This window comes from Acetobacter fabarum (genome assembly GCF_040702925.2).
In the GTDB taxonomy this organism is placed as follows: Bacteria; Pseudomonadota; Alphaproteobacteria; order Acetobacterales; family Acetobacteraceae; genus Acetobacter; species Acetobacter fabarum_B.
Map to the genome: position 1 here is coordinate 1 of NZ_JBFCXX020000013.1, position 57,671 is coordinate 57,671.

Annotated in this window: 53 protein-coding genes and 1 tRNA gene (1 of these 54 running past the window's edge); 14 read left to right on the top strand and 40 right to left on the bottom strand. The window is 60.7% G+C overall.

Annotation, left to right across the window (positions count from 1 at the left end; genetic code table 11):
* The 5 genes from AB2L51_RS10125 to AB2L51_RS10145 all read right to left on the bottom strand — a co-directional run.
* Nucleotides 1-1,213 (bottom strand): flagellar motor protein MotB (locus tag AB2L51_RS10125; RefSeq protein ID WP_400921786.1); only part of this gene is annotated, 1,213 nt, incomplete at its 3' end.
* 17 nt (nt 1,214-1,230) lie between these two features.
* Complete coding sequence (locus tag AB2L51_RS10130; protein ID WP_395581894.1) at nt 1,231-1,995, bottom strand: hypothetical protein; 765 nt, start codon at nt 1,993-1,995, stop codon at nt 1,231-1,233.
* A gap of 196 nt (nt 1,996-2,191) precedes the next feature.
* Nucleotides 2,192-2,617: a hypothetical protein gene (locus AB2L51_RS10135; protein WP_395581895.1), complete on the bottom strand. Its 426-nt coding sequence runs from the start codon at nt 2,615-2,617 to the stop codon at nt 2,192-2,194.
* 10 nt (nt 2,618-2,627) lie between these two features.
* On the bottom strand, nt 2,628-3,989 hold the full coding sequence (gene fliI, locus AB2L51_RS10140; protein WP_395581981.1) for a flagellar protein export ATPase FliI: 1,362 nt from the start codon (nt 3,987-3,989) through the stop codon (nt 2,628-2,630).
* A 130-nt stretch (nt 3,990-4,119) separates the two neighbouring features.
* Nucleotides 4,120-6,267 carry a DUF1217 domain-containing protein gene (locus AB2L51_RS10145; RefSeq protein WP_395581896.1) on the bottom strand — a complete coding sequence of 716 codons (2,148 nt, stop codon included), beginning with the start codon at nt 6,265-6,267 and terminating at the stop codon, nt 4,120-4,122.
* Nucleotides 6,268-6,562: 295 nt separating this feature from the next.
* On the opposite strand from AB2L51_RS10145, the gene AB2L51_RS10150 reads away from it, so the two are divergent.
* The gene (locus AB2L51_RS10150; protein ID WP_395581897.1) at nt 6,563-7,276 is read left to right on the top strand and encodes a glycosyl transferase; all 714 of its coding nucleotides are present in this window, start codon (nt 6,563-6,565) and stop codon (nt 7,274-7,276) included.
* A 32-nt stretch (nt 7,277-7,308) separates the two neighbouring features.
* Nucleotides 7,309-7,815, top strand: a complete 507-nt coding sequence (locus AB2L51_RS10155; protein ID WP_395581898.1) for a hypothetical protein — start codon at nt 7,309-7,311, stop codon at nt 7,813-7,815.
* A gap of 24 nt (nt 7,816-7,839) precedes the next feature.
* Here AB2L51_RS10155 and AB2L51_RS10160 read toward each other — a convergent pair whose 3' ends face one another.
* Genes AB2L51_RS10160 through AB2L51_RS10170 form a run of 3 tightly spaced genes read right to left on the bottom strand, consistent with a single transcriptional unit; the run spans nt 7,840 to nt 9,711 of the window.
* The gene (locus AB2L51_RS10160; protein WP_395581899.1) at nt 7,840-8,268 is read right to left on the bottom strand and encodes a hypothetical protein; all 429 of its coding nucleotides are present in this window, start codon (nt 8,266-8,268) and stop codon (nt 7,840-7,842) included.
* A complete protein-coding gene (locus AB2L51_RS10165; protein WP_395581900.1) occupies nt 8,265-8,609 on the bottom strand; it encodes a rod-binding protein in 345 nt (114 codons plus the stop codon). Before AB2L51_RS10165 ends, AB2L51_RS10160 begins: the two co-directional genes overlap by 4 nt.
* Nucleotides 8,610-8,616: 7 nt before the next feature.
* Nucleotides 8,617-9,711, bottom strand: a complete 1,095-nt coding sequence (locus AB2L51_RS10170) for a flagellar basal body P-ring protein FlgI (protein WP_395581982.1) — start codon at nt 9,709-9,711, stop codon at nt 8,617-8,619.
* 608 nt (nt 9,712-10,319) lie between these two features.
* On the opposite strand from AB2L51_RS10170, the gene AB2L51_RS10175 reads away from it, so the two are divergent.
* Nucleotides 10,320-11,210: a transglycosylase SLT domain-containing protein gene (locus AB2L51_RS10175; protein WP_400921794.1), complete on the top strand. Its 891-nt coding sequence runs from the start codon at nt 10,320-10,322 to the stop codon at nt 11,208-11,210.
* A gap of 184 nt (nt 11,211-11,394) precedes the next feature.
* On the opposite strand, the gene AB2L51_RS10180 is transcribed toward AB2L51_RS10175, so the two are convergent.
* A complete protein-coding gene (locus AB2L51_RS10180; protein WP_395581903.1) occupies nt 11,395-13,062 on the bottom strand; it encodes a tetratricopeptide repeat protein in 1,668 nt (555 codons plus the stop codon).
* Nucleotides 13,035-14,609, bottom strand: coding sequence for a tetratricopeptide repeat protein (locus tag AB2L51_RS10185; RefSeq protein ID WP_395581904.1), 1,575 nt, complete (start codon nt 14,607-14,609; stop codon nt 13,035-13,037). The genes AB2L51_RS10180 and AB2L51_RS10185 overlap by 28 nt, the downstream gene beginning before the upstream one ends.
* 393 nt (nt 14,610-15,002) lie before the next feature.
* Here AB2L51_RS10185 and flhA point away from each other — a divergent pair, with 393 nt between their 5' ends.
* The 3 genes from flhA to AB2L51_RS10200 all read left to right on the top strand — a co-directional run bounded on the left by flhA (nt 15,003) and on the right by AB2L51_RS10200 (nt 19,632).
* The gene (gene flhA, locus AB2L51_RS10190) at nt 15,003-17,075 is read left to right on the top strand and encodes a flagellar biosynthesis protein FlhA (RefSeq protein ID WP_415510707.1); all 2,073 of its coding nucleotides are present in this window, start codon (nt 15,003-15,005) and stop codon (nt 17,073-17,075) included.
* A 35-nt stretch (nt 17,076-17,110) separates the two neighbouring features.
* A complete protein-coding gene (locus AB2L51_RS10195) occupies nt 17,111-17,971 on the top strand; it encodes a P-loop NTPase family protein (protein WP_395581906.1) in 861 nt (286 codons plus the stop codon).
* Nucleotides 17,972-18,345: 374 nt separating this feature from the next.
* Nucleotides 18,346-19,632, top strand: a complete 1,287-nt coding sequence (locus tag AB2L51_RS10200) for an O-antigen ligase family protein (protein ID WP_395581907.1) — start codon at nt 18,346-18,348, stop codon at nt 19,630-19,632.
* Nucleotides 19,633-19,693: 61 nt separating this feature from the next.
* On the opposite strand, the gene AB2L51_RS10205 is transcribed toward AB2L51_RS10200, so the two are convergent.
* The 22 genes from AB2L51_RS10205 to flgG form a co-directional block, all read right to left on the bottom strand.
* Nucleotides 19,694-20,080 (bottom strand): hypothetical protein, encoded by a 387-nt coding sequence (locus tag AB2L51_RS10205; RefSeq protein ID WP_395581908.1) that lies wholly within the window; start codon nt 20,078-20,080, stop codon nt 19,694-19,696.
* A gap of 27 nt (nt 20,081-20,107) precedes the next feature.
* Complete coding sequence (locus AB2L51_RS10210; protein WP_395581909.1) at nt 20,108-20,668, bottom strand: chemotaxis protein CheD; 561 nt, start codon at nt 20,666-20,668, stop codon at nt 20,108-20,110.
* Entirely contained in the window at nt 20,665-21,054 is a 390-nt protein-coding gene (locus AB2L51_RS10215) for a response regulator (RefSeq protein ID WP_025828767.1), read from the bottom strand. The genes AB2L51_RS10210 and AB2L51_RS10215 overlap by 4 nt, the downstream gene beginning before the upstream one ends.
* A 91-nt stretch (nt 21,055-21,145) precedes the next feature.
* Nucleotides 21,146-22,186, bottom strand: coding sequence for a protein-glutamate methylesterase/protein-glutamine glutaminase (locus AB2L51_RS10220; protein ID WP_395581910.1), 1,041 nt, complete (start codon nt 22,184-22,186; stop codon nt 21,146-21,148).
* Between the two features lie 3 nt (nt 22,187-22,189).
* Nucleotides 22,190-22,978: a CheR family methyltransferase gene (locus AB2L51_RS10225; protein ID WP_395581911.1), complete on the bottom strand. Its 789-nt coding sequence runs from the start codon at nt 22,976-22,978 to the stop codon at nt 22,190-22,192.
* Nucleotides 22,979-23,031: 53 nt separating this feature from the next.
* Complete coding sequence (locus tag AB2L51_RS10230) at nt 23,032-23,487, bottom strand: chemotaxis protein CheW (protein ID WP_395581912.1); 456 nt, start codon at nt 23,485-23,487, stop codon at nt 23,032-23,034.
* A gap of 48 nt (nt 23,488-23,535) precedes the next feature.
* Nucleotides 23,536-25,791, bottom strand: a complete 2,256-nt coding sequence (locus AB2L51_RS10235) for a chemotaxis protein CheA (RefSeq protein ID WP_395581913.1) — start codon at nt 25,789-25,791, stop codon at nt 23,536-23,538.
* 29 nt (nt 25,792-25,820) lie between these two features.
* A complete protein-coding gene (locus AB2L51_RS10240) occupies nt 25,821-26,204 on the bottom strand; it encodes a response regulator (protein WP_395581914.1) in 384 nt (127 codons plus the stop codon).
* Between the two features lie 8 nt (nt 26,205-26,212).
* Nucleotides 26,213-26,470 carry an STAS domain-containing protein gene (locus tag AB2L51_RS10245; RefSeq protein WP_395581915.1) on the bottom strand — a complete coding sequence of 86 codons (258 nt, stop codon included), beginning with the start codon at nt 26,468-26,470 and terminating at the stop codon, nt 26,213-26,215.
* A gap of 77 nt (nt 26,471-26,547) precedes the next feature.
* The gene (locus AB2L51_RS10250) at nt 26,548-28,095 is read right to left on the bottom strand and encodes a methyl-accepting chemotaxis protein (RefSeq protein ID WP_395581916.1); all 1,548 of its coding nucleotides are present in this window, start codon (nt 28,093-28,095) and stop codon (nt 26,548-26,550) included.
* Between the two features lie 532 nt (nt 28,096-28,627).
* Complete coding sequence (fliP, locus tag AB2L51_RS10255; protein WP_395581983.1) at nt 28,628-29,320, bottom strand: flagellar type III secretion system pore protein FliP; 693 nt, start codon at nt 29,318-29,320, stop codon at nt 28,628-28,630.
* A 99-nt stretch (nt 29,321-29,419) separates the two neighbouring features.
* Nucleotides 29,420-29,845: a flagellar biosynthetic protein FliO gene (locus AB2L51_RS10260; protein WP_395581917.1), complete on the bottom strand. Its 426-nt coding sequence runs from the start codon at nt 29,843-29,845 to the stop codon at nt 29,420-29,422.
* Nucleotides 29,846-29,850: 5 nt separating this feature from the next.
* Entirely contained in the window at nt 29,851-30,225 is a 375-nt protein-coding gene (fliN, locus tag AB2L51_RS10265) for a flagellar motor switch protein FliN (protein WP_395581918.1), read from the bottom strand.
* A gap of 16 nt (nt 30,226-30,241) precedes the next feature.
* Entirely contained in the window at nt 30,242-30,925 is a 684-nt protein-coding gene (locus AB2L51_RS10270; RefSeq protein ID WP_395581919.1) for a FliH/SctL family protein, read from the bottom strand.
* A gap of 74 nt (nt 30,926-30,999) precedes the next feature.
* Nucleotides 31,000-32,064: a flagellar motor switch protein FliG gene (gene fliG / locus AB2L51_RS10275; protein ID WP_395581920.1), complete on the bottom strand. Its 1,065-nt coding sequence runs from the start codon at nt 32,062-32,064 to the stop codon at nt 31,000-31,002.
* A 3-nt stretch (nt 32,065-32,067) separates the two neighbouring features.
* Nucleotides 32,068-33,720, bottom strand: coding sequence for a flagellar basal-body MS-ring/collar protein FliF (gene fliF / locus AB2L51_RS10280; RefSeq protein ID WP_395581921.1), 1,653 nt, complete (start codon nt 33,718-33,720; stop codon nt 32,068-32,070).
* A 258-nt stretch (nt 33,721-33,978) separates the two neighbouring features.
* Nucleotides 33,979-34,314, bottom strand: a complete 336-nt coding sequence (locus AB2L51_RS10285) for a hypothetical protein (RefSeq protein WP_166113575.1) — start codon at nt 34,312-34,314, stop codon at nt 33,979-33,981.
* Nucleotides 34,315-34,506: 192 nt separating this feature from the next.
* A complete protein-coding gene (locus tag AB2L51_RS10290; RefSeq protein ID WP_400921815.1) occupies nt 34,507-35,397 on the bottom strand; it encodes a MotE family protein in 891 nt (296 codons plus the stop codon).
* Between the two features lie 181 nt (nt 35,398-35,578).
* Nucleotides 35,579-36,244 (bottom strand): hypothetical protein, encoded by a 666-nt coding sequence (locus AB2L51_RS10295; protein ID WP_395581923.1) that lies wholly within the window; start codon nt 36,242-36,244, stop codon nt 35,579-35,581.
* A 251-nt stretch (nt 36,245-36,495) separates the two neighbouring features.
* Nucleotides 36,496-37,200 carry a flagellar basal body L-ring protein FlgH gene (flgH, locus tag AB2L51_RS10300; protein WP_395581984.1) on the bottom strand — a complete coding sequence of 235 codons (705 nt, stop codon included), beginning with the start codon at nt 37,198-37,200 and terminating at the stop codon, nt 36,496-36,498.
* Nucleotides 37,201-37,276: 76 nt separating this feature from the next.
* Nucleotides 37,277-38,278 (bottom strand): flagellar basal body P-ring formation chaperone FlgA, encoded by a 1,002-nt coding sequence (gene flgA, locus AB2L51_RS10305; protein WP_395581924.1) that lies wholly within the window; start codon nt 38,276-38,278, stop codon nt 37,277-37,279.
* 1 nt (nt 38,279) lies between these two features.
* Nucleotides 38,280-39,068, bottom strand: coding sequence for a flagellar basal-body rod protein FlgG (gene flgG, locus AB2L51_RS10310; RefSeq protein WP_086646096.1), 789 nt, complete (start codon nt 39,066-39,068; stop codon nt 38,280-38,282).
* A 359-nt stretch (nt 39,069-39,427) separates the two neighbouring features.
* Here flgG and flgF point away from each other — a divergent pair, with 359 nt between their 5' ends.
* From flgF to AB2L51_RS10325, 3 genes are all read left to right on the top strand, one after another.
* A complete protein-coding gene (gene flgF / locus AB2L51_RS10315; RefSeq protein WP_395581925.1) occupies nt 39,428-40,171 on the top strand; it encodes a flagellar basal-body rod protein FlgF in 744 nt (247 codons plus the stop codon).
* Nucleotides 40,172-40,312: 141 nt separating this feature from the next.
* Nucleotides 40,313-41,908, top strand: a complete 1,596-nt coding sequence (flgK, locus tag AB2L51_RS10320; protein ID WP_395581926.1) for a flagellar hook-associated protein FlgK — start codon at nt 40,313-40,315, stop codon at nt 41,906-41,908.
* A 26-nt stretch (nt 41,909-41,934) separates the two neighbouring features.
* Nucleotides 41,935-43,023 carry a flagellin gene (locus AB2L51_RS10325; protein WP_395581927.1) on the top strand — a complete coding sequence of 363 codons (1,089 nt, stop codon included), beginning with the start codon at nt 41,935-41,937 and terminating at the stop codon, nt 43,021-43,023.
* Nucleotides 43,024-43,085: 62 nt separating this feature from the next.
* Here AB2L51_RS10325 and AB2L51_RS10330 read toward each other — a convergent pair whose 3' ends face one another.
* On the bottom strand, nt 43,086-43,571 hold the full coding sequence (locus AB2L51_RS10330) for a hypothetical protein (protein ID WP_395581928.1): 486 nt from the start codon (nt 43,569-43,571) through the stop codon (nt 43,086-43,088).
* Here AB2L51_RS10330 and metH point away from each other — a divergent pair.
* The 4 genes from metH to purF all read left to right on the top strand — a co-directional run bounded on the left by metH (nt 43,570) and on the right by purF (nt 49,578).
* Nucleotides 43,570-47,076: a methionine synthase gene (metH, locus tag AB2L51_RS10335; RefSeq protein WP_395581929.1), complete on the top strand. Its 3,507-nt coding sequence runs from the start codon at nt 43,570-43,572 to the stop codon at nt 47,074-47,076. The two genes, AB2L51_RS10330 and metH, sit on opposite strands and share 2 nt — an antisense overlap.
* Nucleotides 47,077-47,123: 47 nt before the next feature.
* Nucleotides 47,124-47,453 carry a phosphoribosyl-ATP pyrophosphatase gene (locus AB2L51_RS10340; RefSeq protein WP_395581930.1) on the top strand — a complete coding sequence of 110 codons (330 nt, stop codon included), beginning with the start codon at nt 47,124-47,126 and terminating at the stop codon, nt 47,451-47,453.
* A gap of 66 nt (nt 47,454-47,519) precedes the next feature.
* A complete protein-coding gene (locus AB2L51_RS10345; protein WP_395581931.1) occupies nt 47,520-48,044 on the top strand; it encodes a CvpA family protein in 525 nt (174 codons plus the stop codon).
* A gap of 46 nt (nt 48,045-48,090) precedes the next feature.
* On the top strand, nt 48,091-49,578 hold the full coding sequence (gene purF, locus AB2L51_RS10350; RefSeq protein ID WP_166113599.1) for an amidophosphoribosyltransferase: 1,488 nt from the start codon (nt 48,091-48,093) through the stop codon (nt 49,576-49,578).
* A gap of 88 nt (nt 49,579-49,666) precedes the next feature.
* Here purF and AB2L51_RS10355 read toward each other — a convergent pair whose 3' ends face one another.
* From AB2L51_RS10355 to AB2L51_RS10370, 4 genes are all read right to left on the bottom strand, one after another.
* Nucleotides 49,667-50,449, bottom strand: coding sequence for an acetoin reductase (locus AB2L51_RS10355; RefSeq protein WP_395581932.1), 783 nt, complete (start codon nt 50,447-50,449; stop codon nt 49,667-49,669).
* A gap of 135 nt (nt 50,450-50,584) precedes the next feature.
* Nucleotides 50,585-51,304 carry a PqiC family protein gene (locus AB2L51_RS10360; protein WP_395581933.1) on the bottom strand — a complete coding sequence of 240 codons (720 nt, stop codon included), beginning with the start codon at nt 51,302-51,304 and terminating at the stop codon, nt 50,585-50,587.
* A gap of 4 nt (nt 51,305-51,308) precedes the next feature.
* Entirely contained in the window at nt 51,309-53,015 is a 1,707-nt protein-coding gene (locus AB2L51_RS10365) for a PqiB family protein (protein WP_395581934.1), read from the bottom strand.
* Nucleotides 53,012-54,490: a paraquat-inducible protein A gene (locus tag AB2L51_RS10370; protein ID WP_395581935.1), complete on the bottom strand. Its 1,479-nt coding sequence runs from the start codon at nt 54,488-54,490 to the stop codon at nt 53,012-53,014. The genes AB2L51_RS10365 and AB2L51_RS10370 overlap by 4 nt, the downstream gene beginning before the upstream one ends.
* Nucleotides 54,491-54,837: 347 nt before the next feature.
* On the opposite strand from AB2L51_RS10370, the gene AB2L51_RS10375 reads away from it, so the two are divergent.
* Nucleotides 54,838-54,913, top strand: a tRNA-Thr gene (locus tag AB2L51_RS10375).
* Nucleotides 54,914-55,147: 234 nt separating this feature from the next.
* Here the strand turns inward: AB2L51_RS10375 and AB2L51_RS10380 are convergent.
* The 3 genes in view from AB2L51_RS10380 to atpF are tightly spaced (at most 27 nt apart) and all read right to left on the bottom strand, a layout consistent with a single transcriptional unit that may run on beyond the window.
* Complete coding sequence (locus AB2L51_RS10380) at nt 55,148-56,848, bottom strand: ArnT family glycosyltransferase (protein ID WP_395581936.1); 1,701 nt, start codon at nt 56,846-56,848, stop codon at nt 55,148-55,150.
* A complete protein-coding gene (locus AB2L51_RS10385) occupies nt 56,842-57,609 on the bottom strand; it encodes a glycosyltransferase (protein WP_395581937.1) in 768 nt (255 codons plus the stop codon). Before AB2L51_RS10385 ends, AB2L51_RS10380 begins: the two co-directional genes overlap by 7 nt.
* Nucleotides 57,610-57,636: 27 nt before the next feature.
* Nucleotides 57,637-57,671 carry the final stretch of a F0F1 ATP synthase subunit B gene (atpF, locus tag AB2L51_RS10390; RefSeq protein ID WP_395581985.1) on the bottom strand. The gene runs 460 nt beyond the window's last position, so 35 of the gene's 495 nt are visible here — the last part of the coding sequence; its start codon lies beyond the right edge, outside the window; it ends in the stop codon at nt 57,637-57,639.

Consider the following 57,671-nt stretch of genomic DNA (forward strand, 5'->3'; position numbering starts at 1 on the left):
CGGCGGAGGTCGCCGGGGCAGCGGGAGCTGGTGCGGCAGGGGCCACGGACGGAGCCGCAGGGGCAGGAGCCTGCCCGCCTGCGGAAGTGGCTGGCGCATTCCCCGCCGGAGCGGCAGGCGGAGTTGCAGACTGGTCAGCCTGCCCGGCGGACGGCTGCACTGCGGGTGCGTCACCCCCGGCCGTCAGGGGCACAATAGCCCCGCCATCAGCCCCCGGATTGACAAAGCGGCGGTGCAGGATAAGCACCACGCGCCGGTTGGCGGCGGAGGCAGGGTCTGCCGGTAACGCAAGGTCCCGGTCCGCACGGCCTGATACGCTCAGAATATTACGATCCGGGTAACCCGCCTTGACCAGCACTTCCCGCGCACCATCAGCCCGCAGGGCGGACAGGGTCCAGTTGGACATCCCCGCGCCATGCTTGGTGGTGCGGTACTGATCCGCATCCGTATAGCCCACTATGGAAAGCTGCTCCGGCATGGGGGCCAGCCACGCGCCAATCTGCTCCAGCATCTTGCGCCCGGCGGCGTTGGGGGTGGCGGAGGCCGTGTCAAACATGGGGGTGTTGTTGGCGTCGCGCAGTTCGATCCGGATATCATCCCGCCCGAAGGAGACGGACATGTTCTTGGCCGCTGCCTGCGTATCGGGGTTCTGCTCCACGGACTGTTCCAGCCCCTGCACCATGTTATCAATCCTGGACTGCTCGGCCGCAGCAGCCACAGGGTTGTCCACGCCAATGGTGCCAATGCTTTTACCGCCCCCGCTTTCCGGCCCGCCGACGGGAATAATGGCGGGGGATGCAGGGGTCAGGTGCGCCTTGAGCCCACGGGTAATATTATCGGGCGACCCGCCATCTTCCGAGCGGCGGGGGGCATCTCTGGCACCGGGCTGTTCACCACCATCGTCCTCAGGGGCATCCCCGTCCTTGACCTTGTGCAAGGTGGTCCCTGCGGTCAGGGGAGACGGCGATGTTTCGAGCATGCCGTTGGAGGAGCCAAGACGGGTATCTTTTTCCGCCATGGGGTTAAAGAACTGCGCAATCCCCTTGCGCTGCTCCTCCGTTGTCGCATTCAGCAGCCACATGACCAGAAAGAAAGCCATCATGGCCGTCATGAAGTCGGCGTACGCAATTTTCCACGCGCCGCCATGATGACCCGACTCGCCCGAATCACTCACACGTTTGATAATGATGGGCCGTTTTTTGTTATCTGGCATGTGGTGCTATTGCGACCTTAGGCGCCCTTGTGATGAACCATGCCAACACGGCAGCCCGGCTTGCCGTGAAATGCGGCACGGCCTGCATGTGTCAGATTGATGGAGGTATCCAGCCAGACTTCTCCCCCGATTTCGCGCCAGCGGCGGCAGAAGGTAAAGTCCTCGCTCTGGTAGGTTCCGGTTTCGGGGTCGATGCTGCCATCAAACAGGGCATAGGCGGTGCTGCCTGTTTCGCCATTGGCGGCGTCTATGCGGGAATAGGCGGTCTCGGGATAGGCCTTGACCATGCGCTCAAGCGCGCCACGGCTGATGAGCATGAACCCCGTGCCCGCGTAATGGGTTTTAACCAACGGGCCTTTTTCAATCTGCTGGTGCATGGCCTCGGTCTCGCCCACATAGCGCAGGGATGCGGTCTCCTGCGGTTCGCCATGGAGCATGTTTTCCTGCGTGGTCTTGTCCCAGAAATACTGGCGGATCGGATAGGCCCCGGCCACCACGTCCTTGCCCGCGGCCAGCAGGCGGACCGGTGCTTCGGCCGGAAAACCGATATCGGCATCAATGAACAGAAGATGCGTTGCGTCAGACAGGGTCAGGAATTTGTGCATCAGGGTATTGCGCGCACGGCTGATCATGGCGTCATCCCCCAGCAGGGACAGGGTCATGGGCACCTGAAGCACACCGGCGCAAGCAATGATGGATTCCATATACTCCTGCGTCACCATCCCGCCAAAGCACGGGGTCGCAATGAAAATCTTTGCGGGTTGCTGCTCTGTCTGTTGCATACGTTTTCCTAATCACTCACGAGGGTGGGGAGAAACGGGTCACATGGTACACGATCACTGTCAGCCCCCTATGATCTGTAAGCGATAGCGGGCGCACTCCGCTTTCTCAAGGATCAAACATAAGAAAAGAGCCATTTGCCATCGTTTTTTCATGGCTTTGGCGTTTATGGCCGCCCAACAATGACCCTTGCCCGACCTACGAAAAAAACGGACGCGCACGCCGGGCCAGATCGTCCAGCTCCGCCTGTTCGCGCCGGGCCAGAAGCACACGCACCTCCTCTTCGCGCTTCTCCAGCAGGGTCTGCGCGGCCTTGAACGCGGCGTTGGCCTGTATCAACTCCTCACGCACCCGCATGGAATCATTGCGCGTCCTGAGCACGACATGCTCGGCCCGCACCACGTTTTCCTGCGCTATGGGCAGCCACAGACGAAAGGATTCCCGCCCGGCATCGCCCTCGGCCTCATCCCGTTCCACTTCAATCTGGGCCAGTTGCCGCTCCAGCTCGGCCAGAGCCGCACTTTCAGCCGCCAGCGCACGGGCCATGCCTGCGCGGGCCTCGTCCACCTCCTGCTTGCGCACGCGGACCAGCGCGTGCAGGGAGCGGATTCGCGCACTGCTCATGCGGGCTCAGCTACGATAATGCGCCCCGCAGGGCATCAAAACTTTCGGGCAGGGTCGCACGCTCGCCCTTGCGCTGCTTCAGCATTTCCTCCACCGCCGGGGCTACGCGAATGGCTTCGTCCACACGCTGGTCGTTGCCGGGGCGGTATGCCCCCAGACGCACCATATCCTGCATCTCATCCCAGGTGGACAGGCAGGAGCGGGCTTGCAGCACAAGCTGGTTTTCCTCCTCCGTCAGGCATCCCGGCACGGTGCGCGAGAGCGAACGCAGCACGTTAACCGCAGGGTAACGGCCAGATTCCGCAATACGGCGCTCCAGCACCACGTGCCCATCCAGAATACCGCGCACGGCATCGGCCACGGGTTCGTTCTGGTCATCCCCTTCCACCAGCACGGAGAACATGGCGGTCATCTGCCCTGCATGCCCGTGCTCATCCATAAGCCCCGGGCCTGCGCGTTCCAGCAAGCGGGGCAGTTCGGCAAAAACACTGGGCGGGTAGCCACGTGTGGCTGGTGGCTCGCCCGAGGACAGGCCAATTTCTCGCAGGGCCTGACAGAAGCGGGTCACGCTATCCATCAGCATCAGCACCGACTTGCCCTGATCGCGGAAGTGCTCGGCCACGGCCATGGCGGCATAGGCGGCCTCGCGCCGCATAAGGGGGGATGTGTCGGACGTGGCAACCACCACAACGGACTTGGCCAGCCCCTCCGGCCCCAGATCATCCTCCACAAACTCGCGTACTTCGCGCCCACGTTCGCCCACCAGCGCAATAACCGCCACATCGCACGCCGTATCCCGCGCGAGCATGCCCATAAGGGTGGATTTACCCACACCAGAGCCTGCAAACAGGCCAAGGCGCTGGCCCTCACGGCAGGTGGTAAACAGGTTGAGCGCGCGCACCCCAAGGTCTATGCGCGGGCCAAGGCGCGCACGCATGGCAGCCTCGGGCGGGGCGGCGTGGAGCCGCTGGGCCGTGCCCTCGGATGGCAGCGGACCTTTGCCATCCATCGGGCGGCCCATGGGGTCCACCACCCGGCCCTGCCAGCCAGCATTGACCATGAGCGTGCCCCCCGCCCTGCGGCGGCGCTGCTCCGGATCATACAGTAAAAAGGTTGCCCGGCAGCCCGAGCCAATACCCTCCAGCGAGCCAAAGGGCATGGCAATGGCAATATCCTGCGCAAAGGCCACGATTTCGGCCTGCGTCTGCCGCCCATCCAGCCCGTATAGGGTTACGCGGTCGCCTACACCGGTAAAATCCCGCAGCCCGCTCAGAGAGACAGAGAGCCCCGAAAGCCCGGTAACGCGCCCTTCCAGCAGCCCGACCGGCACATCATGCCGGGGGCTGGCAATGGCACCGCGTACCGCCTCCATCACACCGGAAAGAGCGGATACGGATGCCTCGACAGACGAGGGGGATTGCGGGTCCAGACTCACGTTACCAACCAAACAGATGCAGTGTTATGCGGCTCTGCCCAAAAGACTGTCAGGCAGGCCAGCACGCCTAGAACAGGCTGGAATAAAGATCGCCCGAGGAATCATCCCCACCGAACAGGGAGAGGATGTCATCATCACTGCTCCCGCCAAACAGGTCGAGCATGGAGGCGGGGGTATCTGGCGTTTGCGGGTTGATCTGCAACATGGCCAGATACTGCTCCGCATACTGCTGGATCTGCTTGGGGGTGGACAGCTTGCTAAAGTCCACCTTCTTGGAGAGCAGGCGCACCTGCTGGTCGTAGTCCAGCGCGCCAAACTGGTCCGGGTCGTAGCCCGATACGGTTTCTGCCACTGTGAGCAGGATCGGGTCCGACATAAGCTGCGACAGGGAGGTAATGCTGCTCATGGTGCGGGTAAAGTACAGCGCGTTCCCCACGCCGTTATCGCTCACCGCGCTGCTGTTTTCGTACTGCCGCATCTGGTAGCTTTCCACGATGCTCTGGATCTTGTCGGACGTGAACGGCGTTGCGCTGACACTGCCCCCGTTAGCGCCCCATACCTTGAAATCCGTTGCAAAGCTCTGCCACGAGGCATTGCCCGAGGCACTGGCCAGCGACGTGGAGGAACTGGGGTCCTGCGTGAGCAGGGTGTTCATCAGCGTGGTTTCATTGCTCGACGCATCAATCCCGAACGCGCCGGAAACCACACCAAGCACGGCGGTATTGCTCAGCAGGGCCGACGCGGTGGTAATGGAGCCTGCCGCGTTTTCAAAATTCGTAATACCCGACTGCACCAGCGTATTGGTGTTGCTCTGGAAGCTCGCACTCAGGGACGCCACAAAAGACGTGGACATGATGGCGCCCTGTCCGTTGTTCTGCCCCCATGCCTTGAACGCCTGCGCAAAGGTCTGCCATGCCGTATTGCCCGATGTCTGGGCCAGCGACGTTGCGGAATCGGGGTCCTGCGTCAACAGGGTCTTGACCACGGCCGGGTCGGAGGCAAGGGAGCCCAGACCATACGCCCCCAGAACAACCTGCAGGGCGCTGCTGTTACTCAGCAGGCTGCTGGCCGATGTAATGGCCGCCGCATCGCTCTGGAAGGACGCAATCGCGCTTGTAGTGCCGGTGTTGATGACATCCGCATATTTGGTGGCAATGGAACTGATGGTTGCAGCGGTAAACGGCGTGGACATCGCCGTGCCATTGTTCTGCCCCATGCTCTGGAAGGTCGTGGCAAAGTCCTGCCATGCCGTGCTGCCCGAAGCCTGCGCCAGAGAGGTGGAGGAGGTGGGGTCCTGCGTGAGCAGCGCGGTCAGGATCTTGCTGTTATCGGTGCTGGGATCAAGCCCGTAGGTGGACATGACCATGGAGAGCACGGTCTGGTTGTTCATCAGGTCGGAGGCGGAGGTCATGGTTGCTGCCTCAGCCTTGAACGCGTTGATGTTGTTATTCACCGCCGAACCCACCGCAATGCTGTAACCTTGCGTAATGGTGGTCATGGTCATGCTGGTAAACGGCGAGACGCTGGCCGTCCCGCCGTTTTTACCCATGTCCTGAAAGGCGTTGGCGAACAGCTGCCATGCCGCATTGCCCGATGTCTGCGCCAGAGAGGTGGAGGAGGATGGGTCCTGCGTGAGCAGCGCGGTCAGGATCGAAGTATCCCCTTCCAGCGCATCCATGCCATAGGCGCTCAGCACAACATTGAGCACGGCCGTATTGGCCAGCAGGGCAGATGCGGTGGTAATGGCAGGGGCCGCATTATTGAACGTGGCGAGATCGCTCTGAAGTGAGTTGTTCGTATCCGTCTGGTATTCGTTGACAATGGACGTAATGCTGGAAGAGGTCAGCGGGGAGGTCTGCACGCTCCCCCCGCCCTGTCCCCATGTCTTGAACGCATCGGCAAAGGCCAGCCATGTGGCGTTGCTTGATGATTTGGCCAGCGATGAGGAAGAAGTCGGGTCCTGCGTAAGCAGCTTTTGGACCAGCGCGGTAGCCGAAGCATACGAACCCATGCCATACGCGCCAAGCACCACGTTCAGCGCCGAGTAATTCTTCATCAACCCGGCAACGGTGGTAATGGAGGCGGCGGCCTGTTCAAACCCGGTGGTAGCCTGTCTGGTGGTCACATCCGTTTTGGCGTAGATGGAGGCAGCGGCATCTTCATTTTTCAGGGCCGTCAGATACTGGCTTACCGGTGAGATACCGCTAATGCTCATTAATCCAATCCTTTACGTGCTGCACACCAATGCCGGACCCTGTCGTGCAAGACCCCAGAAAACATAAACCTGTGTCTATCATACGATTTTGTCCCCGACAAAGCCACAGGAATATGCCCCGTCGGGCCTGAATCCCCCCTCTCAAGGCTTTCCATGCGCCTTACTCTGCCGTATCCTTGTGCGCACCGGATTATGGTCTCGTCGTGGCGGTTGTGTTGGACATGGTGGAGCCAGCTATCCATTGCGCCCCGTTAGTGATCGCATTTTTTGCTCTCGCCACCAGCAGGAATCTTCGATGTTCAAGTTTTTCATCAGCAGCGACGCAACTCCGGACCAGAGCGAACGCTTTGTGCAGCTGAACGCGCATGTCCCCGACCTTGTGCGCTCCGTCGGCGTGGACGAGCACACGCTGGACACACAGGCCATGCGGCAGATGAACCTGATTTCCGCCGAATGTCTGTTCTCGCACGCAGCGTTTGCGCAGGCACTCTCCCATGTTGCCCTGTGGGGGAACGTGGCCCAGCACCAGACCCCTGCCCATGTGTTTGAAAGCAACGCCGTGCTGTGCGCCAATTTCGAGGCCGAAAGCACGCGCATTCTGGCCAGCCTGCCGCAGGACTGGGACTTTGTTCTGTGGGGTAACACGCCCGGCTCCACGCTCCAGTTTGATGTTCTGCCCGAACTGGCCCTGTTCAACGGTACGGTGCAGCCCCCTTACTCCGCCCGTGGCGCAGGCGCGCTGAGCGAAATGGAGGTGACTTCCCTCGCCTTCCCGCTTCTGGCGACCCAGAGCGTGTGCGGCTATGCCATTTCCCCCACAGGGGCCGAAAAAATGATCAAGGCGTGCCTGCCGCTGACCAGCACCACCGTCCCCGCCGCCAACCCCACGGATGGCAGCATGGCCGCACAGACGCTCCAGCAGCTGATGAGCCTGCATTACTCGACCATGAAGGCATTTGTCTGCGTGCCTCCCCTGTGTATGACAGACGCAGCCGCTCCCGCCCTTTAACCTGATAAAAAACACTGCACGGAACCCGCCAGATGCACACAGGCAGCTCCTTACCCGCCAAGGCCACACCCCGCCCCGCACAATGGCTGGCGCAGGCGGCAACCGGGCTGCTCTGCACAGCACTTGCGGGCTGCACTCCCCCCGCCGCTCCGTATCTGGAAAAAGGGAAAACCCTGTCCGAAGCCGGGTTTATTGCCCATCCGGCCGATACAACCGCGCGTTATGCCATGATGAACCTGCTGCCACCGGGGCAGTTGACCTACCGTCCCTCCCCCGATGGCCCGATCTACCTTTACGCGGACCCCATAGGGTGTGGCTGCGTGTATATGGGCTCGGAGACCGCGTTCAGAACCCTGCACAACATGACCGCCGCAGAACTGCGGAGCAAAAAGAAGCAGCCCCCCTCCGTTGTGGATGAACTGGCCGCCATGACGGCAGAAAACCGCCGGGATACCTTTTTGTGGGACTGGAGCGCCTGGTACGCAGGGGCTGACCCGGCCGGAGACCAGCCCCGCAAGGTCATGGGCGCTTACTGGTAAGCTGGCGGCTCCCTCCAGAGGGAGTTACACATCACTCCGCAGGGTCAGCGCCCCGGCGTGGCTGTCCACCGTATAACCGCCAGAAGCCCCATAACCCGTACGCTGCTCCTGTGCCGCGTCATCCAGCACAAGCTTGATCAGTGTGCCCTGAGCGGCAATAGCACTTTGCAGCAGGTCCTCATTGGCGCGGACCAGCGTGTTAAACCGCCTTGCCGCCGCCTCCATCTCTGTGCTTACGCCAGCACTGCGCTGCTCGGCGGTCAGGGGGCGGGTCTGTTCCGGTGGCAGCAGCTTACGCAGAGTGTCCAGCAATGTGCGCTTGCGGGGCAGCAGCGTTTCCACATCCTGCCAGCGGCCTGTTTGCAGCAGGGTATTTTCCTGCTCCAGCAGGGTGCTTACGGCCCCGAACGCCTGTAACAGACGACTTTGCAGATCCTGCGGCGTACCGGTCATGATTTACCTGCTTCCTGCTGGGCTTTTTCCTGCATGGCCAGCATCTGACGGTAAACACTGTCAGCCAGACCAATGCCGCCATTATTGGCGATCTGCTTCCCCAGTTCCAGCACCTGCAACGACCGGAACTGGGCTTCCGCCGCACCGCCACCAAACAGGCCGTTGGCGGTATCCACCGTGTCAAACATCGGCTGGAGCATTTCGCCTATGGTCATGCCTTCGAATTCGACGGCGGCCTTGCGGGTTTTTTCCAGTGTTTCCGCCTTCAGGCCGGACTGGGTGGAGGCGGTGTTCTGTGCGCTGGCAATCTGGGCCGCGCTCACATTGGCTACCGTGCTCATGCTCTGCCTACCTTACTTCCAGATCGGCCTGAAGGGCGCCATCGGCCTTGATGGCCTGCAAAATACCAATCATGTCACGCGGGCCCATGCCCAGTGCGTTCATACCCGCCACAAGGCTGGCCAGTGTTGGCCCTTCACGCAGGATACCCAGCCTGTGCGAGTTATCCGTGCTCACATTGGCCTGCGTCCGTGGCACCACGGCGGTCACACCATTGGAGAAAGGGGCTGGCTGGACCACCTCGGGCGTTTCGGTCACCTGAATGGTCAGGTTGCCCTGCGCAATGGCCACGGTGCTAATCCGCACGCTATCGCCCATGACAATGGTGCCACTCGCCTCATCCACCACAACCTTGGCCATGGTGTCCGGCTCGATCTGAAGGTCACCAATACGGAACAGGGTCAGCGACGCATTACGCCCGCTCAGGTCCACGGCAATGGTGCGCGGGTCATCCACCCGCGCCATGCGCGCGCCAATGCTGCGGTTGATAACCTCGGCTATACGGGTCGCGGTGGTAAAATTGGGGTTGTGGAGCGAGAGGTGAATGACCCCTGTCTCGCCCAGCTTGACCGGCACTTCACGCTCGACCACCCCACCATTGGCGATATGCCCGCTGGTGGGAATATTGCGCGAGACCGTTGCCGCCTGCCCACCCGCCGTAAAGGCGTTGGTCACAAGCGAGCCCTGCGCCACGGCATAGACCTCGCCATCAGCCGCCTGCAGGGGGGTTACCAGCAGGGTGCCCCCGGTCAGGTCCTGTGCGTCACCCACGGCGGAAACGGTGACGTCTATCCGCCCGCCCCCGTGCGAGAACGGCGGCAGGGTGGCGGTCACCATAACGGCGGCCACGTCATGCGTCTGCAACTGGATTTCACGGTCACGGATGTTCACGCCAAGGCGGTTGAGCATGCTGATCAACGTCTCACGCGTGAAGATGATGTTGGTCAGACGGTCGCCCGTGCCATGCAGGCCCACAACCAGCCCGTAGCCGACCAGCTGGTTGTCCCGCACGCCTTCGTAATCCACAATATCCTTCACCCGCACCGTAACGGCGTGGGCGGAAGAGAGGGGGACAAGCAGGGAAAACATGAAAAACGCGGCCATAACGGCCCGGCCCCACCGCAGCACGCCAGACTGGCCCACCATACGATTCAAGGAATGGGCCGCCCTGCCACCATGCTGGCCGATCGTGCTGGCCTGCCCGTTGCTCGCCTTGAGGCGGTTCCGCATATACCTGTTTACCCCTGATTGGTCAGCCCGGCACACTGTGCAGGCGTATCACGTCAACTTGTGCCATAAGAATAGGCGCGCGGGCCAGCACATTCAATGCCCATGTAACCCGCCACGGGCCATGCCCAAAAGCCTTTTTTGTCCGCCCCCATTCCACGGCATGCCAAAAGGCAACATGCCCGGCCATACAGGGAGCCCAAGATCACGCAAAATCATGGCGTTACCCGAGCCTCCAACAAACAGGGAGGCCAGAACTATTGGAGGAACAGAGCCGCATGGACAAGGTTGTTCCAGAATGTGAATCCTTGCATGATCCATACCGCAGGACTACAGCCATGTGAAAAATCGGTCAGGCAAGGCCAGTATTACTTGTGTATCATCCGGTAAAGTCTTTACATGACGACCAAAGAACCACAACCAGCCAAGGAGCCAAGGGCCCCGTCATGCGGATAATCCCCGACCCGAGCCCTGCCAGACCGCGCATGACGCCACCCTTCTCCCCCACCCGGCTCATCCGCTCGCTCCTTGCTGTTGCAGTCCTGACAGGTGCTGCCCACATGGCCGCAGGCGCCACTCAGGCCCATGCCCGCTCAGCCGAGGCCGGGCTGTGCACGGAGGCCATGGCGCAGGCTGAACGCAACCTGCATATTCCCGACGGATTTTTATCCGCCATGGGGCGGGTGGAGAGCGGAAAGGTCGAATCCGACGGGACGGTTTCCGCATGGCCATGGACAATCAACGCCGCAGGCATCGGCCACCATTACAACAGTCAGGCCGAGGCCGTGGCGGCTGTGCAGAGCTTTCGCCAGCAGGGCATCATGTCTCTTGATGTGGGGTGCATGCAGGTCAACCTGCAACAGCACCCCGATGCCTTCGCCTCGCTCGATCAGGCGTTTGACCCGCTGCGCAACGCCATGTTCGCGGGTGGCTTTCTGCTCCAGATGTATGACAAGACGGGTAGCTGGCCACGCGCTGCGGCGGCCTACCACTCCCAGACCCCCGGCATAGGCACCCCCTACCAGTGGAAGGTGCTGGAGGCATGGGCCGTACCGCAAGACGGGCGGGAAAGTCCGCAGCCTGCGCAAAAATCGCCCCTTATGCCGCAGGTGTTCCCACATCCGGTCACGCCCGTAACCCATCATGGCCCGATGATGGTAGCGGAAGCCAGCACCGGCACGGGACCGGATGGCATGCCCCAGATCTCGCACCCCAAGGTGTTCCATCCTTTTCAGGGCATGCGGAACTTTGTGGAACCCGGACCAGTGGGGAACAGCCGGGGCGGTGGCATGCGCGGACGCTCCCTTGCCTCCTACCGGGCCGCCCCCGTGGCGCGGGCCAGTGCGCCGCGCATCGTCGCACAAGGCAGCGAATAAGCCGGAGCGCCGCACAGGCGAACCCGTGTGGTGCTTCAGCCCGCCCGATAACAGTCGAGCGTTCTGGCGATAAGCCGCCAGAACCCACGCGCTCCCATACAAAACAAAAACCAGAGTCTTGCCTGTCTAGGTTGCCTGTCTGAATTACCTGTCTGGCCCGAATCTATACTTGTATCATCCCGGCCTAGTCCAGCGCGCCCTTGCCCGGCTGCCATGTAGCGGCCCATATGCGCAGGACTGCCCCCATCTGCTCCAGCACCGGGCCAAGCGTGCGCTCCTGCGCGCGGAAAATACGCATGGTGGGGTACCAGGGGGAGGTATCCCCCGCATCTCCCCACCGCCAGCATCCATCCCACCGGCTGAGCAGCCACACGGGTTTGCCCAGCGCTCCTGCCAGATGCACGACCGATGTATCGACCGAAATCACAAGGTCCAGATTTTCAATCAGGGCGGCGGTGTCAGCCATGTCGTGCGCATGGTCCATGATGTCGCACACCGGCTGGCCGCGCCAGGCGGCCAGGTCTTCCCGGCGGGGGCCAAGCTGGAGATTGACCAGTGTGGCGTCCACCGGGGTAATGGCGGCCAGCATCTGCCCCGCTGTTGTGGAACGGCGCTGGTCGGTCAGCACATCCATGGCTTTTGTGCGCCGCCCTCCGGACCACACAAGGCCAATACGGGGCCGCCGCGCGGGCAGCAGTTCCGCCAGACGCGCACAATCGGCTGGCACGGTGCCCAGATAGGGCACCTGAGCGGGAATATCGGCCAGTGTTTCCAGCCCCATGACAAAGGGCAGGTCGGGAATGGGCAGAATGGCATCATACCCATCCTGCGGGGCAAAATCCTGTTCCGTCACCACCCGGACCTGAGGGAAGGCAAGGCTGAGCAGGCGGGTCAGTGTTGTGGGCACAACCAGCGTAACCCGCGCCCCCTGCGCCACAACCATGGGCAGGTAACGGATGAACTGGAGCGTATCACCCAGCCCCTGTTCCTGATAGAAAATCAGGTTTCTGCCCTGCAGGGGATCCCCTTTTTGCAGACGCGGCAGGGACAGGTACCAACTGACCGTATCCTGCACCAGCCCCATGCGGGCAAAGTAATAGGGTGCACCTTCTTTAAAATGCCCGGTTTTGAACAGGGCCACCGCATACCCCATGCCGGTGCTGGCATTATGGGGGTCATTTTCCAGCGCTTTTCTGTACCAGCCCAGCGCTTCTTCCGATCGGTTCAGGCGTTGCAGCACACAGCCCATGTTGTTGAGCAGCGCGGTCGTGACCGGTTTTTTATCCCGGAACCACGCATCCAGCACCGTAAACCCTTCCTGCGCGTAGCCCGCATCCAGCAGGGCCACCACCAGATGCTCGCACGCATCCTGATGCAGCTCGGGGTGCTGCTGCATGATCTCGGCAAAAATGCGCAGGCCAGCGGCAACGTCCCCTTTGGTGACCAGCGCCGTGGCCAGAAAGACCTTGAGCTGGGCCATATGGGGCAGCGCGGTCAGCACCTTGCCCAGAATGGCCACGATCATATCGTAGCGCATGGTGTAAGTGGCCAGCACATCGGCCGCGGCCAGCAGCAGGGGCAGGTTGTCCTGATGCGCGGCAATAACGTCCAGCACAAGGCGTTCGCCCGCAACATACTGCTGCACATCAAAGATCAGCGTTGCCAGACTTTTAAGCCCCTCGGGGGTAGGGTTCTGCAACAGGGCCTGTCTGGCTTCCCACAGCCCTTCCACGGTCATGCCTTTGGGCAACCTTATGGCGGGGGCTTCTGCTGGCTGGTCCATTGGCTGGTCCTCTGTTCTCTCCACGGGCGTAGCCTGTACGTCTAGGGCGTGGGGTGGGTGGCGTGCCATGTGGCCACCCATGTTTGCAGGGCCTCACCCATCTGGCGCAGCACGGGAGCAAAGGAGCGCTCCTGCGGGCGGAAAATACGCATGGTGGGGTACCATGCCGTGGTTTCCCCCTTGTCCAGCCACCGCCAGCAGGCATCCCACCGGCTGAGCAGCCACACCGGCCTGCCCAGTGCGCCCGCCAGATGCAGGACAGACGTATCGACCGAAATCACAAGGTCCAGACTGGCTATGATCGCGGCGGTATCGGCCATGTCCGTTACGCTGTCCATCAGGTCACAGACCGGCTGACCATGCCACCCCGCCATATCCTCCCGCGGGCTGCCAAGCTGGAGGCTGACCAGCGTTGCATCCACCGGGGTCAGGGCCCCTGCCATAACGGGCAGCGTGCTTGAACGGAGCTGGTTGGCCATGACATCCTGCGCGGATGTCCGCCTCTCCCCCGACCAGACCAGACCAATGCGCGGCCCGGCGGCTGGCAGCAGGGCGGCAAAGCGCGCCACGTCCTGCGGGTCCGCGCGCAGGTAGGGCACCGTGCCGGGAATATCCGCCACACTCTGCATCCGGGTCACATGGGGCAGGTTGGGAATGGGCAGGGCATAATCAAAGCTCTCATCCAGCCCGAACTGCACCGCGTCACGCACGGTCAGGTCCGGGTAGGACTGGCTGATCAGCCGCACGAGCGAGCCCCCCACAGCCACAGTCACCCGCGCGCCGCGCGCCACCAGCACCGGGGCGAAACGGATGAACTGGAGCGTATCGCCCAGCCCCTGCTCCTGAAACAGCACAACCGTTTTGCCCGCCACATCATTATCAGGTTGCAGGCGGGGGAACTGGCCGAACCATTTTGTAACCGATGTCAGCTTGTGGGGCCGCAGCGCAAACAGTTCCCACCCTCTGGCGTAATGGCCTGCCTTGAGCGTGGCAATGGCCGCACCAAGCTGGATGCCCTCATCATGCGGGGCCATATGCAGGGCCTGCTCGTACCACGGCAGGGCCTCCTCCGCGCGGTTGAGGCAGCCCAGCGCACACCCAACGGCGTTATACAGCGCCGGTTGCCCCGGCTCCTGCTGCACGGCGAACAGAAGGATGTTCAGCGCCTCCATCGGGTAGCCCATCCGCAGGAAAACCTGCGAAATCTGCACCGTGGCCGCCACGCGCTGGCTGGGATAGAGCTTGATGATGTCCGAAAACAGCGCCGTGCCGCCCGCGAGGTCCCCGTTCACAATCAGGGCCTGCGCCAGCAGGATCTTGATGGCGGGATTATCGGGCTCCAGCAGCATGGCCTTGCGCAGCAGCGCCGCGGCAATATCGTACCGGAAGACATGGGTGCTCAGCACAAAGGCGGCAACCAGCAGATAAGCCACGTTATCGGGCTCACGCCGCACCATTTCCAGCGACAGCCTGACCGCCTCCCCCGCCAGTTCGGCCCGGCACAGATCCTCGCAGAGCTGGCCAACACTCATGGGCGTGGGATTTTGCAAAACGGCGTCTTTGCTGGCCACCAGCTTTTGCATATGGGCTTTTTCAGGTTCCCAAGTCGCTTTCATGTCGCCTGTCTGCATCCTGTGATCATGGTAGGTGATCTTACCATACCGCCCCGACTTAACATACCCAACCCGCTGCAATCTCCATGCTGGGCAGAGCCGCACGACCAGAACCATTTTCTGGCCTTGAATGACACTTGGTGATAACTGTAATAGCTGGGGTACAGGCATGGCCCTGTACGGCACGGCAGGTCCAGATACGCGGCAGGATGGACCATCGTCACACAATCCGCCACGAGCCGTGCCGCCCGGTTACAAAAGGAAACGTGGTTCTTGGATACTGCCGATGGCAACTCGGTCAACAAAGCCGCCGCAGGAAAACTGGCGGACAGGACCGCAGCCGCGCGCCTGAGGTTTACATCGGGCTCGCGCCTGCTGACCCACGCGGCAGGCACGCTGCGCAATGGCGGGTGGAAAGCCCTGCCCTGGCGTGCCGCCGTGCCGGGGACCGATATAGGGCTGGCGGTGGGCGTGGTGCTTCTGCTGTCCATCCTGATCCTGCCGCTGCCCACCTTTATTCTGGATATGGGGTTGTCCATCTCCATCACCTCCTCGGTGCTGGTGCTGATGGTGGCGCTGTTCCTTGAACGCCCGCTGGATTTTACGTCCTTCCCCACCCTTCTGCTGCTCACCACCCTTTTGCGCCTCTCGCTGGAAATTGCGACCACGCGCCTGATCCTCAGCCATGGCAGCGAAGGCCCCTATGCCGCAGGCCATGTTGTGGCGGCCTTTGGCGGATTCCTTATGGGCGGGGATGTGGTGATCGGGGGGATCATCTTCTGTATCCTGCTGGTCGTGAACTTCATGGTCATTACCAAAGGGTCCGGGCGTATTGCGGAAGTGGCGGCCCGCTTCTTCCTCGACTCCATTCCCGGCAAGCAGATGGCCATTGACGCGGATCTGGCCTCCGGCGCGATCAACGAGCGCTCCGCCCGCGCCAAGCGCAAGGAACTGGAGGAAGAAAGCGCGTTTTACGGCTCCATGGATGGTGCCGCCAAGTTTGTGCGCGGGGATGCCATCGCCAGCATCATCATCACCGCCATCAACATTGTGGGCGGGCTGACCATTGGCGTGCTCCGCCACGGCATGCCGCTGAGCGAGGCTGCAAGCACCTTTACCATGCTGACCGTGGGTGATGGCCTTGTCTCCCAGATTCCGGCCCTGCTGGTGTCCACCGCCGCCGGTATTGTGGTGACCAAAGGTGGCACGGATGGCACGGCGGACGTTATTCTGGCCCGCCAGCTCAGTGGCAACGCCAAGCCGCTTGGTGTGGCCGCGGCCCTGTCCGTCCTGTTTGCCCTTATGCCCGGCCTGCCCGCCTTCCCCTTTCTGGCCATTGCGGTAGCGGCTGGCACGGGTGCCTGGCTGCGCAGCCGCGCCCCCGCCGCCGACAGCGACGGGGACGTCACCGAAATTGCCCCACAGGCGACCACCACCCCCATTTCCGACATTCTCAAGCTCGACCTGCTCCGCCTTGAGCTGGGCTTTGGCCTGCTGCCCCTGACAGGGGGAGACACCCCCCAGCTTGCCGAACAGATCAAGGCGCTGCGCCGCTCGGTTGCGACCGAGATGGGCTTTGTCACCCCGCCTGTGCGTATTCAGGATAACATCCACCTGCCCTCGGAAAAATACGTCATCAAGCTCAAGGAGATCGAGATCGCCTCGGGCGAGGTCCGGCCCCACAAGCTGCTGGCCATGACGCCATCTGGTGGCGCGCCCCCCGTGGCAGGCGAAAAAACGACAGAACCCGCCTTTGGCCTGCCCGCGGTATGGATAGATCCTGCGCAGAAAACCAAAGCCATGGCCATGAACTGCACCGTGGTGGACCCGGCCAGCGTGATTGTCACCCATCTGAGCGAGATGGTGCGCAGCAACCTGCCGGACCTGCTGACCTATGTGGCCACACAGGCCCTGCTGGATGACCTGCCGCGTGAGCAGCAGAAGCTGGTCAATGACCTTATTCCCTCGCAGGTGCCGCTGAGCACCGTACAGCGCGTCCTGCAGGCCCTGCTGGCCGAGCGTGTTTCCATCCGTGACCTGCCCACCATTCTGGAAAGCATTCAGGAAGCGTGCGGCATGGGTCTGCGCGGTATTGGACCGCTGACCAATCATGTGCGCATGCGCCTGTCCCGCCAGATCTGCAACGCGCTGGTTGGGCCGGGGGGATATATTCCCATTGTAACCCTTTCCCCCAAATGGGAATCGGATTTTATGGCGCATATCACCGGCCCGGCGGAAGACCGCAAGCTGGCCATGCCGCCTTCCATGCTCAATGTTTTTGTGGGAAAACTGCGCGATACATTTAACGCCCTTTCCACAAATGGCGAAATTCCGGTTATTGTTGTCGCCTCCCCTGTAAGAGATTCCATGCACGCCATTGTTGAACGGGTCCGTCCTTCCATTTCCGTTCTGTCACAAGCTGAGATATACCCACGTGCCCGGATCAAGACGGTTGCGACCATATCGTGACAGTCCGCCAGGAGACCGCAGCATGGGAGTAGAATATGCAGGATAGTCCCTCCGACACCGCAAGCCAGAAGGTTGCGGAGCGCCGTCAGGGAAACACGCGGGAGGAATCATCCGTGCCGGGACAGGCTACGGATGACAGCACAGCCGCGACCAATGGCGTAGCCCTGCCGGTCAGCCACCTGAGGGTAGAGGACATTCTGCGCTGGCATTCCGTGCCGCAGCCGCTCATTCAGGCCCTTGCAGGCAAAACACTGGCCGACGGGCTGAACAATATGCTCTCCTTTGGCGCCCTGCCCGACGCCACGCGGACCCCCCTTGCCTTTGGCGGGGCGTCCGGGTCCGGCAAAACGCTGGTGCTGGCCAAGCTGGCCGCACGCTACGTTCTGGCCGAAGAACACAGGAACAGCCCTCCACCCCTGATTATTGCGTGCGACCATACGGCTGGCAGCTTTGCCAAACTTTCGGCCCTGCTCCAGCCCTATAATATTCCCATCATTCAGGGGAACACGCCCGAAATTCTGGCCGACGCCGTGCACCACAAGGAGCCGGGGCAGCCTATTCTGGTCGATCTGCCGGGCATTTGCGTCTATTCCCCGGTCAGCATGGGTAGAATGATGCAGATGGTCGAACGTATTGGCGCCACACTCAGTCTGGTCTTGCCCGCCGGGCTGGATGCCGAGGAATCGGCCGATATAGGCTATGCCTTTGCCCAGCGGGGCGCCACCACCATGGTTGCCAGCAAAATGGACCAGGCCGGTCGGGTGGGAGGCATTATTGCCGCCGCTGCCTGCGGCTTAACCCTGACCTATGGCAGCTGTTCCTCCAGCATTGTGGGCGGGCTGGTCCCTCTTAACGCCTCCGTTCTGGCAAACCGGCTGCTGACCCTGCCCTCCTGAACAGCCCGGACAGACCACGGGGCCAGACCACCGGAGCGCAAGCCACTACATATCTGTCATGGCCTGCCCGCTCCCTCCCTTTTCTCGCCCTTTACCCCCGCAGCCCTGCGGGGAAAACCATAGCCCGTGGCAACAGGTTTTTCATTCCCCTGCGCAGGCATCCCCCTTGCGGCGTGGCCCCTGCGCGTCTTCCCCGCAGTTGCGCACAACAAACCCCACCAACACCCCGCCCAAAAAATCCTGAGTGTTCCATCACTTTTCCAAAGTCCGTCACCCGAAACATTCCTCACAAACACACGTTCCTCACGGATGTTTTAAGAATGGTTTTTGTACAAAAAGTCTTTTAATATCATGTCTGACTGGAGCGCCCCGATATGACCATGAAAACCTTTCTTATATCGTGCGATGTTCATTTAAAAAAAATCTCTCTGGCATTCTGTATTTTCCTTCCTTTTTTCCAATTACGTGGTCGCGCCATAGCGGATCTGAGTATCCTGTTTATTGCAATAAGCTTTTTACTATACTGCACTTTTGAAAAACATTACCGATGCCTCCTGCATGGGTGGTTTCCCTGCGCTCTGGGTCTTTGGGGCGTTATCGTTGTCTCCTCCATACTCAACGGGTCCACACATGCCGTTCTGGAGGCCATAGCGCTCCTGCGTTATTTTGTTTTTGTCAAAGCACTGGAAGAATGGCTGCTGGATAGTGCGCAAAAGCAGCGCCTGCTGGGTCTGAGCGTCACACTGGCCGGGGTGTGGATTATCTGCCAGTGCTGGGAGCAGTATCTGGTCGGGGTTAACCTGTGGGGCTATCCCCGCTGGCAGGATGGCGCCCTGACAGGCCCGTTTTTTCAACCCCGTGCCGGCCCCCCTCTCGCAATTATCATGTTCCCCGGACTGATGATCTACCCCATGCGCATGGTGCAGAAAAAGGAGCTGGCCCGGAAGCTGGCGGGGCTGGCCCTTATGTCCTTTCTGCTGCTGACCATGGTCATGATCGGGCAGAGAATGCCCGCACTGCTGGTGTTTTTTGGATTTTTCCTGTGCGTCATGCTGGTCAAAACCACACGGGTTGCGGTTCTGCTGGCCACACTGTCCGGTTTTGTGGCGCTGGGGCTCCTGCCGTTTATCTCCCCTCCCTCCTATAATAAGCTGGTCGTGCGCTTTTTGGAGCAAATCGGGCATTTTTCGCAGTCCCCTTATGGCCAGCTTTATATGCGTGCGCTCAACATGGTGCACGCGCACCCCCTGCTTGGGCTGGGCTATAACGGTTTTCGCACCCATTGCGGCGAGACAGCCTATCTGTACGGGATTCCGCAGTTTGCTGGCATGGTTGCCGGGCAGGGCATAGGAGCAGGGTGCACCATTCACCCGCACAACACCTATCTGGAAATCGCCACCACGGCGGGGCTGTCAGGACTGGTCCTGTTTGTATGGATGGTTCTGCTCTGGTTGAAAAAACTGCTTCAGGCCGCGCTTGCGGGCCGGGACCTTATGCAGGCCATGCTTTTTATTACAGTGTGCATGCTGTTCTGGCCCATTGCCTCGACCAGTTCCCTGTTTACGGAACGCACGGCAGGATGGGTCTTTTTAATGGTCGGGTGGGGGCTCGCGCGAGCCCGACTCTCTGGCTCCGCACGCACTCCGCAAACCGGAGCATGAACCATACAGCCCTGCACATGGCGTCAGGGAAAACTGACGCCAACACCGGGGAGGCGGGGCGTTAAAACAGGTCCACTACGCCAGATGGTCTGACTGGCTCAGCCTGCATGCCATAACGAAGCACCCGAATAACATGGGAAAGCTTAACGCCCTGGCTCAGAGCGCCAATATCCAGCGGCTGTGTTTTGTCCTGTTCATAACAGGTAACCAGATTTTTAAGCACGGTGCACACGGCTTCCACCATTTGCGTGGCAGAATCCAGCTTTTGCAGGACCTGCACATCCGTATCACTCAACGATGAGGTGGCCATGTTCTCGCCAACCACGCGCTGCACACCCGTAAAGTCCAGACAGGTTTCATCCAGAAGTTCCACCAGATGGTCCATAACATCGTGCAGACTACATGCGCTTCCGGCTACACCGTGGGACAAAGGGGGCACCACATCCATGTTCTTCTTCCTCTTTGGCCCGGCTTTTTAAAACAGCTCGACCTCGGAACTGGCTTCTTTAGCCCATTTCCGCTCTGCTTCAGCCTCACGCCGGCTGTAGGCGACTTCCTGCTTGCCAATACCCAGTACGTCCTGCACCAGATTCTGCTGCGCACGGCCCGTTGTTGGCCAGAACCGAATACGCCGTGCCAATGTGCCGCCCAGACTCTGCGACACGCAGCGAATACCTTCATCCACCAGATAGTTGGTGACAAAACGAATATTTTCCTGCCCGATGCGGCCCAGACTAGGCACTACAGCCGCACCACCAAAAACCTTGCACACCAGTCGGCCGCGCTGCGCTCCAGCCTTGAGCAGACCGTTGACCAGCATTTCCATGGAGTTCACGCCAAACCGCATGGCCATGCCGGTTTCGCTCACGCCCCCATCTGGCAGCAGAAAATGATTAATGCCACCTACATGCGCAAGCGGGTCAAACATGCAGACTGAAATGCAGGAGCCAAGCAGTGTTGCAAAAACAACTGACGGATCGCCAGAAATTTCCACTTCGCCCTGAATAACCGTTTTAACTACGGTGTGATCGCTCACTTGATCGGCCCGAACACCTTTTCCAGAACCTCACGTAGCTTGGCTACAGTGTAAGGCTTGGCAAGGAAGTTGTTGACACCAGCCTTGACCGCTTCCTGCACCAGATCCTTGCTGGCCTCACCGGTCAGGATAATAAATGCCACTTTCTGGATTTTCGGGTTGCTCCGCACCGCGCGCAGCAGGGCCAGACCATCCATAACCGGCATGTTGAAGTCGGAAATCACCAGATGTGTGGGGTTCTGGTCCAGATATTCCAAAGCCTCCTTGCCATCCTTGCGCTGGGCTATGTTGGTAAAGCCGATTTCAGCCATACTGTTAGCCAGAACCTGACGGATAGAGGCCTGGTCATCTACGATCAGGGCCTTGATTTGTGAAGCGGCAGGCATTTGTCTCCCCCTTATTCCTAGTCTCAACTCCAGCCGTCAAAGACCGGCAGCCGGTAAACAGGACGGTTCAAAGCCGTCCTTTTTGTTACAGTTAGCGCGTGTGAATGGCCATGGCCGCAGAGCAGATCTGGCGCAATGGCACAACCTGACAGGCCGCTCCAATTTCCGCCGCAACCCGTGGCATTCCATAAACAACTGAGGACGTTTTGTCCTGCGCGATTGTATAGGCACCGGCCTGCCGCATGTTCAGCAGTCCTTCGGCCCCATCCCGCCCCATGCCGGTCAGGATGATTCCCAACGCATTACGTCCGGCATGTTTGGCGACAGACTTGAACAGCACATCCACCGAGGGGCAGTGCCCGCTGACCGGCGCACCGCTGATCAGCCGTGTCACGTATTTGCCGCCGCCATTATCAACCACAAGGTGCCGGTCCCCACCGGGGGCAATGCGGACCATGCCGGGTTGCAGCATCTCTCCGTCCCGCGCTTCGGCAATGGAGAGTGCCGACATGGACTGGTTGAGCCGATTTGCAAAACTGGCGGTAAACAGCGGAGGCATATGCTGGCAGATAACAACCGGCGGGCTTTTTTGCGGAAACCCCGAAAGCACTTCTTCCAGCGCCTCCACCCCACCCGTGGACGAACCAATCGCCACAAGGTCCACCGAATTACCCCACGTGGTCTGCACGTGACCAACCGGGGAAGGAGGTGTGCGCCGCTGAATGCGCGAGACCGGCTGCGAGCGGGCCGCCAGCACAACCAGCCGCCCAAGGCCTGCAAACGCATCCTCCCCCGGAGCCACGTTGTGTTTGGGGTAGCAGTCAAACGCCCCCATCTGGAGCGCCGTAATGGCTGTATCCGCTCCCTTGGCTGTCAGGCTGGACACCATGACAACAGGGATGGGGCGCATCCGCATGATTTTTTCCAGAAACTGCAGGCCATTCATCCCCGGCATTTCCACGTCCAGGGTAATCACGTCCGGCTGGTCCTTGATAATCAGGTCACGCGCTTCCAGCGGATTTGCCGCCTCACCGCACACTTCAATATCAGGATTCTGCGCAAAGGAACGCTTGATCAACGCACGGATCGTGCGTGAATCATCGACAATCAGAACTCTTACTGGCTGTGGCATCAATCAGCTTGCTTTCCGGTAAATGGTCGGGGCGACCTGCTCCAGACCGCACTGGCGGGGGTCGGCCACTTTTTCGGAATGACCGACATACAGAAAACCCCCTTTTTCCAGCTTGTCGGCCAGACGCCCCCACAGGCGCTCGCGCGTGGGTTCATCAAAATAAATCACGACGTTGCGGCAGAAAATAACCGCAAACTGCCCTCGCATCGGCCAGTCGGCATTCAGGTTCAGCACCTTGAAGACTGGAAGCGTGCGGATATCGCCGACAAAAGTCAGGTTCCCCTGATCGTCGGCCTGCATGAACTGGTTTTTCTGGGCGTTGGAAATACCATCCGTCTCACTGGCGACATAGGTCCCAGCGGCGGCCTGCGCTACCACGTTGGAGTTGATGTCCGTCGCCAGAATACGCATGTCATACGACGCCGCCCCGGGAAAAGCCGACAGAACAGACATGGCAATGCTCCACGGCTCCTGCCCTGTGGAACACGCGGCAGACCATATGCGCCCACGCCCGCCACTGCGCAGCTTGGCAGCAAGCGCTGGCATAACAGTCTGCTCCATATGCACAAAATGCGGCCGTTCGCGGAAAAAGCTGGTGACGTTGGTTGTCAGCGCACAGACCAGCTTTTCCATTTCCGCCCGGCCAGATGGGCTTTGCACATAGTTGAGATAGGCGTGAAAACTGTCCATCCCGTTTTCCCGCACGCGGCGGGACACACGTGAATACACCAGCGTACTTTTGGAATCGGGAATAAAAATTCCCGCTTCCTGCTTGGCGATCCGCCGAACCATCTGAAAGTCGGCGTCTGTATACTCTGGATCGGCAGTGGAACTCACGTCCCCCATCAGGAAATCATCCCACCTACCAGTTGGCCGACCACAACCTCAAGCCGGAGCACACCAATCATGCGGTCCGCAATCATGACCAGGCCGCTCAGGCTGCTGTCTTCCTCTGCCACGGCCTGAATGTCGGCCAGATTGACATCGGCCATGTCGATCACCCGGTCCACCAGCAGGCCACACACCGTACCATTGCGGGATTCCACAATAACCACCACGCGGCGCGGGTTATCGGGCTGCGGCTCCACGTTCAGATAGACCGCAAGGTCGATCACGGTCAGGATAATACCGCGCAGGTTGATCGCACCGCACACATAATGCGGGGCAAACGGCAGGGCTGTCGTTTTTTCAAAGCCACGAATTTCGCGCACGCTCAGGATAGGAATACAATATTCCTGCTCACCCACCGCAAACACGATCATCTTGACAAGTTTGGTGTCCGCCCCGGCTTCGTCCGTCATATCCATTTTCCTACTCAAATACAGATCGGCTGATGTGGTGTTGGGTGTTTATGCCGCAAGTCCTGTGCGAACATCCGATGGTCTTGTGTCAATCCGTCCCAGAGCGTTGGCAACCAGTGCGGGAACATCCAGAATAAGGGAAACGCTCCCATCCCCCAGAATGGTGGCAGCGGACACACCAGACATCTGCCGATAGTTTTTCTCGATGCTCTTGATCACCACCTGTGCCTGATCGCGGATATCCTCCACAATCAGAGCCGCACGTGCCCCGGACTCGTTTTCCACCACCAGAATGACGTCCTCCTCGGACGGACCACCCGGATTGTACCCGTCAAGCCCCAGTTCGGACGCCAGCGGAATAAGCGGCATGCACGCCCCACGGATGGACACAACATTGGCGCCATCGGGCAGCATGTAAATGTCCTTGTGGTTGACCATCATGGTTTCCACCACGGAGGAAACCGGAACAACCATGGTGGACCCGGCGGCCACGATCAGCATGCCGTCCAGCACGGCCAGTGTCAGCGGCAGGCTCAGACAGAAGGTGGTGCCCTGCCCTTCCACGCTGTTGATTGTCACACGTCCGCCAAGGCCCAGAATGGCCTGCTTGACCACGTCCATCCCCACCCCACGGCCCGAAAGATCGGACACGGTGGAGGCCGTGGAAAAGCCCGGAGCAAAGATCAGGTTGTTGACCTCATCATCCGTCAGCACCGCATCGGGGGCAATAATGCCACGCTTGACCGCAGTGGCCAGAACGCGCTCACGGTTGATCCCGCCCCCATCGTCCTTGATGGTGATGAGGATGCGGCCAGAACGGTGCCCGGCGGAAAGCAGGATCTGCCCGGTAGGGGGTTTGCCTGCGGCAATCCGGGCCTCGGCACTTTCAATCCCGTGGTCCACGGCGTTGCGCAGCATGTGGGTCAGCGGATCGGACAGTTTTTCAACCAGAGTGCGGTCCACTTCCGTGTCCTCACCCTCCAGCGTCAGCACCACGTCCTTGTTGGTCATGGAGCAGGCCTCGCGCACAACGCGCTGCATGCGCTGGAACACGCTGCGCACCGGCTGGGCCCGCACGGCCATGACGGCGTCCTGAATGTCGCGCGTCAGGGTTTTCATGCTGGCAATGCGCTTGATCATTTCCTGCTGGCCACCATCCTCCCGCTGGCCAATGGATTCCAGAGCGGCCTGTGCAATCACCAGTTCGCCCACAAGATCCATCAGGTCGTCCACACGGTGAAGATCCACACGGATGGTCGCCTGCTCAACCGGGCGGCGCGTGGCGGCATTACCTGCGGCAATAGGAGCCGTAGCGGCAGGGGTTGGCGCGGGTGGCAGTTCCGCCAAGATTTTTTCGGCAATGGACGTCGGAGCCCGAGCAGGGCTGGCAGCCACAGGAGCCTGTACAGGGGCTACCGGAACTGACGCCTCCGCTTCCGGTTCCGGCTCGGCCGGGGTTGCCTGCACCTCGGGCAGTTCTTCCGCGCTGCTGGAACCGGGGCTGGAGCCACCATCACGCGTGATGGTCACATCGCACACATCACTCACCCAGTCGAAGACCGTATGCACGCTTTCCTCCGGCACGGCAGCGGGCAGGACCACGCGCCATGACAGGTAGGATTTTTCGGTTTCCAGACGTCCCAGCGCAGGCAGGGCTGCGGTTTCGCATGTGACAACGCTTGTGCCACCGTGGGCCACGGCCACATCGGACAGGCCAATCAGCAGGTTGCGCGCATCATCTCCCCGGTCATACATGGCGGCATGGGGGCTGAACGTCACGATAAGCGATGCCGCGTCGGCCGGAGCGTCTTCCTCCACGCCGAAATCACCGAAGTCGAAATCGGCCATGACCGGTTCAAAATCCACCGGAACAGGCGTAAAATCGGCGGGAACAGTATCCTCTTCCTTTGCCCCGGCACTGCCGCTGCCTTCACCAATAATGGCCTGAAGTTCGACGCGGCTTTCCTCTATCCGGCCGGTATCAACCGTGGCTCCACCCTGTGCCTCGGCGACCAGATCGCTCAGAACATCCATGGCCTTGAGAAAGGTTTTGACGATCTCTGGCGTAGGGGCGACACGGCCGGAACGCAGACCATCGAGAGAACTTTCGAAGACATGCGCAAAGCGGACCAGATTTTCCAGACCGAACGATGCAGCCCCGCCCTTGACCGAATGCACGGCACGAAAAACGGCGTTGATTGTCTCCTTCCCGGATTCACCATCCGAAAGGGCAGACAGGCCACGCTCCAGTTCCTGAAGCTGCTCTTCACACTCCTGGAAAAAAACCAGAAGGATATCGTCCATGTCACCACTCATTCTGGTCTCTCTTTCCTTCAGGCGGTCACCCGGCGGATAGCCGCCACAAGGCTGTCTGTGCTGAACGGCTTGACAATCCACCCTGTGGCGCCTGCTGCGCGGGCACGGGCTTTTTTCTCGGGATCGCTTTCCGTTGTCAGAACGATCATTGGCAGATGTTTGTACTGATCCATCGCCCGGACCGCCTCGATAAACTCAAAGCCATCCATGCGGGGCATGTTGATATCTGTAATAATCGCATTGGGAGTGGGGTTGGCTTCCTGCAGGACTTCCAGCCCCTCCACGCCATCTCCACCCTGAATAACCTCGTACCCCGCTCCTTCCAGAGCCTTGCGGAGCATACCCTGCATGGTGCGCGAATCATCAACAGTCAGGACACGAATGCCCGATTTTTCCACCATAGTCCTCATTACTCCTTCAATGACGCCAGCGGCTCGGTCAGATACGCACTTACGCCAAAAAGGCCGTATGCTTCCACGACTGGCTCCGATGGCGCCACAAGGGGGCATCTGCTGGCGAGGAGAACCTGTAAACACAGCCCTCCTAGGTACGTCACGCCAGAGGCATCCAGAGCAACCTGCCCGCCTCCGGCATTTTTAACAGCCTGTTCGATCTCACTCTTCAGGGCGAACGCCGCCGAACTGTCCAGACGTTCAGGTAAGGTCACACTAGCCAACGGTCCGCTCCCTTGTCAGCCGCGCAGGCAGGGGTCAGCCGACCCCTGACATACTGGAATAATGGCCATTAAAATTCTTCCCAGCCCGCATCGGAAGAGGTGGTGGGCATGGACAGCGCAGACGTGGCCGGAGCCGGGGGAGGCGTGACCTGTGCTGGAGCTGGCGGCGCCACACGGGCCGGAGCAGACGGTTTGGGCCGAGGGGGAGAAGAACGCGGCGCCACAAGTGCGGGACGGGGCGCATGGCTTGCGCGCCCCCCGGCCGTATCCATTTTAAAGCGGCTGAGTGTCGCTGCCAGCGTCCGGGTTTCGGCGGTCAGGTTATGGCTGGCGGCCGTGGTTTCTTCCACCATGGCGGCGTTCTGCTGCGTGACCTGATCCATACCGCCAATAGAGGCCGTGACTTCGGACAGACGCTGGGCCTGATCCTGCGTGGAGGAGGAAATTTCCTCAACCCGGGTCGCAATGTTCTGGGTGCTGCCAGCAAAATCGTTCAGGTAACGCCCGGTCTGCTGCACCAGATCCACGCCCTTGGTCACCTGCTCGGCGGCAACGGAAATCAGGCGTTTGATCTCGCTGGCAGATGTCGCGGACTGTTCGGCCAGCGAGCGCACTTCCTGCGCAACCACGGCAAACCCGCGCCCGGCCTCACCCGCACGGGCGGCTTCCACCCCGGCATTCAGGGCCAGCACGTTGGTCTGGAAGGCGATGCCATCAATAACCGAAATAATTTCACCAATCGCATCGGAGGAGCTTTTGATCCCGTCCATAGCGGCGGTGGTTTCGGTCATGATCTTTGTTGCGGCCTTGACCTTTTCCAGCGCTTTCTGGCTTTCGGCATTGGCGTCGGCACAGGCTTTGGCGTTGCTCTGCACACCTTCGGTAATGGTCCGCACGGAGGAAGCCGCCTGCCCGAGATTGGCGGCCTGCTTTTCCGTCCGCTTGGCCAGATCGTCCGAGGCGGTGGAAATTTCTGCCGCACCGGTGGAGATCAGGTCCGAATTGGAGGCAACAGCACTCAGCGCTTCGTTCAGGCGGGAGGCGGAATGGTTGAACGCATCACGCAGGGGGGCGAATTCGCCATCAAAGATCGGGTCATTAATCCGTGCGCGCAGGTCACCCTGCGCCATGTCGGCCAGAGCCTGCCCCAGACGCTCGATAACCAGATGGGTATGCTTGTCGCGCTCCTGGCTGCCGGTCAGCGCGCCCTGAATTTCGGACGCCATTTTTTCCTGCCGCTGGCGGGCAGTGGCCTGCTCTTCCACCATGCGGGAGAAGCGCGCCATAATCCGGGCAAGACGGCCAACGCAGTCTTTGTTCTTGAGGAAGGGAATATTGCTGTGGGCGACACCGTTGCCGAGTTCTTCACCCATCGTGGCCAGTTTTTCAACTGGTTCGGTAATCAGGCTCGTGAACCACCGCCAGATCTGCCAGACAACCAACTGACCGAAAACAAGGGCCGCCATGTTGATGATATACGTGTAATGAACTGGCGCGTGCCAGAAAAAGCCAACCGTCTCTACAATGATCTGGAACATGAAATATGCTTCCAGACATAGCATAACGACACGAATCTTCTCGCGGAACGGAGCGTCCTTGTTCAGCCATTGCAGCATATCAGTGCAACTTCCTTTTATATTATTGGGGGTGCCTTGCGAGACAGATCCCGACTTTTTTCCTTCACGTGGAAAAAATGCCAGCCTGCCCTGACCTTAATGGCCCCCCATGCCTATTTACAAAAACCAGAAAACGCCCGTGGACGCCCCCTGTGAGACATAAAGCAGATAACCTGTCCCTATCCAGACACACGGACCAGACACACAAACGCCTTCATACCGCGTTCATGGCTGGATGTCTTTACAGAAGATCGTCCGACCTTCAGACAATCAGCTTTGTGCTCCCATCAGATAAAATGCTTACAAAACAATATCTCAGGTAGCCACCGCCCTGTGACCAAGCGGAATTGATGGCTACCCTGCGTGAAATGATAGCTTTTTCGTGACAATGAGCAAGCCTGTAACCGCATGGCGATTTCTAAAAACCTTGCAATATTACAGGCTCAAACGCTCCATTTGCGACCGTTTATTATTATGGCGTCATAAAACCGGCAGACTCCTCCCCCTTCAGGGTGCAGTCCCCCGCCCGGACTCAACCACCAAAACTGCGGACAAGCCCCCCCGCCACCATCTGCCAGCCATCAACCAGCACAAAGAAAATCAGCTTGAAGGGCAGGGATATGGTTGCGGGAGGCAACATCATCATCCCAAGGCTCATCAGCACGCTGGATGTCACAATATCAATAACCAGAAATGGCAGATAAAGCAGAAACCCCATCTCGAACCCGCGGCTGAGTTCACCCACCATAAAAGCGGGCATCAGCACGCGCCATGGCGTATCCGCCACGTTTGCGGTGGGGGTTACGTTGGCCAGACGCTCAAACGTAGCCAGATCAGCCGAACGGACATGGGAGAGCATGAACGTGCGAAAAGGCTCCGCTGCCGCCTTCAGCCCCTCCATTTCCTCCACCTGCCCGTCCATCATGGGGGCAATCCCCTGATCCCATGACTGCTGGAACGTGGGTTGCATGACAAAAAAGGTCAGGAACAGGGCAAGCCCGATCAGCACCATGTTGGGTGGTGTGCCCTGCGAGCCAATAGCCCCGCGCAGCAGAGAGAGCACAACAATAATACGGGTAAAAGCCGTCACCATCACCAGCAGGCTGGGCGCAAGTGAAAGCACGGTGAGCAGCGCGGTCAGCTGGATAATGCGGCTGGTTGTGCCCGGGTCTCCCCCTTTGCCCAGGTCCAGAGCTATGGACTGGGCATGGGCCACAACCGGCATGCCAGCCAGCACGCCCACCGCCAGAGTACACAGCGCAAGGCTCGCAAACCACACGCCACGTCTTGTAAAGGCCGGAACTGTCAAGGCTTGGGGCTCCGCTTATGCATCAGAGAGGGGGACCGGGACGGGCGCGGGCTGCCCGCCGGGCAAGGGGGCAACAGGTGCCAGAACTGGTGGCTGGCCTGCGGGGGCAGGCATAACGGCACCCCCATCCTCTACCCAGCCCATGAACACATCGTTCCCGCCGCCAGTCAGGACCAGCCCTTTTTTCTGTCCGTAACGAATCACGCTTACCCGCCTGCGCTGGTCCACGGCCACACTTTCCACAACCGCCAGATTGGGCGTCTGCCGCCCTTTAAGCAGATATGGCTCCATGAACTTGAGCCCGTAACGAGCCAGAAAAATCAGCCCGATAACAAGTGCGAACGCCACAATGCAGGTCAAAACCGGCACAACAAACGCCCCCGCACCCAACCCGGCAGCGGGTTGGGCAACGTTTGCGGCGACTGTACCGGGCGCGGGCAAGGATTTTAACCGTTGGTCGCGGAGGAGGACAGGATTTCCGTCATGGTCACGCCAATATGGTTGTCATCCACCACCACCACTTCGCCCCGGGCGATCAGGCGGTTGTTGGCGTAAATATCCACGGCCTCCCCCAGCTTGCGGTCCAGCTCGACCACGGCCCCACGCCCAAGACGCAACAACTGGTTGACCGGCATGGTGGCCGTGCCAATGACCGCCGTGATCTTGACCGGAATATCGTAAACGGCTTCCTTCTGCACGTCGTCCGCATCCTTGCCATCAGGAGCGGGGGCGGCTCCGGGGGCAGCCGTTGCGGAGGCATCCGGCGCTTGCGTGCTGGTGGCGAAATCCTCAAGCCCGATATCGGTATTGTCTGTTGTCATGGTTGTCTCCGCCTGCTTATGCCTGTCCAGTGTTGTGCTGCATGCGCTGGCGCGCAAGGGCCGTTACACTGGCAACTATTTTTTCAGCCATGTTTTTGCGCCACTGCACTGGATCAATGACAATGGTATTGGCCGCCGTGGAAATCCGTATGATACCCGGCGCAAGATCAGGCAGGGCTTCGACCTGCACACCGCTGTCAGCCTGCAAGGCCGCCTGCAGGCGCTGTATGTCAGCCGGACTGCACTGCACGGTCACATCACCCTCGCACTCACGGGCAAAACTGGCGGCATCGGCCAGCAGATCGCGCTGCATGCCCTGCAACACCGTGCCATCCAGTGCTGTCAGGCTCCGCACGATATCCACCACTGTCGCCACAAAAACCTGCGACGCCTTGGCCAGCGCCTGATCCCGCCGGGCATTTTCCGTCTTGAAGGCACTGGTCAGCTCGGCCAGACATCCGGTGTAAAAAGCCTGTAGCTCCGCGTCCTTGTCGGCTGCACCCGCAGCGTAACCCTCATCACGCGCCTGCTGCTGCATGGCCGCCAGCTCGTCGCGCGTTATGCTGAGCAGGTTAGGGTCGGGCGGGGGTGGCTCGGAGGACGTGTCATCGTCATCCGGGTCCGTCTGCGAGGCGGGCTCCACCTCCGGGAGACTGAAATCCTCCAGATCCATCATTCGTGGATACGTGCGCGCAGGCATAGATGCCCCCTCGCTGGAGGAAGCGCCATCCGCCATTCGGCGCACGCCAGACCGGAAGAGCACCCGTTCCAGCATTACGGAATGATCTCGTCGTTGCCGCCGTTTTCGGTCAGGTCGATTTCACCCGCATTGGCCATGTTTTTGATAATGGTCACAATATCAACCTGCGCGGCATCAGCATCCTTCACGCGCACAGGGCCAAGGGCGGAAATTTCTTCGAGCAGAATGCTGCCTGCACGCTTGGACATGCACTGCAGGAACATCTTGCGCACGGTTTCGGACGCGCCTTTGAGGGCGAGGGGCAGTTTTTCGCGGTCCACCTGCGCCACAATGCGCATAAGGGCTTCGTGCGGCAGGCGCTTGATATCTTCGAAGGTGAACATGAGCGCTTTCACCTTTTCCATATCGGCGTGGTTGCGCTTGTCCATGGACGCCATGAGGCGTGTTTCGGTCTTGCGGTCGAAGTTGTTGAATACTTCGGCCAGCAGTTCGTAACTGTCGCGCTTGGACGAACGCCCAAGGGAGGAAATAAACTCGGACCGCAAGGTGGCCTCCACGCTGTCCAGCACCTCGCGCTGCACCGTTTCCATGTGCAGCACACGCACCATGACCTCGGTTGCGTAGTCCTCTGGCAGCAGGGTCAGCACACGGGCGGCGTGGGCGGGTTGCAGGCGGCTGAGAATAACCGCGGCAGTCTGCGGGTATTCGTTGCGCAGGTAGTTGGCCAGAACCATTTCCTGCACATTGCCCAGCTTGTCCCACATGGTGCGCCCGGCCGGACCACGGATTTCTTCCATGATCTTGTCGACCTGCTCGCCCGACAGCGCCTTGCGCAGCAGTTCCTCGGTGGTTTCGTACGTGCCGACCAGCCCTTCGGACGATTCGAAGTTCTTGGAGAACTGCGCACACACGCCTTCCACCACGGAAGCGCTGATCAGCCCCAGCCCGGCCATGGCGACCGATATGTCGCGGACCTCATCTTCCTGCAACTGCTTGAGCACCTTGACCGCGCGCTCACGCCCGGCAGCAAGCAGAAGAATGGCGACACGCTGCTTGCCGGTCAGGTGTCTGGTCTCATCATGCACAACGGGAGAAGACGCTTCCGACTGCCGTGCATCAGAGGCTGCGGTCTCGGACATGGCCTAGGCTCCCTTCTTCGGATCCGGGGCGGACAGCCAGCTCCGGATAATCAGTATGGTTTCATCAAGGTTGTTTTCAAAGCGGTTGGCCACTTTATCCAGTGCTTCCTGCCGCAGTTTGCCCTGAACACCATCCAGATCGACCCCATGACCCTCTTCTCCCACAGGCAGGCCGCTGCTGGCATGGAGCATCTGGCCGTTGGCCCCCATGACAATGGAGCCATCCTCCACACCCTCGAGCAGTTTTTCCTGCCCGGGCACTTCCTTGGAAATAAGGGTAACCAGCCCGGTGCGGCGCAGCATGGGGCGCAGGCCGATAAACAGCGCACCCAGCACCAGCAGGATGGGAATAACCCACTCCGCCACGTAAATGAGCATTTCGCGGCTGAAGTAGTCTACGCTCCCACCGGCAAAGTCAAACCCGCCATCGGGCATGAACCGCATGGACACAACGCGCACTTCGTCCCCACGGGCCTTATCAAAGCCTACGGCGGTCTGCGCGAGGGTGGTGATCCGCTCCATCTCGGAGTCGTCCAGCGGGGTCCAGACCTCCTTGCCGTTCTTGTCCTTGGTCATGGTGCCATCAACCAGCACCGCCATGCTCACCCGCGCAATGCGGGGGCGCGACTGGTTGACAACGCGCACACGCTTGCCAATTTCGTAGTTATTGGTCTCTTCCTCGCGGTCGCTGCTCGAACCGCTCTTGTTATCCTGATTGGCGTTGGCATTGGGCAGGTTGTTGCCAACCGTGGTGCTGGGGCTGGATTCGGTGTTGGTGCTCTTGTCCGAACTTGTCTGCTGCGACCGCAACACCTGCTGGTTGGGATCGAAGCTTTCCTCCGTTTCATGCACTTCCTCGGTGGACATGGTCACCGCGGCACGGGCGCGCACATGGCCTGCACCCAGTGTGGGCACCAGCATGTCCTCCACCGCCTGAGCAAGGCGCTGTTCTTCCGCATGACGGATTTTTTCCATCTGCGTTTCCTGCCCGGCCAGACTATCGGGGTCACCCGGCTTGACCAGCACATCGCCGCGCGTATCCACAATGGAAATATTCTGCGGGCGCAGGCCCGGCACGGCAGCGGCGACAAGGTTCTGGATAGCCTGAATACCATCGGGCGCCATACGGCTCGCACGGCCAATATCCAGCACCACACTGGCCTGCGAGGGATTGGTCTCGGTCGAGAACAGATCCCTGTGCGGCAGAACCAGATGCACACGCACATTCCGCACCCCATGCAGCAGGCGGATGGAGCGTTCCAGCTCGCCTTCCATGGCGCGGGTTTCGTTGATCGACTGTTCAAACTGGGTGCTGGTCAGGGTGCCGCTCTTGTCAAACAGCTCATACCCGACCGCGCCACCGCTGGGCAGGCCATCCTTGGCCAGCAGCAGGCGCGCACTGGCAACCTTGTCCTTGGCCACAAAAATGCGGGTGCCGTCCTGACTTGTGGTAAAGGAGATATGGGCCTTGGCGAGATCATCGGCCATTTCGGCCGCCTCTGTCAGGTCCAGATCACCGTACAGCAGGGCACTGGCCCCCGCTCCGGCGTAAAAAGAAAAATAGGCCAGAGCTCCCAGCAGGGCAGCACCCGCAATACCAAGCGCGATCTGCTGTGTGCGGCCCAGAGCCCTGAGACTTGCAAGAAAGTTTTTCATACGGGAATGGCTACGCTGTCACGATGGAAAAATGGGGAATCACACAACTCTCCAGACGTTTCAGCATCCAAACACTCCGCGCTCCGCCAAACCATGGCCTTGCCATCGCCCTGTCATACCCGTCAAGGTAAACCGGCTTCTGTATAGCCATAAACACATCATAAGCACGTTGTGCCACAGTAAAAGAACAGTCTTGCAACACCAGACCCACTCCAGCTTGTATTGTAACCCGGTCCGGCGCACCAAACGAACCCCGTTTTATGGATAATACGCGTTTGTCGGCGGCACTTTTTTAATCGGCATGTTCAGGCGCCGTGCATTCTGGTCCTGCGTCAGCCCTGTCGGGCCTTCCGCCACCTCTCGCGCCACATTGGGCATCAGGTCCGGGCGGGCCCAGCAGTCCACGCCATTCCAGCTTTGTGTGCAGTAGGGCTGTGGCGCGGGCGGGCGCTCGGGGGGGGCGCACCAGTCCTCCCCTTCCTGAATATAACCGGCGTTGCACTCACGCCCCGTTATCTTGCTGGCAATATGGTCGGGTGAACACCCCGCAACCGCCAGAATCAGGGCCACCATCATTCCGCGCCTGATCATCATGCCTTTTTGTTCCCGTCCTTCAAGCCCACACGCACACCCTTGCGACCGGCATGGCCTATCCTGATGCCTGATGCCGCCAGACCCGGCATACGGGCCTATGGCTACCAGATGAACATGCTATTTTAAGCCATTCCCCATGTAAATGCGAGACAAGAGGCGCCCCTGCGCCAAAAAACCCGGAGAAGCCAGCGGTTACTGGGAGGACTGCGCTCCATTGCCCGCGCGCGCGCCCGCAGCCGTGGTGGCGCTTACGCTGGGTTTGGCCCACCATGTTGCCGTGCCCACGGTCTGGGCAAGCCGGTCCCCGCCTTCCCCCCCGTCCGTGGACGCCCGGAAGCTCCGGACCCCGGCCATGAACTGGGAAATCAGGTTAACGCGCTCGGGCGACATGTTGCCCATGATGGCCGACACCTTGCGGGTGTTCATTTTGCTGGCCACGGCAATAAGCACATGAATGTCCATGATGTTGAAGACCGCCGCTGCCTCCTTGGGGGGCATGTCTTCGTAAATCTTGACCAGCCGGTCTGTCTCGGCGTCCATCACCTCACGGTGGGCGGCCTGCTTCTGCTCCAGCGTGGCCATGGAAGCATCCAGCGTGTTCATTTTCTGGTCCAGCACGGCGCGGGCAGCGTTCAGCACATGCTTCTGCTGGTCAAGCTGCTGCTGCTCACCCTCGATGGTGGACTGGCGGGCCAGAATATCCTTGACCAGATCGGCCTCGGCCTTGCTGACCTCCGGGTCCGGGTCGGGGCCAAGGCCAGCCGCGCCGGTTTTGACCTGTGCGCAGGAAATACCCTTGGCGCAGTCATCCGCCGCAACAGAAACCTTTTTTTTGCTCTTGCCCGCGGCATCCCCCACATCGGGGGACATTTCCGCCGCCTCGTTGGCGTCCAGCACGGAAACCCACCCCTCCAGCGCGTCCTTGTCGCTTTTGGTCTTGCTGCTGGAATCGTTGACAGAAGGCATGTTCTCGGCCGCTGCCGCCTGCGCGACAGAAACCAGAGGCTGCGCAGCCGTATCCGCACTCTTGTCTTTCATGTGTCCGGCGATGGTGTGGATATTCATCGCCAGAAGAAGAGTCATCAGGCTTGATGAAATATGCACAAGTTTCCCGAACGACAAACGGGGTATCAGCATCACAACCTACGACATCTCTTCATAAAAACACTCCGGCGGTCGGGCGTGTGGCAGAACCAGCTCCACATAAGGGGAGTGCAGCCAGCTACACACCCCAGCCACAAGCCTGACCCCACCAGACACAGACTTACGGCTGCGTATCGGACATGCCCATCAGGGAGGCGTGGCCATCTTCCGTTTCCGCCGTGGAACGCATGACCTGATCCACATCACCCCAGACCGAACCATTATCCACCCCCGAAGAGGTGGACTTGGAAGATTCCGTCGTCGTGGACTTGGAGGACGTCGCCACAACCGGAGCGGGCTTGACCTCGACCTTAACAGCCTTGACGGGTGTGGGCGCGATGGTCGGGGCGGCAAAGCTTGCAAGGGAGGCCGCAGGCGTTACGGGCGCTGCCGGAGTAACAGGAGCCGCGGCAAGGGCTGCCGTGGTGATCTTGAAGTCACCGGTCAGTTCCGCACCCTGCTGGATGCTGCATCCGCTCACGCCTTCAAGGAACAGCGTGCAGTTCTGGATTTTGGCGGTGCCGGTTGCAAAAAAGCGCTTGGCGCGGACAACCACGTTTTCCGCCGTGCCACGAATAACCACTTCTTCGGCCACCAGTTCGCCCGAGACCATGCCGCTTTCCAGAACATCCACAATCGGGGCCTGCAGATGCGCGCTGCGTACCGTACCACCAATGGCGATGGGGGCGTCGGTTTCACACTTCAGGCTGGCTACATTCAGCCCCTGTACAAGTATGGTCTGGGTAGGCTCGGCCAGGGTGCCGAATGCGTTGTCACCGTTATTCATGCTTATCTCCCGTGGTGTTACCTGCCGTTGATGCCAACATGGCCATCCATGCACACTCCAGCTACCGCCAGCATCCGTCTGGCCGCAGCACGCCGCCCCGGCATTGATAGCCATGCAACACACAGAAAACAGGCATTGCACAGCTTGTTGAATGGGGTAAATTGAACCGTTATGTCAAGTTATGCGTTGGGAAATGCCCCACCTTTTTGGAACCGTCATCGCAGCGCAACATAAACCCGGCATCCACCCACCTAGAACGGCAGGACATTGTCCAGAATCTGCTGGCCGTAACGCGGAGTCTGCTGCTTGGTCAGCTGCCCACGTCCACCGTAGGAAATGCGCGCCTCCGCAATGCGGTCATGGGTTACGGTATTGTCTTCCAGAATATCCTGCGGGCGGACAACACCGCTCACCATAAGCTGGCGCAGCTCCCCGTTAATACGTACTTCCTGACGGGCGACCACCACAAAGTTACCGTTTGGCAGCACCTGCGTAATGGTACCAGCCAGCGTGAGTGTAACCGCTTCTGTCCGGCGGATGGTGCCGGTACCGGCATTAGCGCTTGCGCTGCTCGTGTTCAGCGCATCAGACTGGGTCAGATGCGACAGGCCCTTGCCCTGAAAGCCGAACAGGCTGGGAATCCCGAAATCCTCCGACCCGCTGGACGAGGCTGACGTATTATCCACCAGATTCGCGTTATCCGCGATCTCGACCTTGATGGTCAGCAGATCCCCAACCTGAGAGGCGCGCTGGTCCTTGAAGAAGGCGCGGCTCCCCGGCCGCCACAGGCTCCCCACCTCGGTTGGCGGTGCCTGAAGGGGGGGCATGGGCATGGTGACAGGCCGGTAATCGGGCGTTTGCGTGGGGTCCGATGTACGGGTCATGCGCGGGGGGTGCCCCAGTTCGCTCGTATCCGCCAGCCCGGAACAGGAGGCAAGGCCCAGCAATCCGACCATAATGGCGCCAGACAGACGGTGTTGGGTCAATAAGTCTCTCCAAGTCATTCAGCTACCACCGGGAGCATATGCCGCCCTACCCACCGGGGCGGGAGGACGAACTGAGGCGACGCAGGGCATTCCCATCCGATGGCACGGCGCCCGATGTGGTGTCCACCTCCATTTCGGACCCGTTGATGACCCGCCCCGTCAGAATCATTTTGCTGGCAAGGTTGAGCGCATGCACATACTGGCCCACACCCCCATCCTCCAGCGCACGGCCCGTGGCCGACAACCGCAGGCCCGGCGCGGTGTAGGTGAGCATGATCGGGTCACCCTTATGCATGACAATCGTCCGCCGCAGGTCCCGCTCCAGCACGGGTTCGTCCACCATGACACTGTGCACAAGGGTCATGCCCGCCACGTCCACATCCCCCGTATAGGCCTTGGCGCCACTCCGCCCCGTGTAGGAGTCGTCCACCCGCACGTCCGCAGCGGCCAGCACCGTTCCGGCCGAGAGCGCATGCGTATAAACCAGCACGCGCCGCGCTGCATGGACCACTCCGGTCAGCAGAAACGAATCCTGCGTAATATCGCCCAGCGGATGAGAGCGGTACACCGTGGCGGAAAAACGGCCACTCTTCTGGTCCCAGTCCAGATCGGACATCACAACGGGTTTGGGGTCATCCGCGGCAACGGTCATGGGGTGAAAATCCCCCAGTTCAACCGTTACCGGGCCGTCGCCCAGATCAGGCAGGTTCTGCTTGACCATATGGATAAAAAAATCACGGTCCAGCACGCGGCCAGCGCGGGTAATGGTAGCCTGCGCCGTTGCGGACTGGTCCATCCAGTCCACCCCGTACTGGTCGGCAATGGCCAGAAGCTGCCGCCCACCGACAACAAAACTGCTGCCCGGCAGGGGGGCTGGCCCAAGAGCACGGTCCTGCCCGGGTTCGAGGTCCATGAACAGGTCCGACAGCCGCACCGTATCCGATGTCACCGTGGTTGCCGTGCGCAGGGTTGCGGCAAGGCAGGCCACGGGCGGCAGAACCGCAAAAACCGCAGCCAGCAGCGACAGTATGGCTGCCCGCAGGGACATGTTATTTCAGATTCGTAAGTGTCTGAAGCATTTCATCAGAAGCGGTGATGACCTTACTGTTCATTTCATACGCACGCTGCGCAGTAATGAGGTCGGTAATTTCGGTCACGACGTTCACGGCCGATTCTTCCACAAAGCCCTGCCGGATATCCCCAAAGCCCGTGCTCTGCGGCGTGCCCGTAATGGGGTCGCCCGAAGAGGTGGTGGAGGTAAACAGGTTCTGCCCCATGGCGGCCAGACCGTTTTCGTTCTGGAAGGTTACGAGCTGGATCTGCCCGGCAACCTGCGCCGTGGTCTGCCCGGACAGGGTGTACTGCACCTGCCCGCTCTGATCGACGGTAATGTTTTCAGCGTTGTTCGGCAGCGAAATATCGGGGCTGAGCGGGTAACCGTCCGCCGTTACGATCGTCCCGTCATTGGAGAGGGAGAACGTGCCGTCACGCGTATAGGCGTATTCGCCCGATGGCAGGGTGACGCGGAAGTAGCCGCGCCCTTCAATGGCCATATCCAGCGCATTGCCGGTCTGTTCCAGAGTGCCCTGCTCGTTAATGCGGTAAATGCCCGCGGTCCGCACGCCCAGACCGACCTGCGCGCCGGATGGCACAAGGTCACCCGTATCCGAACTCATGGTCCCCGCGCGGCGCAGATCCTGATAGATAAGATCCTGAAACTCCGCCCGACGCCGCTTGTAGCCCGTGGTCGTCATGTTGGCGATGTTGTGGGAAATTGTCTCGACGTTCGTCGTCTGGGCCTGCATGCCCGTACCGGCGATATCAAGGGAACGCATCATAGGATGACAAGCCTCCGGGTGTGCCTTGCGCCATGCTCGCCCCAGCAACAGTACGATGATGGGAGCATGGGCGGGAACTTACATGGCCATACGCACAGCCTGTAGCTGCCACACCATGTATTGCCTGCAAGAGGTAAGACGACCGCATGACCATTGCAAGAGGTTTTGTCTGGCCAATTCCTTACCACTTATACATCCAGCCACGTTATTGTTGTATAAGCCACACATCCACTGTTGCTGTATTGTGGTCAAACCAATAGATTTCTGGCATATAAACGCGTATTATGCCCCCATGAGTCGGGGCCTGCCGTGCGTAACCAGCCCCAGACCACCCAGATCACCCGCCGGAGTTAGAAGCCATGGACAACACGAGCTACATCGCCTTGTCCCGCGTCAATGCGCTGACACATGACCTTGAAGTGACGTCCAACAATCTGGCCAACGCCAATACAACGGGCTTCAAGGCCTCCCGCGAGCTGTTTTCGGATTACATCGTCAGACAGAAAGACATTCACGGCACTCCGGGCGCGCGCACGGAAGCCTATACACAGGACCGCGCCACCTACCAGAACCATGGGCAGGGCCAGTTGCGCCAGACCGGCAACCCCACCGATTTTGCCATCAACGGGGAAGGTTTTTTTGCCGTGCAGACCACGCAGGGCGTGCGGCTGACGCGCAACGGCCAGTTCCAGCGCCGCTCCGATGGCACCATTGTGGATATTAACGGCAACCCGATCCTCAACCGTTTCCAGCGCCCCATCGTTATCCCACGTGAGGACGATGTGCTGTCCGTCTCCTCCGATGGCACGATTTCCACGCAGAATGGCGCAATCGGCACACTGGACCTGATGACGGTGGACAACATGAACACCCTCCAGCCCGAGGGCAACTACCTGCTCAAGCCCACCACCCCCACGCGGGTTCTGCCCCACAAGGAAATACGGCAGGGCATGCTGGAAAGCAGCAACGTCAACGCCATTATGGAAACCACCCGCATGGTGGAAATCCAGCGTGATTATGACCTGAACTTCCAGCTTGTGCAGACCGAATCCACCCGCCGGACCAACGCGATCGACAAGATCACGCAGGATTCCAGCAGCTAGGGCGCGACCGGGCAGGCTGTTTTACGTCGCGCATTAACCTTCTGAAAACCATTGCGCCGTAAGACTCCTTTAAATGCCGCCAAATGGCTGCTATTCGTGACCGGATTTTAAAAACGCCGTGATGGACGGACGGGGAACACAATGGACCTAGGATCAGCTCTATCAATCGCCTCCAGCGGGCTGAACGGGATTGAATACCAGTACTCCGTTGTTGCCCAGAACGTCGCCAACTCCTCCACCACCGGCTACGCTGCCGAATCGGCCAGTATGACTTCGGCTGTTGCAGGCAATCAGGGCACGGGTGTGCGCATTGGCAAAACGGTGGTCAATGTCAGCCCCTTCCTGCAATCCTCGCTGTACACGCAGAACGCCAAGGTCTCGGCCCTGACATCCTCCTCCAATTCGCTGGCCGCGGTTGCATCCGTTCAGGGGTCCACCTCCGCCACATCGGGACAGACCCAGACCCTGTCGGATGAATTGGGCAATGTGCAGAGCGCCCTGACCTCCCTGACCTCCACCCCGCTGGACAGTTCGGCGCAGACGGCCGTCATTACGGCCGCCACATCCCTGACCGATACGATCCACACGCTGGCGTCCACTTACACCCAGCAGCGGCAGACGGCGGAAAACACCATTATTTCCACCGTGTCCACCATCAACCAGAATCTCACCCAGATCGGCCAGCTTTCCAAGCAGATCATGGGGTTGCAGGCTGTGGGGGCTGACACGTCCAGTCTGGAAAACAGCCGCCTTGAGGTGATGAGCGACCTCTCCTCCGAACTGGGGGTGAAGTTTACCGCAACCTCCAAGGGCGACATGATTGTCACGACCGAGGATGGCACCCAGCTGCCAACCCGTCCGGACCAGATCGGCCTGAACAACAACACCCAGACCCTGCCCAGCAATACCTGGCCGCTCTCCGCAACAAACGGTGGCACGGCCAGCACCACCATTACCGATTCCATGTATTACAAGCCGGGTGATCCGGCCAATTCCGCCATTGCGGGCATTACGGTCGCGGATGGGACAACCAACATATCCACAACGGATATCACGTCTCACCTGACCAGTGGCACGCTGGGTGCGAACATTACCCTGCGCGACACGACCTACCCCACCATGCAGGCGCAGCTTGATTCGTTCTCCGCAACGCTGATCAACCGCTTCAACAACGCGGGTATGCCCCTGTTCACCAATGGTACGGATGTGGATAGCTCTGGCACACCCCAGACCCCCACCCCGCAGTCCTACGACCCTACCCAGACAACGCCTAACGGGATTGTCAGCCTGTCCTCCGCGATCAGCGTGAGCAACAGCTATGCCACCGCACCATCCCAGCTTGCCCCAAATGGGAGCATCAGCGCCATTACGCAGGTGCTGAGCACCACGTTTGGCACCTCCAGCGCGGATGTGGATGGCACGCTTTCCGCCCCCACCACAGGGCTGGGACCAAGCGGGACACTCCAGACCGGGTATAGCGGCACGCAGGGGCTGGTCGCACTTGCCACCTCCCTGACCTCCGCCCAGGGCGCGGTCATTGGCACGGCTGGCACCAACCTGACTTACGCAACCGCCGTGCAGACCACCATCAACGCCAAGGTGACCAACGTGTCGGGCGTAAACGTGAACAACGAAATGGCCAAGATCGTGGCGTTGCAGAATGCCTATACGGCCAATGCCAAGATCATTTCCTCCGTCCAGACCATGTTCAGCGCTCTTCTGAACGCCATCAACTAAGCCTTGAGAATGGGAGATACTTTACCATGAGCACTTCTATCGGGCAGTATGGCGCGAGCGCTGCAAACCTTGTTCTGACCGCCGCCGTGCAGGAACTCACCAACGCCCAGACCACTCTGGCGTGGCAGACCTCCAATAACGGCATTACGGCGGAAACCTTTGCCGGTCTGGGCTCGTCCCGCACCAATGTCTTTGAGCTGACGCCCAAGATCACGCAGGTCAATGCGTGGCAGAGCAACATTACCAGTGCCCAGAACAGCCTGACCGTTACGGCCAGCGCCCTCAATCAGATTGTCTCGCTCGCCCAGAGCATGGCCACAAGCCTGCTGAGCATTGGCGGGTCCAGCTCCACATCCGCTGTCAACACGGTCGCAACCGAGGCCTCGAGCAGCCTTGGCCAGCTTGCAACCGTCCTGAACACCTCCAACGGCACGGGCTATGTCTTTGCCGGGCAGTCCTCGACCGAAGCACCGGTCACGGACCCGTCCAGTGTGGCCAGCGGCACCACAAGCAGCCAGATTGCCCCCCTTATGGCATCAGGGGCGAGCATAGACTCCATTCTGCAACAGGCCACCACGCTGATGAATGGAGATAGCTCCATTTTTTCGAGCACCATTTCCAGCCCGACCAGCGCTGCGGATTCACTCGCACTGGCCAAAAGCCAGCAGACCAGCACGGTCACGGGGGACAGCGCGGCAAGCCACTATGGGATTGTGGCTACACAGGGTAATCCGGCAGATGCGAACGCCACCTCCACCGGTTCCCCCATCAAGGACCTGATGCGGGATATGATGCTGGTTTCGGGCATGCAGGGCATGTCTTCCACCAGCCCTGGCTATTCCGACATGATCGCCCAGCTCCATACCTCGCTGGTCAGCACGACCAACCAGCTGATCAGCATGGAAACAGCCGTGGGGGCACAGCAGAACGCCCTGACCGCGCGTTCCACCCTGCTGACCAATACGGCAACAGCGCTGCAAACCCAGCTCGACAACGCCCGTACGACCGATATTGGTATGGTGGCCATCCAGTCCGCCAACGTGCAGACGAGCCTGAAGGCGTCGTTCATGCTGATCGCGAATATGAAAGATATGTCGCTGGCCAACTACCTCTAAGCCACCGGCGTAACCTCACACACTCCCCCAAACAGCCTGATGCACACCATCAGGCTGTTTTTTTATGCTTGCAGCACATAAAAAGCGGACAGGAAAACCGAGGCTTTAAGCTGGGTCTTATACATTTCCACCAGTTCGGGGGCGCAGACCACCACCATAACCTCCAGCGGCTCCCCCACGCCGCGCACCCGGCTTTGCGCCTGCGCCAGCAGGAACTGGTCCAGCCCACCCCGCCCCACACAGCACAGGCAATGCCCGCCATGGGTTGCAGCTCCTTCGGCCCCGGACCATTCCAGCACGCACCGCCACCCCGGAGTTTGCGCAGGTGCAGGGGCTATACCGGCAAACACCACCCCCCCTTTATCCCGCCATGCCTGCCCTTGTGGAGCATCCTCCAGCACAAAAAGCGGCATGCGCCCGCCGCGCATGTGCGGTGGGGCACGCATGGCGGTGGACAGGGTAGCCTCTGTCTGGAATAAGGATGTGGCTTTGGCCCGTTCCTGCGGCTGAGGCGTACCCTCCCCACTATTCCGGTCTTGTGCTGTCATGTCTTCTCGTCTGCCGCTTCTTGATGCCCTGCGTGAACAGGTTCTGCTCTGTGATGGAGGGATGGGGTCCCGCATCCAGATGCTCGACCTTGATGTGCAACGTGATTACTGGGGACAGGAAAACTGCACCGAAGTCCTGACCCTGTCACGCCCTGAACTGATCCGCGAAATCCATCGTGGGTATTTTGAGGCCGGGGCGGATATGGTGGAGACCAACACGTTTGGCGCCTCCCCCATTACACTGGGCGAGTTCGGGCTGACAGACCGCACGCGTGAGATCAACCGCGCCTCCGCCATTCTGGCGCGTGAGGCAGCGGACAGCTTTGCCGATGGCCGCCACCGTTACGTGCTTGGCTCCATGGGGCCGGGCACCAAACTGCCCTCCCTTGGCAATATTGATTACGACACCCTTGAAGCCGCCCTTGCCGAACAGACCCGTGGCCTGATTGAAGGCGGGGTCGATGCAGTGCTGATTGAGACCTGCCAGGACACGCTCCAGATCAAGGCGGCCGTCAATGGCGTCAAGATTGCGCGGGCTGAAGCGGGCGTCACACTCCCCATTTTTGTGCAGGTTACGGTAGAAACCACCGGCACTTTGCTGGTTGGGCCAGACATTGCCGCCGCCTCCACGGTCATTAACGCGCTGGATGTGGACCTGATCGGCCTGAACTGCGCCACCGGTCCGCAGGAAATGGCCGAACATGTGCGCTGGCTGGCCGAAAACTGGCCCCGCCTGATTTCCGTCCTGCCCAATGCGGGCCTGCCCGAACTGGTGGACGGCAAAACACACTACCCGCTCAGCCCCGAAGACATGGCCACATGGGTCGAGCGCTTTGTGCAGGAAGACGGCATTAACATGACCGGGGGGTGCTGTGGCACCTCCACCCCGCACATTGCCGCACTGGATGCCATGCTGCGCCGCCGGGCGGAAGCCACGGGTCGCCACCGCCCGGCCCCAATTGCCCGTACGGCCGTGTGGGTGCCCTCCGTTGCCAGCCTGTACTCGCAGGTGCCCCTGCGGCAGGAAAACGCCTATTTTTCCATCGGGGAGCGCTGCAACGCCAACGGCTCCAAAAAATGGCGCGAACTCCAGGAAGCGCATGACTGGGATGGCTGCGTAAGCGTAGGCCGCGAACAGCTGCGCGAAGGCTCCAACGCGCTGGATATCTGCACCGCCTTTGTCGGCCGCAACGAACGCGAGGAAATGGATGAGGTGATCAAGCGCTTCACCTCCTCGGTCAACGCGCCACTGGTCATTGACTCGACCGAAACCCCGGTGATCGAAGCCGCGCTCAAGCTGCATGGCGGCAAGCCGATCATCAACTCCATCAACTTCGAAGATGGGGAAGGCCCGGCCGCCGACCGCATGGCGCTGGCGCGCAAGTTTGGTGCCGCCGTTGTGGCTCTGACCATTGATGAAGTGGGCATGGCCCGCAAACCCGAGGACAAGCTGCGCATTGCCAGCCGTCTGGTGGAGTTTGCCTGCACCAAATACGGTCTGCCCCAGTCCGATCTGATGATCGACCCGCTCACCTTTACCATCGCCACCGGGGCGGAGGACGACCGCAAGCTCGGCCAGTGGACGCTGGAGGGGATTCGCATGATCCGCGAGGCCTTCCCCGATATCCAGATCGTGCTGGGCCTGTCCAACATCTCCTTCGGGCTCAACCCTGCGGCCCGCGCGGTGCTGAACTCGGTTTACCTTGATCTCGCGGTCAAGGCGGGCATGACGGCGGCTATTGTGCATGTCTCCAAAATCCGCCCGCTGCACCTGATTGCCCCGGAGGAAGTCAAGGTTGCCGAAGACCTGATCTTTGACCGCCGGACCGAGGACTACGACCCCCTGCAGGCCCTGCTGGCCATGTTCGCGGACCGCAAGGCCTCCGAAGCCGTCAAGCGCAAGCAGGCCGAAACCGCCGAAGAACGCTTAAAGGACCGTATTGTGGATGGCGACCGCAAGGGGCTGGAAGCCGACCTTGCCGAAGCCATGCAGACCATGGCCCCGCTGGACATTATCAACACCGTGCTGCTCGATGGCATGAAGGTGGTGGGGGAACTGTTTGGCGCGGGCAAAATGCAGCTCCCCTTCGTGCTTCAGTCCGCTGAAACCATGAAGGCCGCCGTGGCATGGCTTGAACCCCATATGGAACGCGCCGAAGGCCAGCAGCGTGGCACCATTGTTCTGGCCACCGTCAAAGGCGATGTGCACGACATTGGCAAAAACCTTGTGGACATCATCCTGACCAACAACGGCTACCGTGTGGTCAACCTTGGCATCAAGGTGCCTGTGGCCGACATGATCGACGCTGCCCGCAAGGAAAAGGCGGACGCCATTGGCATGTCCGGCCTGCTGGTGAAGTCCACCGTGATCATGCGCGAAAATCTGGAAGAAATCGCCCGCGCGGGGCTGGATACCCCCGTCCTGCTGGGGGGTGCGGCCCTGACCCGCAACTACGTGGAAGAAGACTGCGTGGCCGCTTACGGCGCCACCGGCCGCGTCGCCTATGCGCGTGATGCGTTTGATGGCCTGACCCTGATGGACCAGATCGCCCAGAGCGGGTTTGACGGGTATCTGGCCGCCATTCAGAAACGGCGTGAGGGCAAGGCCACCCGCAAAAACGCCCGCTCGCCAGAAGTGGCGGAAACACGTGGCTACGGCCCTGTGGACAAGGCCGGGGCCAGCGCCCGCCGTGCACGCCTGACCGCGGATGAACCCCGCCTGACACCCCCCTTCTGGGGTGCCAAGGTGCTGCAGGCCACACCCGAGGCCGTTCTGCCCTTCCTGAACGAGCGCGCCCTTTACCAGTTCCAGTGGGGCTTCCGTAAACAGGGGCGTTCTCTGGACGAGTTTCTGGTCTGGGCACGGCAGGAGCTGCGTCCCATTCTGCAACGCATGCTCAAGCTGGCAGCGGATGAGCAGATTCTCAAACCACAGGCCTGCTACGGTTACTGGAAAGCCGCGGGCGATGGGAACGACCTTGTTCTGTTTGAACCCGATGGCACAACCGAGGCCGCCCGCTTTGCCCTGCCCCGCCAGCCCCGCGCGGATGGGGAGTGCATTGCCGACTTCGTGCGTGACATAAACGACCCCGAGCGTGATGTGGTGGGCCTGCAGGTTGTGACCGTAGGGCAGAAAGCCTCCGACATCGCCCGCGACTGGTTTGAGGAAAACCGGTATCAGGACTACCTCTACCTGCACGGCCTTTCGGTAGAGATGGCGGAAGCCATGGCCGAATACACACACAAGCGGATCCGCGCCGAACTGGGCTTTGCCGCCGAAGACCCGCGGAACATGGAAGACCTGCTCCAGCAGGGCTATCGTGGCTCGCGCTATTCGTTCGGCTACCCGGCCTGCCCCCGGCTGGAGGAGCAGAGCAGCATTCTCTCCCTGCTTGATGCAGAGCGTATTGGCGTCTCCCTGACCGATGGGGACCAGCTCCACCCCGAGCAGTCCACCTCCGCTCTGGTGGTGCTGAATAAACACGCCAAATATTTCACGATCTGATCCGCCGGGCATTGACCAGTCGGGATGGTGCAGCGCATCATCCCGTAATGGTCTATTCCCGCCCGCATCTGCCGCCTCCTCTTACTCAGGAACGCAAGGACCTGTATATGCAGGTGGGACTGCACGCGACCGGATGCACCGCCGCTTTTATAAGCGCAAAGCGCGCGGACCTTGTGCGCGAGAGTGCCCTGTTCCTGCAAACCCTGAGCCATATGTGGGTACAGGACGGGGTGGATGAGGCCGATGTCTGGACCGAACTCCTGCGCCGGGTGGAAGTGTCCGAGTTGCTGCACAGGCTCAACCAGCCCCCCCACCGTAAAAAGAAAAACGGCAGCCCCAGCAGGCCGTGGCGCGTTACCACAAGCAAGCTGCCATAGGCGGCGCGGGCTTTATGCGTTTTTCCCTCTTTCCCCCGCCCCACAGGGGGCTGTAAACCTGCGCTCATGGCAGCCATAGATGCACTCTCCCTGATCATTGTGGCCCTTTCCATCCTGCATGGGATGTGGCGGGGGTTTACGCAGCTTGCGCTGGGCCTGCTCAGCTGGGCTTTGGCATTTGTGCTGGCTTTTCGCTTCCATACTGTGCCCACGCCCTGGCTGGGGCGCTTCATTCACTCCCCCATAGGGCTGCAACTGGCCAGCTTTGCGCTGGTGCTGCTGCTTTTTCTTGTTGCCGGCTATCTGCTGGCCGCTACCATTGTGCGGCTGGTGCGCGCAACCCCGCTGGACGGGCTGGACCGCACGCTGGGTGGGCTGTTCGGGCTTGCGCGGGGCATGTGTGTGATTGTGCTGCTGTTTATGGCCGGGCAATGGCTTTTGCAGCCCGAGGACATGAAAGCCATAGAGGCCAACGGACGGCTGACCCCTTATATTCGCGCCGCCACAACCTATATCCACCCTTATCTGACTGAATTTGACGCAAAGGGGGTTGCGCCAAAGCCTTCAACAGGTCATGACGCCAGCTTGTAATCCCCATACGGCCAGTACCAGCCATTTGCGGAGGCCCTGCGCGCTTATGCACTCCCATTCCACGCCGTCCGTTTCCCTCCCCGATCCTGTCCGTGCGGACGAGGACCACCTGCAGGAGGAATGTGCCGTCTTTGGCATATGGAACGCCAAGGACGCAGCAACCCTGACAACCCTTGGACTGCACGCCCTCCAGCACCGTGGGCAGGAAGCAGCGGGCATTGTCTCCTTCGATCCGGCGCATCACCGCTTCAATTCCCACCGTGGGCTCGGCCTTGTGGGCGATGTGTTCAGTGATTCGCGCGTTATGGCCACACTGACTGGCACACGCGCCATTGGCCATAACCGTTACGCCACAACAGGGGCGACCCTGCTGCGCAACGTGCAGCCCCTGTTTGCCGAGTTCGCCTTTGGCGGTCTGGCGGTGGCCCATAACGGCAACCTGACCAACGCTGACACACTGCGCCGCGAACTGATCCGCCGTGGCTGCCTGTTCCAGTCCACCACGGATACGGAAGTGTTCGTACACCTGATTGCCATCTCGCTTTACGCCACGGTGGAAGACAGGCTGATTGACGCGCTCAAGCGGGTTACTGGTGCATACTCCCTTGTTGTTCTTTCGCAGGATGCGCTGATCGGCGTGCGTGACCCCATGGGTGTGCGCCCGCTCGTGCTGGGCAGGCTGCCGGGCGAAGGCGACAAGGACGGCGCATGGGTTCTGGCATCCGAAACCTGCGGGCTGGATATTATTGGCGCGGAATTCGTGCGCGATGTGGAACCGGGCGAACTGGTTATCATCACTGACGAGGGTGTCCGCTCCCTGCGCCCGTTCGGGGACACGCAACCCCATTTCTGCGTGTTTGAATACATCTACTTCGCGCGCCCGGACTCCGTGCTTGAAGGCCTGCCGGTCTATAACGTGCGCAAGGAAATCGGGCGTGAACTGGCGCAGGAAAGCGGGGTCGAGGCCGATGTGGTCGTGCCCGTACCCGACTCCGGCGTGCCCTCCGCCATTGGCTATGCGGAGGCTAGCGGCATTCCGTTCGAGCTGGGCATCATCCGCAACCACTATGTGGGCCGCACCTTTATTGAACCCACCGACCATATCCGGCATCTGGGCGTTAAAATGAAGCACTCGCCCAACCGCCCGATTCTGGACGGCAAGCGTGTTGTGCTGGTGGACGACTCCATTGTGCGTGGCACCACATCCCGCAAGATCGTGGACATGGTGCGTGCGGCCGGGGCGCGGGAAGTGCATATGCGCATTTCCTCCCCCCCCACCAAGCATTCCTGCTTCTACGGGATCGACACGCCAGAACGCAGCAAGCTGCTGGCAGCCCAGAACGACCTGCAGAAAATGGCTGAACTGATTGGTGTGGACAGTCTGGCCTTTATCTCGCTCGACGGGCTGTACCGCGCCATGGGGCATGAAAGCCGCAAGGCCAGCCGCTCCACCTATTGCGACGCCTGCTTTACCGGCGAATACCCCATTGCGCTGGTTGACCACGATGCGGAATACGGCCCGGACTCAGCCTGAGCCACGGCCTGCCGCCCTGTTATGAAAAACCCCGCCAGAGGCCCACTCTGGCGGGGTTTTTGTCAGGCGGTGCGCGCAGGCTGTGCCCCTAGCGGTACACCATACCCCCATCAATCAGGATCGACTGGCCGGTGACGTAATCGGAATCGGGGCCAGCAAACCAGGACACAAGTGCCGCCACATCATCGGGTGTTTCGGCCCGGCCAAGGGCTATGCCATCCACGAACTTCCTGTACGTCTCACCCACGGGAGCGCCGGTCAGTCTGGCGAATTCCCTGTCAATTTCCACCCACATATCCGTCCCCACAACACCGGGGCAGTAGGCGTTTACGTTAATGCCGTGGCAGGCATATTCCTTGGCGGCAGCCTGCGTAAGCCCGCGCACCGCAAATTTGGTGGAGGAGTACACGCCCAGCATGGCGTAGCCTTCGTGCCCGGCGATGGAACAGGCGTTAATGATTTTGCCGCGGCTTTTGCGCGCAATAAACTTGGCCGCGGCAAGCTGGATACCCCACAGCGTACCTTCCACGTTAATGCGGTAAATGCGCTGGACTTCCTCGGGTGTTACATCCGCCAGCGGCTTGATCTGGGCAATGCCTGCGTTGTTGACCATAATATCAAAGCTGCCCAGCGTGGCCTCGGCATGGTCAATCGCGGCCGCCACCTGCGCGCGATCACCAATGTCGGCAATAAAGCTGGTGGCCTTGCGGCCCAGTGCCTCGATTTCCTTAACCACGCCTGCCAGATGATCCTCGCGGATGTCCACCAGAGCTATGTCCGCACCGTCCCTGGCCAGCCGCAGGGCTATGCCACGGCCAATGCCTTGCCCGCCGCCGGTAACCAGCGCCACTTTTCCTGTAATATCCGCCATGAGAACCTCTCGCATGTGATGGGAAACGAGGCGAGCGTAGTGCAATAACAAGAAAAAGCCATCACCAAAAAAACAGCCCCCGCACGGCACATGCGGGGGCTGGCGTAAAACACCAGACAGGGGCCGGAGTGCCCCTTATCTGCGGTGCCCCTGCGCGGAGGAGGACGGAGTTGACCGGGCTGCGTCCTGCGCCGCAGCGGCGGCAGTAGCGTTGGGGGCATCGGGGGGGAGCTGGCGGATCTGCCCGGCCGCCACATCCGCCAGCTGGCCCAGAAGCTGGCTGAGACCCTGCACCATGCTCATGGTGCTGCCACCGGCAGGGCCACTCAGGCTGATGCGCTGGAGCGTTCCCTGCCCGTAAGGTGCCCCCGCCGCCGCAGGCAGGACCGAGAGCATGGCATCCAGTTCCACATGACCAGACGGCCCGGTGGAAAAGCGGCTGACCGAAAGCTCCACATAAACCTGCGGGTCGGCGGCGGCGGCATCGTTTTCCACAAACACGCCTGTACCGGGCAGGCGCTGGGCCAGATCCCCCGCCAGTGCGTGGCCAATCTGGCTGGCAAGGGAATCACTCCATGCATCGGAGCCGGAAACGCTCAGCCTATAACCACTATCGGCCGTAACAATCCGGTCACGGTCCAGACCGGAGGCAATACTGGGCAGGCGCACCTCTACAAAGCGCGGGCCACCGGCCTGTGCCAGCCCCGGCACAACCGCCAGCGTGTAAAGCGCGGCCCCACTGCTGGCACAGCCTGCCAAGGTAAACGCCATAAGCCCCAGCGAGGCCCCGCCGACCAGAACGTTGCGGCGGCAAAGACCAGCCCCAGCCAGTCCGTAAGGTTTAACGCGAGCCATGATCTTATCGTCCCGATATGAGCGCAGAGGGGTGGTTGGTCAGGAAATCGGACAGAAAGCGCAGGGAGCGCGCGGTTTGTCCAAGCTGGATAACCATGGCCTGAAGACTGCGCTTGAAGTCGCTGTTGCCCCCATAGCTGGCCAGCAGGCGGTTGGCGTTGTGGAGCATCTGGTCCAGTTGCTCGGCCATGGCGGGCAGGCGCTGGCTGAGAGGCGCCAGACCTTTTTGCAGGTCCTGCGTTAAAGCCTGAAAATGCTGCATGGACACACGCAGGCTGGCCAGAGACTGTTTGACATCCGGGCTGGTCAGCGTTTCGTCCGCATGGGCCAGCAGGTTGTTGGCGTTGGTGCCAATCTGCTCGAACGGCATGGCCGCCAGACGGTCGGTTACGGTGGAAAGCGATTCCATGATCCCGCTCATACCCCCCGGCTGACCGGGGATAACAAGCGTTGTGCCTTCCATGCTGGTGGTGGCCTTGCCCGCGTTCTTGACAAAGTTGAGCGAGATCAGCCCTTCCCCCGTCAGCAGGCTTGCGCTGTCGGTGGAGGCCCGCAGGCCGTTGGCCACCAGTGTCCGCAGCATGTCCGTGACCTCCTCGTGCGAGAGTTCCTTGGAGGTCATCACCCGTTCGGGCTGGATTTCCATGCCAATACGCACGCGCGGGTGGCCGGGTGTGGAGGTCATGTCCAGTTTGACACTGGTCACGTTGCCCACCTGAATCCCAAACATGCTGACCACAGCCCCCGGAGCCAGCCCCTTGACGGAAGAGGTCAGATACGTGGCAACGGGAACACGCTCATGGTACCCGGCGTTCTGGGCATCTTCCTCGCTCTCATAGAGCTTGAACACGGTGTTGGCCGCAGCCATGGGCAGGTCGCGCTGGAGTTTGCCCTCCTCCAGCGGGGGCAGGCCAAAAGCCACCCCACCGGAGAACAGCGCCTGAAGGGACTGCAGCTGCACCTTGAGCCCACCGGCCCCAAAGCCCACCTTAACGCCCGAGACGTTCCAGAACCGGGTGCTCCCGTTGAGGTAATGGTCGTAGGGTTCCTTGACAAAAATCTGGATCAGCACCGGCCCGCGCCCACCGGGCGGCATGGTGTAGCCCAGCACTTCCCCCACATCCACATCGCGGAAAAAGACAGGAGCCCCCTGCCCGATCGAACCAATATTGTTGGCCACCAGCGTATAGGTCTGGCCCGGCTGGTCCGAACGCATGCCCGGTGGGGCTTCAAGCCCTTCAAACTGGTCCCTGCGCTGGCCGGAATTATGGCCGTTTTCGTCCAGTCCGGGGTCAAAGGCGATGTACGCGCCAGACATCAGCGTTTCCAGCCCGGTAATGCTGGCCCCGTTAATGCGGGGGCGCACAACCCAGAACCGCGCCTTGTCGGTCAGCATGTCATTGGTGCCCTTGTTCATGCGGATGAGCACACGAACATGGCGCAGGTCGGGGGTGAGGGAGATGTTCTGCACCGTTCCCAGCACCACGGACTTGTTCTTGACCTGTGTCTGCCCACTGGTCAGGCCATCGGCGGTATCAAAGATAACGGAGATTTCCGGCCCGTTATCCACAAAGCTGCGCCAGACCAGAAAGCCCGCGATCAGCACCGAAATAACGGGAATAACCCAGATAATGGAAAACCGGATCCTGCGCACCAGCGCATCCTGAATGTCACTTTCACCATGTCTTGGAGAATTGTGCCTGTCGTTCACGCCCTGTCCGGCTCCATATTGTTCAAATACGCGGCTGCTGTCTGCGACGCAGGGGCAGGTGTTGCCCGCCCGGCAAGGCCGCAATCGGAGGATGTGTCATTATCGCCCACCACGTCCCACATAACGCGGGGGTCAAACGCATGCACCGCAAAAATGGTCAGCACCACCACGGCGGCAAAGCAGACCATACCCCCATTGGCCGTAATGCTGGCCATGCTGTTAAAGCGGACCATGGCCACCAGAATGGAAACCATGAACACGTCAATCATGGACCACCGGCCAATAATGTCGATCACCCGGTAAAGTCTGGTACGCGCCACCAGCCAGCGCTCCGAGCGCCGCCATGTGGTAAAGAGCATGAACAGCAGGCCAAAAATCTTGAGTACGGGTACGGTTACACTCGCAAACAGCACCAGCAGCGAGAGCGGGATCATCCCGTCCTGCCACAGCTCCACCGCCCCGGCTATAATGGTATGCCCCGTGCCCCCACCCAGCCGGATCACGGTCATGACCGGGTAGATATTGGCAGGCAGGTAAAACACCACGGCAGAAATAAGCAGTGCGAGTGCGCGCATGCGGCCATTGAGCTTGCGGCGGCGCACCACATGCCCACAGCGCGGGCAAAAGCCCAGAGCCCCGGTTGTGGGCATGGCCTCCTCAAACGCCAGCACAGCCCCGCAGGACAGGCACGACGCCATGTGCGAAGGCGGCGGCAAGGGAGTATGGCGCGTCACGTTCTCGCAGGTCAGGCGGATGCGCCTGTTATCCATGCGGCGCAGGCTGTGATCGGTCTGCCTGCGTTCCCAGATCAGCTCCGTATCCAGCGTGGCATCGGTCGCGGACATGGTCAGCATCAGGCCCGAGACCAGAAACACCGCCGCCCCGATCTGCACATAAGCCAGATCGGACAGCTTGGTATAGGCCACAAACACACCCAGAATATACACCTCCACCATGGACCACGGGCGCAGGCGTTCGTACCATTTGAGCAGATGCGGCACCCAGAAAGGCAGCTTTGGCTGTAACGCCCCCAACAGAATGGCCAGCATCATGCCAATAACCAGACCGGGTACAATAATGGTGGCGATGGCTACCAGTACGCCCACCTCACCCCAGCCCTCATGCAGCAGTTCAATCGGGCCGGTCAGGATATTCACCGTGCGCTGGCGGCCATACAGGTCCAGCATCATCAGGGTTGAGGCCAGCATGGCAAGGTAAAGCGCGGCCGAGCTGATACAAAAGGCCAGTGGCGTCGCTATGGGAGAGGTATGGTTCCGCCGATCCAGCAACTGGTTGCACCGGCAGCAGCGTGCCTGTGTGCCGGGATTAAGCTCTGGCAGAATCTGGTAATGCCCGCAGCACGGACACTCCACCGCCCCGCGCAAAAGCCGGACGTGCCGTTCCTCATCAACCGGTACATCCCGGCCGGGGAACAGAGCCTCCCGCAGTAGGGCCATGACTTGCGTTGCGTTCATCACTCCTGTTCTTAATACCAACCGCCTCACCTGTAACTGAAAAAACCGTATGGCACCCCTGCCATACAGACCTGCGCCCAGCGCTTCTGTGCCCGGCCACCCCGGCCCCGCCCCCTATACCGGGACCAATACCGGGGCCACTACCGCCATACGGCTGCCCCTGCACATCCGCGCCAGAGCGGTTTGGCGGCTCTTCCGGTATGCCCCCCTACAGGCCCGGCACCCCCGGCAAAGAAGAAGAAACCGACCGCTCCGGAATATGGGGGAAAAAAGCCCCCTTTACTGCCGTAATGGATGTTGCATGCTCTGAATGATCATGATAGTCAGCCTACCGCACACACTGCTGTGCCCGCTTAGCTCAGTTGGTAGAGCACATCATTCGTAATGATGGGGCCGATGGTTCGAATCCGTCAGCGGGCACCACTTTTTCCCTAAATTGTCATCAGTTTTGCGGCATGCCGCCAGCACTCCACGGCTTTGCACAGCCATGCCCGTATGGCCGGGAGCACCAGACTGCCCCAACCTGTGTACGCGCTGCTACGCTGAGCCCCCCAAAAAAACGGCGGAGAGCAAAGGCTGAAGGGAGCGAAGCACCCTGCCCGGCAGAAGATGCGCCAGACTGGCTCTGTGGCCAGCCCCATAGCCCCACATACAGGGTTAGTGTGTTTTACCCGCCACCGGGGCGTCCAGCGTGTAAAGGCTGATCGCCATGGCGTGGCCGTTGGAATAGTTCAGTCCCGCGACCGTGCCACGGCTGAACGCCTTTGACGCATCCGCCCCCAGTGCCTCCATAAACGCCTTGCGCTCACGCACATCCACAAGGGCTGCGGTGCAGGCCGGGTGGTCGCGCATGGCCTGCGCGGCCTGTGCGGGGCTTCCCAGCACCACCTTGCCCCCGATCAGGAACACCAGACTGGGCTCGGTAAAGGAAACGGAATAAACCTGTGTCTGTGCACAGGGCTGATGCGCCTGCACCAGCGCCACCAGACGGGGGGCCAGCCAGATGCTGCGCAACTGTGGCACCACAACCGTAAACAGCCCCACATATAAAAGGGCCGCCGCGACACAGCTGCTCAGCGCCGCATAACACAGCTCCGCCCGCCAGATCTGCCACACCGCCAGCCCGACCAGCGGCAGAACGCCACCTGCCAGCACAAGGGCGGGAACACTGATCTGGTGCTCCAGCGTCCACAGTAAAAGTGGCCCTGCGGCGGCTAGCGCGCAGCCTGCAAAACCCCACAAGACGGCATAGACCCCAAGCAGGAGACGGCCCCAACGCGTCCGCGGGCCGTTCCGCCACACCACACCACTTTGCGCCAGCAGACCCGCACTCAGTATGGCAATGGCAGGGTATGTCGGTAGTACGTAATGGGGCAGCTTGGTTGCTATGCTTTCAAACACCACCCAGTGCGGCACAATCCAGCACAGCAGGTAACGCACCGGCATCGTGCGCCGCTCCCGCCATGCCTGCGGCAGCACACTGGCGGCAAAGTAGGAGCCGGGCCAGAATGCGATCAGGAATACAAGCAGGTGGTAGCCCGGCGGCAGACCGTGCGCCTCCTGCCCGGACGCCACTTTACCCAGAAAGTTCCCCCCTACCGCGCGCCGGAAGAACTCGCCATGGCTGACCACCCCAATGGCCACGCACCACGGCAGCACCACGGCAGCCGCCACAAGCCAGCCCCATGCCGGGCGCAGCCTGCGCCACAGGTCCAGATGGCGCTCTACCCAACCCATGGCCAGCGGTGTTGCAAGGGATGGGATCAGCACAACCGGGCCTTTAAGCATAAGCCCGCAGCCCACCGCACCCCAGAACAGCAGGGCCGTGCCAGCCGGTGTGGCGCGCGCTGCCTCCCTGTCCGCCAGTGCCCGTACCAGCGCGTACTGGGCCACCAGCACGCTGAGCAACAGGCACGAATCGATTGTGCCCATACGGCTTTCCGCCGCCACCAGCACCGAGGCCATCAGCAGGACCGCAGCCCCAACCCCGGCCATGGCCCCAAACAGGCTGGCCCCCATAATGGCGGTCAGCACCACGGCTGCGGTCATGGCCAGCAGGGAGGGAATGCGGTACGGCCACACCGTGCGGGCATAATCCATGCCCACAACCTTAACAGCCATGGATTCCAGCCAGTAAATACCGGCGGGCTGAAGGTAGCGCGGCTTGTCCTGAAAGCGCACATCTATGTAGTTGTGCGTCTCCAGCATCTGGGCCGATGCTTCCATATAGCGTGGTTCATCCCGGTCAAACGGGGGGGTCGTCATGCGGCCGGGCAGGAACAGCACAAAAGCCGCCAGACCGATCAGCACCAGCACACGCCACGGCAGGAAACGGGTCCCGCGTGCGGGCCCTAGCATTCATCAACCGTTCTGGGCAGCCGGGTGCGGTTACGCAGCCACATAACACCCAGCAGGTCCCGCACACCCACTACGGCACGGTTGAAATTGGTATATTTGGACTGCCCGTGCAGCCGCGGCCGATGCGAAACCGGATGACACACCAGAGGCACCCCATAGGATGCAAAAAAGGCGGGCATAAACCGGTGCAGACCTTCAAACTGGGGCAGGCGCAAAAAATCGGCGCGCTGAAAAATCTTGATCGGGGCGCCCGTATCCGGGCAGTGGTCCTGTAGCAGCCTCTGGCGCAGGCCATTGGCAAAACGCGTGGCAAAGCGGCGGGACCAGCCATCCTTCCGTCTGGCGCGCACCCCGACCACAAGCGGGGGCGTACCCTGTGCGGACCGGGCCAGAGCCACCAGTGCAACCAACTCACGCGGGTCGTCCTGCCCGTCCCCATCAATCGTGGCAATCCACGCGCCTTTTGCCGCGGTAATGCCCGTACGCAACCCGGCGGACTTACCACAGCACCGATCGTGCGAGAGAATGCGCAGGTTGGGCAGGCAGTCCTGCCGAAGCTGGCGCAGCACGGCCACCGTGTTGTCCCGGCTGCCGTCGTTTACAAACACGACTTCCGATGGGGGGAGGCTTTTGCAGGCTTCGGCCAGTTCGCGGCAGACCTGTGGCAGGTTATCCTGCTCGTCCAGAACAGCAATAACGATGCTCAGCACGGGCTGAACATCGTTTGCCTGCGACACAGAGGTTTGCACCGTTTGTGTCATACATATGCACCCTGAAGGAAGATGGGCTTAAGCTGCCTGACGGGAAAACGCGGCGGGCAGGT

Bases quoted from the DNA above. Each gene is read 5' to 3' on its own strand.
- AB2L51_RS10130 (WP_395581894.1), bottom strand. From the start codon at position 1,995: ATGCAACAGACAGAGCAGCAACCCGCAAAGATTTTCATTGCGACCCCG.
- AB2L51_RS10135 (WP_395581895.1), bottom strand. From the start codon at position 2,617: ATGAGCAGTGCGCGAATCCGCTCCCTGCACGCGCTGGTCCGCGTGCGC.
- fliI (WP_395581981.1), bottom strand. From the start codon at position 3,989: ATGGAGGCGGTACGCGGTGCCATTGCCAGCCCCCGGCATGATGTGCCG.
- AB2L51_RS10145 (WP_395581896.1), bottom strand. From the start codon at position 6,267: ATGAGCATTAGCGGTATCTCACCGGTAAGCCAGTATCTGACGGCCCTG.
- AB2L51_RS10150 (WP_395581897.1), top strand. From the start codon at position 6,563: ATGTTCAAGTTTTTCATCAGCAGCGACGCAACTCCGGACCAGAGCGAA.
- AB2L51_RS10155 (WP_395581898.1), top strand. From the start codon at position 7,309: ATGCACACAGGCAGCTCCTTACCCGCCAAGGCCACACCCCGCCCCGCA.
- AB2L51_RS10160 (WP_395581899.1), bottom strand. From the start codon at position 8,268: ATGACCGGTACGCCGCAGGATCTGCAAAGTCGTCTGTTACAGGCGTTC.
- AB2L51_RS10165 (WP_395581900.1), bottom strand. From the start codon at position 8,609: ATGAGCACGGTAGCCAATGTGAGCGCGGCCCAGATTGCCAGCGCACAG.
- AB2L51_RS10170 (WP_395581982.1), bottom strand. From the start codon at position 9,711: ATGGCCGCGTTTTTCATGTTTTCCCTGCTTGTCCCCCTCTCTTCCGCC.
- AB2L51_RS10175 (WP_400921794.1), top strand. From the start codon at position 10,320: ATGACGCCACCCTTCTCCCCCACCCGGCTCATCCGCTCGCTCCTTGCT.
- AB2L51_RS10180 (WP_395581903.1), bottom strand. From the start codon at position 13,062: ATGGCACGCCACCCACCCCACGCCCTAGACGTACAGGCTACGCCCGTG.
- AB2L51_RS10185 (WP_395581904.1), bottom strand. From the start codon at position 14,609: ATGAAAGCGACTTGGGAACCTGAAAAAGCCCATATGCAAAAGCTGGTG.
- AB2L51_RS10195 (WP_395581906.1), top strand. From the start codon at position 17,111: ATGCAGGATAGTCCCTCCGACACCGCAAGCCAGAAGGTTGCGGAGCGC.
- AB2L51_RS10200 (WP_395581907.1), top strand. From the start codon at position 18,346: ATGACCATGAAAACCTTTCTTATATCGTGCGATGTTCATTTAAAAAAA.
- AB2L51_RS10205 (WP_395581908.1), bottom strand. From the start codon at position 20,080: ATGGATGTGGTGCCCCCTTTGTCCCACGGTGTAGCCGGAAGCGCATGT.
- AB2L51_RS10215 (WP_025828767.1), bottom strand. From the start codon at position 21,054: ATGCCTGCCGCTTCACAAATCAAGGCCCTGATCGTAGATGACCAGGCC.
- AB2L51_RS10220 (WP_395581910.1), bottom strand. From the start codon at position 22,186: ATGCCACAGCCAGTAAGAGTTCTGATTGTCGATGATTCACGCACGATC.
- AB2L51_RS10225 (WP_395581911.1), bottom strand. From the start codon at position 22,978: ATGGTTCGGCGGATCGCCAAGCAGGAAGCGGGAATTTTTATTCCCGAT.
- AB2L51_RS10230 (WP_395581912.1), bottom strand. From the start codon at position 23,487: ATGACGGACGAAGCCGGGGCGGACACCAAACTTGTCAAGATGATCGTG.
- AB2L51_RS10235 (WP_395581913.1), bottom strand. From the start codon at position 25,791: ATGGACGATATCCTTCTGGTTTTTTTCCAGGAGTGTGAAGAGCAGCTT.
- AB2L51_RS10240 (WP_395581914.1), bottom strand. From the start codon at position 26,204: ATGGTGGAAAAATCGGGCATTCGTGTCCTGACTGTTGATGATTCGCGC.
- AB2L51_RS10250 (WP_395581916.1), bottom strand. From the start codon at position 28,095: ATGCTGCAATGGCTGAACAAGGACGCTCCGTTCCGCGAGAAGATTCGT.
- fliP (WP_395581983.1), bottom strand. From the start codon at position 29,320: ATGCCGGTTGTGGCCCATGCCCAGTCCATAGCTCTGGACCTGGGCAAA.
- fliN (WP_395581918.1), bottom strand. From the start codon at position 30,225: ATGACAACAGACAATACCGATATCGGGCTTGAGGATTTCGCCACCAGC.
- AB2L51_RS10270 (WP_395581919.1), bottom strand. From the start codon at position 30,925: ATGCCTGCGCGCACGTATCCACGAATGATGGATCTGGAGGATTTCAGT.
- fliG (WP_395581920.1), bottom strand. From the start codon at position 32,064: ATGTCCGAGACCGCAGCCTCTGATGCACGGCAGTCGGAAGCGTCTTCT.
- fliF (WP_395581921.1), bottom strand. From the start codon at position 33,720: ATGAAAAACTTTCTTGCAAGTCTCAGGGCTCTGGGCCGCACACAGCAG.
- AB2L51_RS10285 (WP_166113575.1), bottom strand. From the start codon at position 34,314: ATGATGATCAGGCGCGGAATGATGGTGGCCCTGATTCTGGCGGTTGCG.
- AB2L51_RS10290 (WP_400921815.1), bottom strand. From the start codon at position 35,397: ATGACTCTTCTTCTGGCGATGAATATCCACACCATCGCCGGACACATG.
- AB2L51_RS10295 (WP_395581923.1), bottom strand. From the start codon at position 36,244: ATGAATAACGGTGACAACGCATTCGGCACCCTGGCCGAGCCTACCCAG.
- flgH (WP_395581984.1), bottom strand. From the start codon at position 37,200: ATGGTCGGATTGCTGGGCCTTGCCTCCTGTTCCGGGCTGGCGGATACG.
- flgA (WP_395581924.1), bottom strand. From the start codon at position 38,278: ATGTCCCTGCGGGCAGCCATACTGTCGCTGCTGGCTGCGGTTTTTGCG.
- flgG (WP_086646096.1), bottom strand. From the start codon at position 39,068: ATGATGCGTTCCCTTGATATCGCCGGTACGGGCATGCAGGCCCAGACG.
- flgF (WP_395581925.1), top strand. From the start codon at position 39,428: ATGGACAACACGAGCTACATCGCCTTGTCCCGCGTCAATGCGCTGACA.
- flgK (WP_395581926.1), top strand. From the start codon at position 40,313: ATGGACCTAGGATCAGCTCTATCAATCGCCTCCAGCGGGCTGAACGGG.
- AB2L51_RS10325 (WP_395581927.1), top strand. From the start codon at position 41,935: ATGAGCACTTCTATCGGGCAGTATGGCGCGAGCGCTGCAAACCTTGTT.
- metH (WP_395581929.1), top strand. From the start codon at position 43,570: ATGTCTTCTCGTCTGCCGCTTCTTGATGCCCTGCGTGAACAGGTTCTG.
- AB2L51_RS10330 (WP_395581928.1), bottom strand. From the start codon at position 43,571: ATGACAGCACAAGACCGGAATAGTGGGGAGGGTACGCCTCAGCCGCAG.
- AB2L51_RS10340 (WP_395581930.1), top strand. From the start codon at position 47,124: ATGGTCTATTCCCGCCCGCATCTGCCGCCTCCTCTTACTCAGGAACGC.
- AB2L51_RS10345 (WP_395581931.1), top strand. From the start codon at position 47,520: ATGGCAGCCATAGATGCACTCTCCCTGATCATTGTGGCCCTTTCCATC.
- purF (WP_166113599.1), top strand. From the start codon at position 48,091: ATGCACTCCCATTCCACGCCGTCCGTTTCCCTCCCCGATCCTGTCCGT.
- AB2L51_RS10355 (WP_395581932.1), bottom strand. From the start codon at position 50,449: ATGGCGGATATTACAGGAAAAGTGGCGCTGGTTACCGGCGGCGGGCAA.
- AB2L51_RS10360 (WP_395581933.1), bottom strand. From the start codon at position 51,304: ATGGCTCGCGTTAAACCTTACGGACTGGCTGGGGCTGGTCTTTGCCGC.
- AB2L51_RS10370 (WP_395581935.1), bottom strand. From the start codon at position 54,490: ATGAACGCAACGCAAGTCATGGCCCTACTGCGGGAGGCTCTGTTCCCC.
- AB2L51_RS10380 (WP_395581936.1), bottom strand. From the start codon at position 56,848: ATGCTAGGGCCCGCACGCGGGACCCGTTTCCTGCCGTGGCGTGTGCTG.
- AB2L51_RS10385 (WP_395581937.1), bottom strand. From the start codon at position 57,609: ATGACACAAACGGTGCAAACCTCTGTGTCGCAGGCAAACGATGTTCAG.